The following is a 57,671-nucleotide window of genomic DNA, read 5'->3' as shown; positions in this document are numbered from 1 at the left end:
CTGGTGCCGTTCGGCGAATACGTGCCATTGCAGGACATCCTGCGCGGGCTGATTGCGTTCTTCGACTTGCCGATGTCCGACTTTGCCCGTGGCCCGTCCGATCAGGCGCTGCTGCAAGCCAAGGGTTACCAGATCGCCCCATTCATCTGTTACGAAGTGGTGTACCCGGAGTTTGCGGCCGGGCTGTCGGCACGCAGCGATCTGCTGCTGACGATCAGCAACGACACCTGGTTCGGTACCTCAATCGGTCCGCTGCAGCATCTGCAGATGGCGCAGATGCGCGCGCTTGAGGCGGGGCGCTGGATGATTCGCGCTACCAACAACGGCGTGACGGGCCTGATCAACCCGTTCGGCCAGATCACCGCGCAGATCCCGCAATTCGAACAAGGTGTGCTGTACGGTGATGTGGTGCCGATGCATGACCTGACGCCGTATCTGCAATGGCGCTCATGGCCGTTGATTTCGCTGTGCCTGCTGCTGTTCGGCTGGGCGCTGATGGCTAACCGGATGTCCAAGACGCTTTAAAAGCTTCGCGAGCAGGCTCGCTCCCACAATTGAATGCATTTCAAGGTGGGAGCGAGCCTGCTCGCGAAGAGGACATCAGCAGCAGCCAATCAATCGGGACTGACATCACCTCGGTAAAACAACGAATACCCCACCTGCCCCACCGCCTCGTTCAACAACTGCCCGCTCTGCCAGATCGATTTGAACTCCGGCAGCCAGCCGCCAAACGGTCGGGCGTTATCGGTACCCAGGAAGCCGACCGGCGCCGGCACCACCTCCAATCCCGCCTGCTTGAAGCTCCACACCGCCCGCGGCATATGCCAGGCCTGCGTGACGACAACCACGCGTTTGATCCCTTGCGGCAACAGAATGTCAGCGCTGAATCTGGCGTTTTCCCAAGTGGTGCGGCTTTCACCTTCTTGCCAACGCACCGTCACCGCGAAATCGTCACGCAGCGAATCCGCCATCAACTTCGCCTCGGTCGGCGGCGTACCGTAGTGCAAGCCGCCGCTGGTCAGGATCGGCAAACCGGAGGCTTTGGCCAGACGCGCCGCATAGCGCTGACGCTCGAGTCCGACACCGGTCGGTTGATCCTCGCCCCACGCCAGATCGCCCCGCTCGCGACCGGAACCGAGTACGACAATCGCATCGGCCCGCTGCGCCAGGGTCGCCCACGCCTCGCGGGCCAGCGGCGGCTCGCGCTCCAGCGCCTTCGCGCCCCACTGCACCATCACCGGCAGGCTCATCAGCCACAGGCCGCCCAGGCCAACCGCGAAACACACGCCAGCAAGGCGCGGCCGCGAACGGCGCAGCCACCAGGCGGCCAGTAACAGCAGCAAGAGAATGCCGGGCGGCAACAGTAATTGTTTGATCAGGTAACGAAATGGCATCGGGCATCTCCACAGATGCCCGAAGCCTAAGAGTGTTGCTGATGCGTTACAACCAATAGGCTGGATCCCGTTGAAAAAGATCCGTTTCCTGACCTGCCATGCGTTTACTTGGCCCGCGAAGTGCGAACCTTGACGGTGTCTTTGCCGGGCGCCCGGTCCTTGAGCCAGATGACCTTGGCCGAATGTGCTGCATCGAGCTGCTTGACTGCCTGAGACAGGCAACCCTGCATTTCCCGCTCGCTGCGATCCAGATAAGCCTTGACCAGTTTGAACTCGGCGGGACTCAAGCCACGCAATTCCAGTTCCAGGGGGCGCTCGTCGCGCAGCCGGTCAGCGGTTTTTACAGCGTCCAGGGCCATGCCCAGACGGTCGATCAACCTTTCGTACAACTCGGGTTTCGTCACGTTTTTCTGCCGTTGCTCCACCATCCCTCACCTCATTGAAGATAAGACTCACTCCCCACTTAGAGCTTAGCTTCGCTGCACAAACCGGCGGCACGCCGCGACAAACGGCCCTCGCCCCGAACCGGGCGGGCCAAACTGCTGAATCAGGGTTTCCCTAGGCCAAGCGCGGTCATGTATGCTACGGCGCTTCCTGTCATTCCACTTCCAGCGCATCCGGGCCATCCCGACTGCCGCCGTCGAAGAGGATTAGGCCACCCCTATCCAGTACAAAAGTAGCCATGCACGAACAATATCAACCCCGTGAGATCGAAGCCGCCGCCCAGTCGTTCTGGGACGAGCAAAAGTCCTTTGAAGTCAGTGAACAGCCAGGCAAGGAAACCTACTACTGCCTGTCGATGTTCCCTTACCCCAGCGGCAAGCTACACATGGGGCACGTGCGCAACTACACCATCGGCGACGTGATCTCCCGCTACCAGCGCATGCTTGGCAAGAACGTCCTGCAACCGATGGGCTGGGACGCGTTCGGCATGCCGGCAGAAAACGCCGCGATGAAAAACAACGTCGCGCCGGCCAAATGGACCTACGAAAACATCGCCTACATGAAAACCCAGCTGCGCAGCCTGGGCCTGGCGGTCGACTGGTCGCGCGAAGTCACCACCTGCAAGCCTGACTACTACCGCTGGGAACAATGGCTGTTCACGCGCCTGTTCGAAAAAGGCGTGATCTACCGCAAGAACGGCACCGTCAACTGGGACCCGATCGACCAGACTGTGCTCGCCAACGAGCAGGTGATCGACGGGCGCGGCTGGCGCTCCGGCGCGCTGATCGAAAAGCGCGAAATCCCGATGTACTACTTCAAGATCACCGCTTACGCCGATGAGCTGCTCGAAAGCCTGGATGAACTGGATGGCTGGCCGGAACAGGTCAAGACCATGCAGCGCAACTGGATCGGCAAGTCGCGCGGGATGGAAGTGCAGTTTCCGTACAACGTCGATTCGATCGGCGAAGCCGGCACCCTGAAAGTCTTCACTACCCGTCCGGACACCCTGATGGGCGCGACCTACGTTGCCGTCGCTGCCGAACACCCGCTGGCCACCCAGGCCGCGCAGAACAACCCTGAGCTGCAAGCGTTCATCGCTGAATGCAAGGGCGGCAGCGTGGCTGAAGCCGACGTCGCCACTCAAGAGAAAAAAGGTTTGCCGACCGGCCTGTTCGTCGAGCACCCGCTGACCGGTGAAAAACTCCCGGTGTGGGTCGCCAACTATGTGCTGATGCACTACGGCGACGGCGCGGTCATGGCGGTACCGGCACACGACGAGCGTGATTTCGAATTCGCCCACAAGTACGACCTGCCGATCAAATCGGTAGTGCGCACCAGCTCCGGCGAGACCAACCCGGCCCCGTGGCAAGACGCTTACGGCGAGCACGGCACGCTGATCAACTCCGGTGAATTCGACGGCCTCGATTTCGCCGGCGCGTTCGACGCCATGGAAGTCGCTCTGATCAAGAAACAACTGGGCGCCTCGCGCACCCAGTTCCGCCTGCGCGACTGGGGCATCAGCCGCCAGCGCTACTGGGGCTGCCCGATTCCGATCATCCACTGCGAGACCTGCGGTGACGTGCCGGTGCCGGAAGATCAATTGCCGGTGGTCCTGCCCGAAGACGTAGTGCCGGACGGCGCCGGTTCGCCACTGGCGCGCATGCCCGAGTTCTACGAATGCAGCTGCCCGAAATGCGGCCAGCCTGCCAAGCGTGAAACCGACACCATGGACACCTTCGTCGAGTCGTCGTGGTACTACGCCCGTTATGCCTCGCCGCACTTCACCGGCGGGCTGGTGGAAAAATCCGCGGCCGATCACTGGCTGCCGGTCGATCAGTACATCGGCGGTATCGAACACGCGATTCTGCACCTGCTCTACGCGCGCTTCTTCCACAAGCTGATGCGTGACGAGGGTCTGGTCAGTTCCAACGAGCCGTTCAAGAACCTGCTGACCCAGGGCATGGTGATCGCCGAAACCTACTACCGTCGCGAAGCCAACGGTGCCTACACCTGGTTCAACCCGGCGGATGTGGAACTGGAGCGTGACAGCAAAGCCAAGGTCATCAGCGCCAAACTGAAATCCGACGGCCTGCCGGTGGAAATCGGTGGCACCGAGAAAATGGCCAAGTCGAAGAACAACGGCGTTGACCCACAATCGATGATCGACCAGTTCGGTGCCGACACCTGCCGCCTGTTCATGATGTTCGCCTCGCCGCCTGACATGAGCGCCGAATGGTCCGACTCCGGCGTGGAAGGCTCGCACCGTTTCCTCAAGCGCGTCTGGCGCCTGGCGCAGGCCCATGTCACTCAGGGCCTGCCGGGCAAACTGGACCTCGCCAGCCTGAACGACGAGCAGAAAGCCGTGCGCCGCGCGATTCACCTCGCGATCAAGCAGGCCAGCCATGACGTCGGCCAGAACCACAAATTCAACACCGCCATCGCTCAGGTGATGACGCTGATGAACGTGCTGGAAAAAGCCGCGCAGGCCACCGAGCAGGATCGCGCGTTGATCCACGAAGGACTCGAAGCCGTCACGTTGCTGCTGGCGCCGATCACTCCGCACATCAGCCACGAGCTGTGGAGCAAGCTCGGTCACGCGAATGCAGTGATCGACGCAGGTTGGCCGGCAGTGGATGAATCCGCGCTGGTGCAGGACAGCCTGACCCTGGTGATCCAGGTCAACGGCAAACTGCGCGGGCAGATCGAAATGCCGGCCAGCGCAACCCGCGAAGAAGTCGAAGCAGCCGCGCGTGCCAACGAAAACGTGCTGCGCTTCGTCGATGGCCTGACGATTCGCAAAGTAATCGTGGTACCGGGGAAACTGGTCAATATCGTCGCCAGCTAATTGGATTGAGCGTCAGGTTCGCCTGACGCCGGATAAAACCTTTCGGGCCGCACGGTCGGCCCACCTGGTTTCAAGGGGAGCAACACAATGATCAAACGCAATCTGCTGGTGATGGGCCTCGCCGTTCTGTTGAGCGCCTGTGGCTTCCAACTGCGCGGCACCGGCACCAATGAACTGTCGATCAAGGAACTCGACCTGAGCGCCCGTAACAGCTACGGCGAAACCGTGACGCAACTGCGTCAGGTGCTCGAGTCGAGCGGCGTCAAGGTTTACAGCGGTGCGCCGTACAAGCTGTTCCTGGCTGACGAGCAGGAAAGCCAGCGCATTCTCAGCTATGCCGGTGCAGGCCGGACCGGTGAATATCAGGTCAGCACGATCCTGAGCTACGAAATCCGTGGCGATAAGAACCTGCAATTGCTGAGCGACAAGCTGGAAGTGCAGAAGGTGTTCATTCACGACGGCAACAACCTCGTCGGTTCCGATCAGGAAGCCAACGACGCCCGTCGCGAAACCCGCCGCGAGCTGGTGCAGCGCATGATGCTGCGCCTGCAGCAACTGACGCCGGGCCAGTTGCAACAACTGCAGCAAGCCGCCAACGACCGCGCCAAGGCTGAAGCCGATGCGCTGGAAGCGGCGCAGAAGGCTGAAGCGGAAACCCCGCGTCAGTCGCCGCTCGAAATACCGCAGCAGTAAGCTGTTCGGGGCGCTCAGGCGCCCCGATCAACTTTTCTTATGAAGCTCGCTCCCGCTCAACTCGGCAAACACCTGCAAGGCGCACTCGCGCCGGTCTACATCATCAGCGGCGATGACCCGCTGCTGTGCCAGGAAGCTGCCGACGCCATTCGCAGTGCTGCGCGCCAGCAAGGTTTCGACGAACGCCAGGTGTTCGCCGCCGACGCCAATTTCGATTGGGGCACGCTGCTGCAGGCTGGCGCGAGCATGTCGCTGTTCGCCGAAAAGCGCCTGCTGGAACTGCGTCTGCCTTCGGGCAAGCCCGGTGACAAAGGTGCTGCTGCGCTCATCGAATATTGCTCACGCCCGGCTGAAGACACCGTGCTGCTGATCAGCCTGCCCAAGCTTGACGGCAGTGCGCAGAAGACCAAGTGGGGCAAGGCCCTGGTTGAAGGCCAGCAGACCCAGTTCATCCAGATCTGGCCGGTGGACGCCAATCAGTTACCGAGCTGGATTCGCCAGCGTCTGTCCCAGGCCGGCTTGTCGGCCAGCCAGGACGCTGTCGAACTGATCGCTGCGCGCGTCGAGGGCAACCTGCTCGCCGCCGCGCAGGAAATCGAAAAGCTCAAGCTGATGGCCGAAGGTGGCCAGATCACCGTCGAAACCGTGCAGGCTGCGGTGGCGGACAGTGCCCGCTTCGACGTTTTCGGTCTGACCGATGCGGTACTCAATGGCGAGCCGGCCCATGCGCTGCGCATGCTTGAGGGTTTGCGTGGCGAAGGCGTCGAACCGCCAGTGATCCTCTGGGCCCTGGCCCGCGAGTTGCGGCTGCTGGCCAACATTGCCTTGCAATACAGCCAGGGCACCCCGCTGGACAAATGCTTCAGTCAGTCAAAACCGCCGGTCTGGGACAAACGCAAGCCTTTGGTCAGCAAAGCCCTGCAACGCTACTCCGCGCAACGCTGGGCGCAACTGCTGTTCGAGGCCCAGCGTATCGATGCGCAGATCAAGGGCCAGGCGGCGGGTTCGCCGTGGATGAGCCTGAGTCGTCTGGCGTTGTTGATGGCCGGGCAGCGGCTGTCACTCCCCGCCGAGTAAGGCCTTCAACCGCATAGCCCCCATTTGCGAGCAGGCTCGCTCCCACAGGTGATCCTGTCCACTGTGGGAGCGAGCCTGCTCGCGAAAGCGCTTTCACATTTGCACACAAGCGGTACTGGACAGACGCACAACATCGGCAGATTATTTCCCCCGCAAAACCCACCTCACCGAGAGCATCCTCATGAGCAAAAAGCCAGCAAAGCACGGCCCCAACAAGGCCAAATCCATTGTCGCCCAGCCCTTGTTCCGCAGTCGTCAGGAACGACCTTCCAAGGGCAAAGGCAGCTACCGCCGCGAAGCCTTCCAGTCTGACAGCTGGGAGGCTTCTTACTTTCTGGCCGCCTGAAGCGCAGTACCCCTCGCTCATGTTAAGGTCTGCACCTGATTCGTATTCCCTGGAACCGTGCATGCCCTTCAGTCTTTCCAATCGTTGGCCTGTCCGCCAATTGATCGCTGCCTCCAGCTTCATTCTGCTTGTTGCCTGCGCGGAAAAACCCACCGCCGCCGACGCACAACCCCTGCAAGCCGCACCTGTCGCCACGGCCCCAGCGATCATCCCGCCGGTAGTGCCGTCCGCCGACCCTCTCGATCTGCAACCCACCCAGACCTTCGCCGAATGGCAAGCAGGGTTCCGCAAGGATGCCCTGGCCGCCGGGATTCGCCCTGAGCTGTTCGATCGTGCGTTTGCTGATGTCAGCTTCGATGCCAGCGTGATTCGTGCCGACCGCAGTCAGCCGGAATTCTCCCGGCCGGTGTGGGAATACCTCGATGGCGCACTGTCGCCACTGCGCGTGCGCAAAGGCCAGACGCTGGTCAATCAATACGCCGACATCCTGCGCGACATCGAACAACGCTATGGCGTTGATCGCCAGGCGCTGGTGTCGGTGTGGGGCATGGAAAGCAACTTCGGCCAGTTCCAGGGCAGCAAGTCGGTGATCAATTCGCTGGCCACCCTCGCCTACGAAGGACGCCGCCCGGGCTTTGCCCATGCGCAACTGATCGCCGCCCTGCAAATCCTGCAACAAGGCGATATCACTCCGGAGAAAATGCTCGGTTCCTGGGCCGGCGCCATGGGTCAGACCCAATTCATTCCGACCACCTACAACACCCACGCCGTGGACTTTGACGGCGATGGCCGCCGCGATATCTGGGGCAGCCCCGCCGATGCGCTGGCCTCGACTGCTCACTATCTGCAGAGCTCGGGCTGGCAGCGTGGCCAGCCGTGGGGCTTTGAAGTGCAGTTGCCGGGCACATTCGATTACACCCTGGCCGACGGTGCGATTCGCAAAAGCGTCGCCGAATGGCGTCAATTGGGCGTGAGCCTGCCGAACGGCGCGCAAGTGCCGGTCGGCTCCGAGCAACTGTCCGCTGCCCTGCTGCTGCCCGCCGGTTATCGCGGGCCGGCGTTCCTGATCCTCGACAACTTCCGGGCGATCCTCAAGTACAACAACTCCTCGTCCTACGCCCTGGCGGTGAGCCTGCTGTCGGAGCGGTTCAACGGTGGCGGCTTGATCAACGGGACCTGGCCGAAAGACGACCTGCCGTTGAGCCGCACCGAGCGGATGGAATTGCAGACGTTGCTGAGTGCGCGCAACTTCGATGCCGGCACGGCGGACGGGATCATCGGCGCCAACACGCGCAAGGCAATTCGCAGCGCGCAGCAGTCACTGGGCTGGCCGGCGGATGGTTATCCGACGCACAAGTTGCTGGAAAGCCTGCGCGCCCAGTAGTGGGCAGGTTGTATGGCTGATGGCGCCTTCGCGAGCAGGCTCGCTCCCACATTGGTTATGTGCGCGCCACCGATCAAATGTGGGCGAGCCTGCTCGCGAAGACTTACCGTCAAGCGACCGGTTTCTAAACCTTGATCACCACATCCTGCTCCAGCATCAGCTCCTGCTTCCCCGCATCCAGGCGCACCAGCGCGCCCATCGGCAGCGTCAGGTTGGGGTCGCAATGCCCGCTGCGCCAGCCTGACAGCACCGGAATCCGCAGCGGCTCGAACGTTTGCTTGAGCAAGCGGTTCAGTGCCTGAATATCGACCCCCGCCACATCCCCCACTAACACACCCCGCAATTTCGCCAACTTGCCGGCCAGACGCATCTGCGTCAGCAAGCGGTCGATGCGATACAACGGCTCGTTGATGTCCTCGATCAGCAGGATCACGCCTTCGACATCGATTTCATAAGGCGTACCCAGCGTTGCGGCGATCATTGCCAGGTTGCCGCCCAGCAGGCGCCCGTGCGCGACGCCCGGCTCGACAGTGGTCAACGGATACGCCACTGGGTGGCTGAGCACACTTCCCGCCTTCGACTGCCCGCGCAACATGGCAAAGAACGAAGTGACGGTCGGCGGCTCCTTGTCGCCCAGCAGATCGGCATTGAGCAACGGCCCGTGAAAGGTTACGAAGCCGGCATAGCGACTGATCGCCAGGTGTAGCGCGGTGATGTCGCTGTAGCCGACGAAGGGCTTGGCGTGGCGGCTGAGCAGGTCATAGTCGATCCGGTCGAGCAACCGCGGCGTGCCGTAACCGCCGCGCAGGCAAATGATCGCGTCGACTTGCGGGTCAGCGAACGCCGCGTGCAGATCGCGCAGGCGCACGTCATCGCTGCCGGCCAGATAGCCGTCCTTCTCGTAAACGCCAGGAAACACCTTCAGCCCATAGCCGCGGGCGCGCATCCATTGCAGCGCCTTTTCGGTGTCCAGCGTGCCTGGGCCGGCAGGCGCGATGACGCCGATGAGTCCTTCTGCCGGCAGCGCGGGCACGGCTCGGTGCGGGCAGAGCGTGTGGGTCGGTCGAATGGTCATCCTTGGATCTCTCTGTGAAGTCATGCACACACAGTAGTCAGGAACGCGGGCAAACAGAAGAGGGTCTGCCCCGTCGCAAGTTGCAGGAAAAGTCGGCATCGGATGTGAGACGGGCAAAAAAATGCCCGCCGGGCATAACCTCGGCGGGCAATTTTCAGGTCAACGCTGGATCAGGAACCCAGCAGCTCGGCCTTGACCAGCTTCGCCTGCTCGTCGGCGTGGTACGAAGAACGTACCAGCGGACCCGAGGCCACGTTCTTGAAGCCCATCTTGTAACCCTCCTCGGCGAACCAGGCGAAGGTGTCCGGGTGCACGAAACGCTGCACCGGCAAGTGGCTGCGCGACGGTTGCAGGTACTGACCGAGGGTCAGCATGTCGATGTCGTGTTCGCGCATGCGCTTCATGACTTCGATGACTTCTTCGTCGGTTTCGCCAAGACCCAGCATCAGACCGGACTTGGTCGGAATGTGCGGCATCATCTGCTTGAAGCGCTGCAGCAGGGTCAGCGACCACTGGTAATCCGATCCCGGACGCGCGGCCTTGTACAGACGCGGTACGGTTTCCAGGTTGTGGTTGAACACATCCGGCGGCTCGGCAGCGGTGATTTCCAGGGCAATATCCATGCGGCCACGGTAGTCCGGGACCAGGGTCTCGAGCTGCACATTCGGCGACAGCTTGCGGATTTCGCGGATGCAGTCGGCGAAGTGCTGGGCACCGCCGTCACGCAGGTCGTCGCGGTCTACCGAGGTGATCACCACATACTTGAGCTTGAGGTCGGCGATGGCGATGGCCAGGCTTTCCGGCTCGTTGACGTCCAAAGGCTTCGGACGACCGTGGCCAACGTCGCAGAACGGGCAGCGACGGGTGCAGATGTCGCCCATGATCATGAACGTGGCGGTGCCGCCGGAGAAGCACTCGCCAAGGTTCGGGCAGGAGGCTTCTTCGCAGACACTGTGCAGCTTGTGCTTGCGCAGCAGGCTCTTGATCCGGTCGACTTCCGGCGACACCGGAATGCGCACGCGAATCCAGTCAGGCTTTTTCGGCAGTTCGGTGGTCGGAATGATCTTTACCGGGATGCGTGCAACCTTCTCGGCACCGCGCAGCTTGACGCCGGCTTCAACCTTGGGACGCGGGGCCGGGCGCTCGGTCACGTCGAGCGTCGGGATCATGGTTTGCACTGCATCAGTAGTCATATCAGTCGATTCCGCCCGTGAGGGTCGTCTGCTCAGCATAGTCGAGGTGTTTGACGAGCTGCGCACGCAGCCGGGCACTTACCTCGGCAAATTCAATCGATCCTGCGTGATCGCTCAGCTGGGTCATCGCCAGCCCGGCGTAGCCGCAGGGATTAATCCGTCGAAACGGTTCCAGGTCCATATCCACGTTCAGGGCCAGGCCATGAAAGGAACAACCGTGGCGAATGCGCAAACCCAGAGACGCGATTTTCGCGCCCTCGACGTAAACGCCGGGAGCATCCGGCTTGGCCGCTGCGGTCACGCCGTAGCTGGCCAGCAGTTCGATCAGGCACTGTTCCATGCGCGTGACCAGATCACGTACGCCGAAACCCAGCTTGCGTACGTCCAGCAGCAGGTAGGCCACCAGTTGGCCGGGACCATGATAAGTCACTTGCCCGCCGCGATCGACCTGCACCACCGGGATATCTCCCGGCAGCAGCAGGTGTTCGGCCTTGCCGGCCTGGCCCTGAGTGAACACCGGCGGGTGCTCGACGAGCCAGATTTCGTCGGCGGCAGCGCTGCCGCGTTCGTTGGTGAAGCGCTGCATGGCATGCCAGACCGGCTCGTAAGCCATCCGGCCAAGTTCGCGAAAGCCCAGCGTGCCCGGCATCACAACACCATGTGCACGAAGCCGGTCGCCCGCAGTTCGCTGTTGATGTTGTACAGCTGGTCCTGATCGGTAGCGACGATGTGCAGCTGGATGGTGGTGTATTTGCCGGTGCTGCTTTGACGCTCGTCGATGCGCTCGTCATTGATGGTCGCGTGTTTCTTGACGATCTCGATGATCTGGTCTTTGCGACCGACGCCCGTATCGCTGATCACCTTGATCGGGTAATCAGTCTGGGGAAATTCGATTTTTGGCGCCTGTACTTCGGTATCGGTCATGGCGTAACGGCCTCTTAAGCCGTGGTAACGCACATGGCCCCGCACCGGATCGGGGCGGGGCCATGCAGGTCAACACTAAATCAGTTGAACAAGCCGTAGAAGAATAGACGGATGCTATCCCACATGCGGCGGAAGATACCACCCTCTTCGACGCCGTCCAGAGCGATCAGGTCAGCGCTGTGCACGACCTTGTCTTCCAGTTTGACTTCGACTTTACCGATCACGTCGCCCTTGGCGATAGGCGCGGTCAGTTGCGGGTTCATGGTCATGCTGGCAGCGAGCTTCTTCAGCTGGCCTTTTGGCAGGGTCATGGTCAGGTCTTCAGCCAGGCCGGCCTTGACTTGATTGGTGGTGCCTTTCCACACCGGCGCCTGAGCCAGTTCGGTGCCCTTCTGGTAGAACGTCTGGGTTTCGAAGAAGCGGAAGCCGTAAGTCAGCAGTTTCTGCGTTTCAGCGGCACGGGCCACTTCGCTGTTGGTGCCGAACACCACGGCGATCAGACGCTGACCGTCACGTACCGCCGAGGACACCATGCAGTAGCCGGCTTCGTCGGTGTGACCGGTTTTCAGGCCGTCGACGGTCTTGTCGCGCCACAGCAGCAGGTTGCGGTTAGGCTGCTTGATGCCGTTCCAGAAGAACTCTTTCTGCGAGTAGATCGCATAGTGAGCCGGGTCTTCGTGGATGATCGCGCGGGCCAGAATCGCCATGTCGTGCGCCGACGAGTAGTGCTCAGGGTTCGGCAGACCGGTCGGGTTCATGAAGTGGGTATTGGTCATGCCCAGTTCGGTGACGGTCTTGTTCATCAGGTCGGCGAACGCGTCTTCGCTGCCGGCGATGTGCTCGGCCAGCGCCACGCTGGCGTCGTTGCCGGACTGGATGATGATGCCGTGCAGCAGGTCGCTGACCGTGACCTGCGAGCCGACCTTGATGAACATCCGCGAACCGCCGGTACGCCAGGCGTTTTCGCTGACGGTCACCGGATCGTTTTCACCGATCTGGCCGCGACGGATTTCCAGGGTCGCGATGTACGCGGTCATCAGCTTGGTCAGGCTGGCCGGTGGCAGACGCTGGTCGCCGTTGTTTTCGACCAGCACGTTGCCGCTGCTGGCATCCATCAGAACGTAGGCTTTGGCGGCCAGTTGTGGTGGCGACGGCATCATCTCGGCCGCGAAAGCGGCTGGCGAGAGGAGCAGCGGGACTAGCAGACACAGGCGTTTGGCAAAGGTGGTGATGTTCATCCGTCTCTCGAAATCGCTAATGGAAACTTGCCCGAAGGCAAAACTTGTTCAGACAGCCTTCTAACGGGCCATCGCGTGTTCAGTTGCTCACTCAAGTCACCCTTGCCGGGCTTTTGTTCTTCGACGAGCCAACAACCTGGTCCACCCCCCGAATACCGCAAGTGAACCGTCAATCAAGGTCTACGTTTTACTCGGTGACCACACTGGGCGAACCCAGGTTGGCCAGGCGCACGCTGTTCTGCACCTGGGCAATTTCACCCGGCGAGCCGATCGGCCCCAGGCGAACCCGGTGCAGGGTCTGCTGATTGCGCACGATCGAGCTGATGAACACCGGAGCGCTCACCATCCCGCTGAGCTTCGACCTCAGCAGTTCGGCAGCGTCCGGGTTGGCGAACGCGCCCACCTGCAGATACTGGCCAGACGCTGTTGCAGAAGCGTTTTTTTTTGCGTCGATCTGCACCGGCACGACGGCCGCGGCGTGTTGCTGTGGCGGCGGGGTCCATTGCTCGACGGTGCCGGCCGAAGCCGTGATCACCGGAGCGCTGGTCTGCGCCACTTGCGGCTCGTTGAGCATCAGCGGCGCCGGACGGCCTTTGGCGGCCCACCATTGCTGCGGATCGATGCCTTCGACCTTGACCCGCGCGGTGCCGGTTTCGGCGTAACCGAGTTTCTTCGCCGCCGCGTAGGACAGATCGATGATGCGATCGGAATAGAACGGGCCGCGGTCGTTGACGCGCAGGATCACGGTCTTGTTGTTGTCCAGGTTGGTCACCCGAACGTAACTTGGCAGCGGTAAGGTCTTGTGTGCGGCACTCATGCCGTACAGGTCATAGACCTCGCCGTTGGCGGTGTTCTGCCCGTGAAACTTGGTGCCGTACCAGGACGCCGTGCCGGAAGCGACGTAGGTCTTGGATTCCTGCAGCGGAAAGTAGGTCTTGCCCAGCACGGTATAAGGGTTGGCCTTGTACGGCCCGGTGTGCAGGGTCGGCGTCGCATCCGGAATGCGCGAGACATCGACATCCCACCACGGCGCGCCGTCTTTATGCGCGCGGTTGATGTCCAGGCCCGGCTGGGCGCGGACAGCAGTGGACGGTGTTTTCTGCGTCGGGGTGCGGCTGGTCGTGCAACTGGCGACCAGAACTGCCAACGCAGCGAAAGCCACCAGCTTCAGGGGTTTATGATTAGGCAATGCCTGCATTACTTGACGCCCCGTGCTTGTACCAGCTGTTCAGACAGTTGATGTACGGCCATGGCGTACATCACGCTGCGGTTATAACGCGTGATTGCGTAGAAATTCTTCAGGCCCATCCAGTATTCCGGGCCGTTGTCGCCTTCAAGGCGAAATGCGGTAACCGGCATATCATCGCGCAGCGCATCATGACTTGACCAGCCCAGCGCCCGCAACTCTGCGACCGTTTTCGTCGGCTCGATGCCGCTGGTCAGGCCTTCATCGACGTGCTCGCCGGCAACATCGGCGCGGCTGACCACCGGCTCGCCGGCGACCCAGCCGTGACGCTTGAAATAACTGGCAACGCTGCCGATCGCATCGTCCGGGTTGTTCCAGATATTGATGTGGCCGTCACCGTCGAAATCCACCGCATAGGCGCGAAAGCTGCTCGGCATGAATTGCGGCAGGCCCATGGCCCCGGCGTAGGAGCCTTTGAGGGTCAATGGATCGACCTGTTCTTCACGGGCCAGCAGCAAGAACTCGCGCAGTTCCTTGCGGAAAAATTCGGCACGGGGAGGATAGTCGAAACCGAGCGTCGACAACGCATCGATCACCCGGTAATTACCGGTATTACGTCCGAAAAAGGTTTCAACGCCGATGATCGACACGATGACCTGTGCCGGTACGCCGTATTCCTGCTCGGCACGCGCCAGGGTTGCCTCGTGCTGACGCCAGAAGTCGACACCGCGGGCGATGCGCGCGTCGGTGATGAACATCGGGCGGTATTCGTTCCACTGCTTGACCCGCTCGGCTGGCCTGGAAATGGCATCGAGAATCGCCTGTTTGCGCTGCGCCTCGCGCAATACCGCCATCAGTTGCTCGCCGGCGAAACCGTAGTCGCGGGTCATTTCACCAACGAATTCGGCCACCTGCGGCGAGCCTTCGTATTCGCCGGCCAGCGCTTCCTGCACGCTGCCCAGCAGGCCCATCAGGCCAACCAGCGGCGCGCATCGAGTCGCCCAGCCACGCATGACTTGCATTGAACTGTTCACCTTATTCAAACCTGTGCGATCCACTTGCGATGGGTATGGATCGACATCAAAACCCCAAACGCTGACAGCAGTGTCACCAGCGAAGTTCCTCCGTAGCTAATGAATGGCAACGGCACCCCTACGACCGGCAACAGGCCACTGACCATACCGATGTTGACGAAAACGTAAACAAAAAATGTCATCGTCAACGCCCCGGCGAGCAATTTGCCGAACAGGGTCTGCGCCTGAGCAGTGATCACCAGCCCGCGGCCGATCAACAGCAGATAGATCAGCAGCAGCGCGCAAATGCCGACCAGACCGAACTCTTCGCCGAGAACGGCAATGATGAAGTCGGTGTGGCTTTCCGGGAGAAAGTCCAGGTGCGACTGGGTGCCCAGCAGCCAGCCTTTGCCGAACACACCGCCAGAACCGATCGCGGCTTTCGACTGGATGATGTTCCAGCCAGTGCCCAGCGGATCGCTCTCCGGATCGAGAAAGGTCAGGATTCGTTGCTTCTGGTAGTCGTGCATGATGAAAAACCACATCGCCACCGACACCGGAATCGCCGCCGCCAGCACGCTGATGATCCAGCGCCAGCGCAACCCGCCCATGAACAGCACGAAGGCGCCACCGGCCAGAATCAGCAGCGAAGTGCCGAGGTCGGGCTGTCGCACGATCAGCGCGAACGGCACGCCGATCAGCATCAGGCTGATGCCGACGTGCTTGAGTTGCGGCGGCAAGGTGCGTTTGGACAAGTACCAGGCGATGGTTGCCGGCATGAGGATCTTCATGAACTCAGAGGGCTGGAAGCGGATTACCCCGGGAATGTTGATCCAGCGCGTGGCGCCCATGGCGTTGTGGCCCATGATGTCCACCACCAGCAGCAAGACCACGCCGATGACATAACCGAGCGGCACCCAGCGCGCCATGAATCGCGGTTCGAACTGGGCAATGACGATCATCGCCACCAGACCAATGCCGAACGATGTCGCCTGTTTGCCCAGCAGATCCCAGCTCTTGCCGCTGGCTGAATACAGCACGAACAGGCTGCCGGCGGCGAGAATCAGCAACAGGATCAACAGCGGGCCATCGATATGCAGCCTTTGCAGCAACGTCGCGCGGCGACGCATCACATCCTCGCTGGAGAGCATGCGATCGAAGTTATTCATCACGGGCCGTGGCCTCCGCAGTGATTGGGCTGGCGTACTCGGCCTTCAAATGTCCGTCCTTGTCGAGCAGCCAGGCGTCCATCACCTGGCGCACTACCGGTGCCGCAACACCAGAACCGGACTCACCGTTCTCAACCATCACCGAGACGACGATCTTCGGGTCATCGGCCGGAGCAAACCCGACGAACAGGGCGTGGTCGCGGTGGCGTTCCTGGACCTTGGAGCGGTCGTACTTCTCGCCCTGCTTGATCGCCACGACCTGGGCGGTGCCCGACTTGCCGGCGATGCGGTACTGCGCGCCGATCGCCGCTTTGCGCGCGGTGCCGCGGGCGCCGTGCATCACTTGCTGCATGCCATGGTTGACCTTGTTCCAGTCGGACGGATCGCGCAGCACAATGTTCGGCATCGGGTTGTCATCCACCGGCTTCACCCCGTCGAGGGATTTGGCCAGGTGCGGACGATTCCAGATACCTTTGTTGGCCACCAGCGCCGTGGCCTGGGCCAGTTGCAGCGGTGTCGATTGCATGTAGCCCTGGCCGATCCCGAGAATCAGGGTTTCGCCGGGGAACCATGCCTGTTTGCGTGTCGCCCGCTTCCATTCGCGCGATGGCATCAGGCCGGGGGATTCTTCGAACATGTCCAGCGAGACCTTCTGGCCGATACCGAACTTGTTCATGTACGCCGACAGCCGATCGATGCCGAGCTTGTGCGCCAGGTCATAGAAGTAGGTGTCGTTGGACCGCATGATCGCCGTGTCGAGGTCGACGAAGCCGTCCCCGGTGCGGTTCCAGTTGCGGTACTTGTGATCGTAGTTGGGCAGCATGTAATAGCCCGGGTCGAACACCCGACTGGAAGCGGTGACGACGCCGGCATCGAGACCGGCAATCGCCACCGCCGGCTTGATCGTCGAGCCCGGCGGGTAGAGACCGCGCAACACGCGGTTGAACAGCGGCCGGTCAATGGAATCGCGCAATTCGGCGTAAGCCTTGAAGCTGATCCCGGTGACGAACAGATTGGGGTCGAAACTCGGCTGACTGACCATCGCCAGCACCTCACCGGTCTTCGGATCAAGCGCGACCACCGCGCCACGCCGCCCGCCCAGCGCGGCTTCTGCAGCTTCCTGCAACTTGATGTCCAGGCTCAGGACGATGTCCTTGCCGGGAATCGGATCGGTGCGTTTGAGCACGCGCAATACGCGGCCCCGGGCGTTGGTCTCGACTTCCTCGTAACCGACCTGACCGTGCAATTCCGGCTCGTAGAAACGCTCGATGCCGGTCTTGCCGATGTGGTGGGTGCCGCTGTAGTTGACTGGATCGAGGCTTTTCAGCTCTTTCTCGTTGATCCGCCCCATGTAGCCCACCGAGTGCGCAAAATGCGCGCCCTGCGGGTAATGACGAACCAGTTGCGCGACGACCTCGACGCCCGGCAGGCGGAACTGGTTTACGGCGATGCGGGCAATCTGCTCTTCGCTGAGCTCGAACAGGATCGGCACTGGTTCGAACGGCCGACGCCCCTGACGCATGCGTTTCTCGAAGATCACCCGGTCCTCGGGCGTCAACTCAAGCACCTCGACAATAACGTCGAGCACCTGCTGCCAGTCGCCGGAGCGCTCGCGGGTCATGCTCAGGCTGAAGCTTGGGCGGTTGTCCGCGACCACTACGCCGTTGCGGTCGAAGATCAGCCCGCGCGTGGGCGGAATCGGCTGCACATGGACGCGGTTGTTCTCCGACAGGGTCGAGTGGTACTCGTACTGAATCACTTGCAGGAAATACAGCCGCGCGATCAGTACGCCAATCAGCAACATGACCGCAATGGCCCCGAACACGACGCGGCTGCGCACCAGACGGGCGTCCTTTTCGTGGTCCTTGATGCGGATCGGCTGAGACATGAGGGCAGGCTTACTTGTGGTAAGGGTGACCGGACAACACGGTCCAGGCACGATACAACTGTTCGCCGATAAGGATGCGCACCAGCGGATGCGGCAATGTCAGCGGCGACAAGGACCAGCGCTGATCGGCACGGGCACAGACTTCCGGCGCCAGCCCCTCGGGGCCACCGACCATGAAATTGACCGTGCGCGAATCCAGCCGCCAGCGATCGAGTTCGACCGCCAGTTGCTCGGTGCTCCAGGGTTTGCCGTGGACTTCCAGCGTGACGATCCGCTCGTTCTGCCCGACCTTGGCCAGCATGGCTTCGCCTTCCTGGCGGATGAATCGGGCCACGTCGGCATTCTTGCCACGGGTATTGAGCGGTATTTCCACCAGTTCCAGCGCCAGCTCGGACGGAAGACGCTTGGCATATTCATGCCAGCCTTCTTCCACCCACTTGGGCATGCGTGAACCGACGGCGATCAGGCGCAGTCGCACAGCAATCCCTTACAGCTGGTCTTTGTTGAGCTTGGTGAAATGCTCGTGGGTGTTTTCCGGGCTGTGATGCTTGGCGTCGGCCGCACGGCTCTGCTCGGCACCGGCCCAGAGGCGTTCCAGGTCGTAGAACTGACGTGCCGAGGCCGTCATCATGTGCACGATCACCAGGTCGAGGTCGAGCAGCACCCAGTCGCTGTCGCCCTTGCCTTCTTCGCCCAGCGGCTTGGCGCCCTGCTTTTTGACTTCTTCGCGAACCTTGTCGAGCATCGCGTTGATCTGGCGGTTGGAGGTACCGGTGGCGATGATCATGTAGTCAGTGATGCTCTGCTTTTCGCGCACATCGATGACCTGGATATCCTGGGCCTTGACGTCTTCCAGTGCGGCGACGGCCAGCTTGACCAGTTCGTCGCCCTTGAGCGGCTCGTTGGTGCTGGCGACTTCCGGCAGCGGCGCGCTCTTGAAGGTGCCTTTGCGCTTTACTTTCGGTAGATCTTTGTCAGTCATATAAAACTCGTTTTGCTCATGTATTCGGCGGCTTGGCGATACGGTGATTCGTATCCGTGAAGCACGCCTTGTTCAGTTCGACGCACGGTACAGACCGTGCGCATCGATGTAGGCCAGGACCGCGTCGGGCACCAGGAAACGTACCGACTTACCGCTGGCCAGCAGTTGACGGATCTGGGTGGCGGAAACCGCGAGCGGCGTCTGCCAGACGAATGCAATCTGTCCGCTCGGCCCGTTCAGGGCCAGCGGGTCGCTCACCGAACGCGCTGCCAGCAGGTTGCGCAAGGCATCCGGCGGTTCGCTGTCGGCGTCCGGGCGCTGTAGCACCAGGATGTGGCAATGCTGGAGCAACTCTTCCCAGCGGTGCCAAGTGGGCAGGCCGCAAAATGCGTCCCAGCCCAAAAGCAGAAAAACCTGGGTCTCGGCGGGCATTTCGGCGCGCAGCGACTCCAGGGTATCAATGGTCCATGACGGCTTGTCCCGCTGCAATTCGCGGGCGTCCACCATCAGCGGCGGCAAACCGGCCACCGCACACTCGACCATGGCCAGCCGATCCTGCGCCGACACCTGCGGCGCACCGCGATGCGGCGGACGTGCGCTGGGCAGCATGCGCAGCTCATCGAGCGCCAGCGCTTCGGCGACTTCCAGCCCGCCGCGCAAATGGCCAATGTGCACCGGGTCGAACGTACCGCCCAGAACGCCGATGCGTCGTGGGCGCGACTCGCTGCCGGTCTGCGGCGCTGTCAGGTCGAGGTCGGTCAAGTCAGACCGTCGCCTGGCCGCGCAACTGGCCATCACCGACCACAATGTACTTCTCGCAGGTCAGACCTTCGAGGCCCACCGGGCCGCGGGCGTGCAGCTTATCAGTAGAAATGCCGATCTCGGCACCCAATCCGTATTCAAATCCATCGGCAAAGCAGGTCGGCGTGTTGATCATCACCGAGGCCGAGTCGACTTCCGCCACGAAGCGCCGGGTGTCAGCGAGGTTTTCGCTGACGATCGAGTCGGTGTGGTGGGAGCCGTAATGGTTGATGTGTTCAATGGCCTGATCCAGCCCGTCGACCACGCGGATCGACAGAATCGGCGCCAGATACTCGCTGCTCCAGTCGTCCTCGGTGGCTGCTACGGCTTCGATGATCGCTCGGGTGCGCTCGCAGCCGCGCAGTTCGACGCCTTTTTCGCGAAACTGAGCGGCCATGGCAGGGAGAAAATCCTGCGCAACAGTCTGATCGACCAACAACGTTTCCATCGCCCCGCAAATGCCATAGCGATAAGTCTTGGCGTTGAAGGCAATGCGCTGGGCTTTGCCCAGATCGGCGTGCTCGCTGACATAAACGTGGCAGATGCCGTCCAGGTGCTTGATCACCGGTACGCGGGCATCGCGGCTGATGCGTTCGATCAGGCCACGGCCACCGCGCGGCACGATCACGTCGACGTATTCGGGCATGCTGATCATCGCGCCGACGGCGGCACGGTCGGTGGTTTCCACCACTTGCACCACGGCGGCGGGCAATTCGGCCTCGGCCAGACCGCGTTGAATGCACGCGGCAATCGCCCGGTTGGAATGTATCGCTTCGGAGCCACCGCGCAGAATTGTCGCATTGCCCGATTTCAGGCACAGGCTGGCGGCATCGATCGTCACGTTGGGCCGGGATTCGTAGATGATCCCGATTACGCCCAGCGGCACGCGCATCTTGCCGACCTGAATCCCCGACGGACGGAAGCTCATGTCACGGATCGCGCCGACCGGATCCGGCAGCGCAGCGACCTGACGCAAACCGACGATCATGCCGTCGATGCGTGCCGGGGTCAGTTCCAGACGCTCCAGCAAGGCCGGCTCCAGACCATTGGCGCGACCGGCGGCCAGATCCTGTTCATTGGCGGCAGCCAGCTCGGCACGTGCGGCGTCCAGAGCATTGGCGGTGGCCTGCAGGGCGCGGTTTTTCTGCGCGGTGCTGGCACGGCCGATGACCCGGGAAGCGCTGCGGGCGGCGCGACCCAATCGGGTCATGTAGTCAAGAACGGACTCAGTCATGGTCTGCTGGGGTCTTGGCAAAGAGGAAAGCGGCAGATTATAGCTGTCACGTCCCGGGACTAACAGCGGTGACGGGCGGATGGTCAAAATGAGCTGCGAATGGCCTTCATTCAGACGTAATTAAGCTCAGCGTTGTTATCATCACGACCTCTTGAGCCTGGATCAGCCTTGCCCATCATGACCAAAGAGCCCCAACGCCCCGAACCCGCACGCCTGCCCGTGGGCCTGCCGGACAGTTTTTTCGAGCGTGACGCCCAAGTGCTGGCGCAGGATCTGCTCGGCAAAGTCATCCGCCATCGCGTCGGCAATCTATGGCTGAGCGCGCGAATCATCGAAACCGAAGCCTATTACTGCGCCGAAAAAGGCAGCCATGCCTCACTCGGTTACACGGAAAAGCGTAAGGCTTTGTTTCTGGATGGCGGGCACATCTATATGTATTACGCCCGGGGCGGCGATTCGCTGAATTTCAGCGCGCAGGGTCCGGGCAATGCGGTGCTGATCAAATCGGCCTACCCGTGGGTTGATGAAATCAGCGGACCGGCGAGCATGGCGCAAATGCTTTTGAACAATCCCGACGCTCAGGGTCGCGCGCGCCCTGCGCACAAGCTCTGCGCCGGGCAGACATTGCTGTGCAAGGCACTCGGGCTGAAAGTACCGATGTGGGACGCCAAGCGCTTCGACCACGAACTGCTGCTGGTGGAGGACACCGGTCCCGCGCCCTCACACATTATTCAAACGACTCGTCTGGGCATTCCCCTCGGACGGGACGAGCACCTGATGTACCGCTTCGTCGATGCAGCCTACGCACAATGGTGCACGCGGAACCCGCTGCGCCGGGGTCAGGTCGAAGGCCGGGATTATTTTCTGCTGTCCGGCACGGATACCGTATCCGCCAATAACTGATTTCCCTCTGTGGGAGCAGTAATCCCCTGAATATCAATTGCAGCTTTGATGGAGTTTTTCTGTATGGGCCCATGGCTCGATAGCGTGACCGGCTGGCTGGCGGCCAATCCACAATGGCTGGCGGCTGCGGTGTTCGTTGTGGCGCTGGTGGAATGCCTGGCGATCGCCGGACTGATTGTGCCGGGCACCGTTCTGCTGTTCGCGGTTGCGGTTCTGGCCGGCAGCGGCGCGCTGTCACTGAGCGAAACCCTGTTGTTGGGTTTTCTCGGCGGCATCCTCGGTGACTTGATTTCGTATTTCCTTGGCCGGTATTTCCATCAAAACATCCGTCGCCTGCCGGGGCTACGCAGCCATCCGCAGTGGATGGCAGGTGCCGAGTCGTATTTCCAGCGTTACGGCATCGCCAGCCTGCTGGTCGGTCGCTTCATCGGCCCGCTACGCCCCATGCTGCCGATGGTGGCGGGCATGTGCGACATGCCGTTCCCGCGCTTCATCGCGGTCAGCCTGCTCGCCGCGGCAGGCTGGAGCCTTGCGTACCTGCTGCCGGGTTGGGCTACGGGCGCGGCGTTCCGCCTGCCCTTGCCCGAGGGTTTCTGGCTCGAAGCGGGGATTGTCGCCGCCAGCATCGCGGTGATGCTCGGCCTGAGCGTCAACAGCAGCGTTCGTCGCCATCGTCGCGCGACGATCTGGATCGGCGGCATGAGCCTGTTGATCCTGATCGGCCTGTTCATCGGCTACCCGTACCTGACCGCGCTGGACAACGGCGTGATGACTCTGGTGCAGGAACATCGCCAGCCCGCGCTGGACGAAATTGCCGTGACGCTGACGCTGATAGGCGAATTCCGCAACATGCTGCTGTTCAGTGCCCTGCTGGTCGTGCTGTTGCTGTTGTGCAAGCAGTGGCGCCAGGCGATGTTCGCCGGTGCCACCATGCTGATCACAGCAATGGCCAATACCGGCACCAAATACTTCTTCGCCCGAGTGCGCCCCGAAGTACTCAGTGATCCATTGACCACCTACAGCATGCCCAGCGGCCATGCTTCTGGCGCGTTTGCCTTGTTCCTGACACTGGGCGTGCTGGCCGGTCGCGGCCAGCCGCCACGCATGCGCCTGACCTGGCTGCTGATCGCTTGCATCCCGGCGCTCTCTATCGCCTTGTCGCGGGTCTATCTGGGAGCGCACTGGCCGACCGACATCCTTGCCGGCGCCATGCTCGCCAGTTGCGTTTGCGCCGCGATGCTATGGCTGAGCCAGCGCCAGACTTCCCTCAGCCCGATGCCGTTCAAGATCTGGTGGTTGATCCTGCCATCGATGATTGCCTTGTTCGGATTCTTCGTGCTGCGCCATCTTCCGCATACGCTGTTGCGTTACGCTTATTGACTGGAACTGCACAAGCGTTATTTTCTCGCACTGTTCTTTTCGGAAGTTTCCGACGGGAGCAGTGCTATTAAACTGACTCATAAAACGCCTGCGCGAGTAAGTTTTCTCGCAGGCGAATATCAACTTTCGCACCAGCACAGCCAATAAAAAACCGGGTTACATAATCGCTACTGAAACCGCACGATAAAGAACTTCACACCGCGCAAAAAGCATTAGATTGGCTCATCCAGTTCAATAACTTTCGATATTCAAAACAACCACTCACTGTCACTTTCAAACAGTTCGGGTTTTGTTTATCTATTGATACGAGTCATTCATGAGTCCTAAAACACCGCGCAAACCAACGCCCGCCAACCGTCCACCGGAGCCGCCGCCCTTTACGCCAGCGATCACGCCAGGATTACCTTCAACATGGCGCCTGCCCGGCTTGCAGGACCCCGCCAATCCAGCGCGCAGCGCCGACACCGGGGCCGATATCGTCCCTCCTCCCGCCGTTGTCATCAGCACCGTGGCGACGCAAAATCTTCCATTGGCCCACCCTGCGTCCTCATTGGAACGCTACTGGCTCAAGCAGGATTTCCTGCACGGCATGCAGCCTGCGGACGAAGACGGTTTTCGCTGGATCGTCGGCCGGCGCTTCGTCGACGTCGAATATGCCGGCGGACTCGAGACCACTCACGTCGGCACCGATGATTCAGGCGCCTGGTACGGCAAGCTGCTGACCGAGCGCAATCCTTCCGGCCCCAGGTTGTACAAGAATGCAGACCGGCCGACCTGGCGGCTGAGCGAACATGAGCCCGCGAGTCCTGCTGCCGACGCTGAACGGCTGACACTCGAGCCGCTTGCACCAAAGCGCCCCGCGCTTGCCGACACCGAGTCGACTGTCGCCAAACAGCCACGACCGGCCGATCCCCCGATCTATATCGACCAGTCACGTTACCGCCCTACTTCTCGCTCGCCGGATACCCAGGGTTATTACGAATTCATGCCCTACCTGAGCGCCAAGCCGACCGACATCCAGTTTGCCTTCATGGACCGGTTCGGCAACGCCGTGCGGGTCACTGCGCCAGCGGCCGGATTTGGCGCCGAACCTGCGCAGCTCAAGCACTGGACCGATCGCGAGATCTGGCTGCTGTACGGCATCGACGGCGTGGACATCGTCAGATTTCGCGCCGAAGCCGCTATCAGCGGCAAGCCGCCCGCCTGGGTCGAAGGCCGCGATACAGCCAACCCGCACAATGATTTGTTGAACAACGCCCTGCGCTGGCTGCACCCGACCCTGACGCGTGCGCAAAGCGCGACCTTTCTGCAGTCCTACAACCTGTTGCCGAGTCAATTGACGCGCCTGCGCCAGGAGTTGAAAACCACCCTGGCGATGCCGCAATGGGCCGAGGCGCACAAGCGCTTGACCGAGGACGTCGGCAATCCACAACGCCTTGAGCAATTGAGTCGCGACGCCGCCGAAGAACTCCACCTCAAGCGCGATGCCCGGCACGACTGGTACGCCCCGGAAAACAGCTTGACCCGCGAGGTGCGTGAAGCCCTGCTTGGCAAACTCGGATACCTGCGCAACAAGAACAACTGTCTGTACCGCACCGACGTTCCGGCGCTGTTCCGTGGTGATGAACGCACCCCGTTTGAACTGGCAAACGACGGCACGCTGTTGCCGCGCTATCACCATGAACCGGGCGCAACCACGCACAAACCGTTGAGCGCGACGTTCAGCCTCAACGAAGGGCTGATGTACGCCAGCAGACCCGACCCGGAATACCTGCGTTACGAGCGCCAGACCAGTAAACACCCGGGGCGCGCGGCCGATGAATCGTCCTCCGATGGCGATACCAGTGATAGCGAAAGTACAAGTTCCTCCGACTGGTCGAATCCGGCCAGTCCGATCGCCTGGGATCATGACCGGCATTACCGCAGCAGTCGGGAAAAACAGAAAGAAATGTTTCTCTATGTCCTCGACACACGAAATCTGGAAGTGGTCCCGCATGAGGAAAACATGATGTTCAATTCAGCGGCCCGCGATACGCCACCGACCTGGTTCCCCTCCGACGACTTCGAGGGGCTGATTTCGGTCACGCGCAGCGGGTTGCCGGCCGAGCGCATCTGGTTGCTCGACTCATCGCGAACCAAAGCCGCCCGGGTCGACCACATCAAGACCCAGGCGGGCGATGACGCCGAGCGCATCGAAGCCGCTACGCATGCCGGACACACCAATGGCTTCGAATACGACCGTTTGATCGACGGCGTCGAAGCAGCCGGCCGGCCAATCCTCAGACTTTCCGGCAACCGCAACGAATTCGCCCATGACATCAGCTGGCCGTGAGCACTCTGACGTTCCAGGCAACGTAGAGCTGATGAACACACCCGGTACGGATACCGGCTAACGCCACTTATTAAAGGACTAATCGTGTCAACACTTATCACACCCAGCGTCGCCGCCCTTGAGGCCCGCGCAATCGGCGTGCAGCAGATCGCTGCCTCGGCCAACCCTTATGGACAGCAGCCGGCTCACATCGAGCCATCGAACAGTGCCAGCCCGGCGGACCCGAACGCCCCTTTGCGGCGCACGCTGGCCTCCCTTGATGAACATTTTGGCCCGTTGCGCATCGGCGAGGTCACGACCACCCGGGTCGAACTCCAGGCGTTCGGGGCCACGGTTCACGGTCAACCCATCAACCCGACGAACGCCGGCATGCGCAGCGTCGATCAGGCATTTCTCGACGGGCTCAATTTCGATGCGGACAAGGCCCAGGCACGGTTGAAAGCCATCGATGCCGCCGACATCGACGGCCCCGGTCTGCTGTTTTTTGAAATTTCCAGCCAGCGTTCGGCCGATGCGGGAAAACTGTTCGTCAGCGCCAGCGACATCAAGCCAGGCAGTTTGATGGGACGCCTCAATCATTTCTGCGAGGCGGCGCAGAAGCTTGATGTGCAATCTGTCGACGCCCTGGAAAACTCGCCCGGGTGGGTCAACAAAGGCAAAAGCTATTTGATGAGCGGCGCCGGTGTCGGCATGCAGGCATTCGGTATCTACAGCGGCTACCGGGCCATGCTCGATGCGATCCAGCATGGCGAGACGGGAGAGGCCTGGTTTCAGGGTGGCTCGATTGCCGCCGAACTGGGCTCGCTGATCCTTGAGCAAGGGTTCAGCAAGGGCGGCCAGGCCATGCTCACTGAGGGCGGCAAGGTGTTCCGCTACTTTCCGCGCACCTCGTTCGGCAAATACCTGGGACGCGGCGCCGGTGTGTTCGCCAGCATCCTGACCTTGCCGTTCGACATCACCGATGCGGTGAAGTCGTTCAACGCAGCGGCAGCCTCCAGCGGCAAGGAAGCCCAGGACCATTACGTCAGTGCCGGGTTCAGCATTGCCGGCGCGGGCATCAGCCTGGCCCTGGGGGTGGCCGCGCTGGCCGGTTTTGGCAGCGTCGCCGGTCCGCTCGGCCTGGCCGCCGCCGGTCTGCTGATCGCCGGCTCGATGATTTACCAGGCCGCGCGCGTGGTCGATGACATCGACGATTACATCGAACTGACGTTCCACGAACGCCTGCGCTCCGGCTGGTTCGCCTTCACCCGTCAGGAGATGGACAAGGACGTCATGGACCGCTTCAAGCTGTCCAAGGGTTATCGCGACCATGAAGGCCAACTGCAATTGTCCGCTCGGCAGATGCTCGACGGCGCTTACAAACACTCCCTCGAACACATCGTCAACGGCGCTTTCAGTGTGCAACTCAAGCCCGTGGAAATCTGGCAGTACCAATGGGACGAAGCCGCAGGTGAAAAACCGTTCAAGCTCGACAGCTACGCGGCGATCGTGGAAGGCGACGACATGATTGATGCCGGCGAAGGTCTGCCAGCGGATCTCAAAGGCAAGGTCTCGGGCACCGCCGGGGATGGCAAAGGCGTGTTCTGGCGCCTTGGCGACGGCAATGATCGAGTGGTCGGCGTAGCGGACCAGGCCAATCTCTTTACCTACCGCAACAATCACAAAGCCTTGACGGGCGGCGCCAAAAGCGATGCGTTCTATCAGGAAGTCACCGAAGCCGAACTCAACCGCACGAGCAAACCGGCGCACCTCAGCGTACTGGATGGCGGCGCCGGCTCAGACACCCTGGCGTTCGAAGGCAGTCGCCCACTGGATGACACCCGCCATATCGGCCACGACGTCGACCTGCAAAGCGGCAAGGTCAGCCTGCGCGGTCTCGACCCCGATGCCGGAGCGGTGCACGTTGCGCAACTGACGTCGATCGAAAACGTCTCGACGCTGCGCAAGGGCACCAGCCGTGTCACCGGCAGCGATGAGGCCAACCGGATTGCCGCCAACGGTAATGACCGGGTCAATGCCGGCGGCGGCGACGACACCGTAGCCATCGCCGGTTTCGATTGCCGGGTGGACGGCGGCAGCGGAAAGGACCGCTATTACATCGCCGACACCTGCGCGCGCACAACGATTATCGAAGACGGCGAGCATGCCAGCCTGATCGAGTTTGGCTGGCCCCGGGAAATCATCCAGCATTGGGAAATCAACGACACTGCCTTGGTGATCCGCTCCCTGCGTGGCGTCGACGGCAGCGATCCCGAGCATGTCCTGACCATCGAAAACGTTTACCAACGGGTCGACGGTGAGCGCCAGCTGAAAAACAGCAAACTGGTGTTCAAGACGCAGGATGACTATGAATTGCTGGCGCTGCTGCCGAGCAAACCGGGCGCGACTTCGATCGAGCGTGTCGATGTGGCGGTAACCGTCATCGGCAAACCGAGCCCTGCGGCGGAAATCGTCAATGCCGGGACCGTGGAAATCAATGACCTTGGGCGCAAACGGCACTTCGTATCGCGCCTGCCTGGCGCAATCGAATTCGTCGGCAAACGCCATGCGCCACGGACCTCTCGCTCGGTGCACCTGGATTTCAAAAGCACCGAGATCAAGGACGTCGTGGTCAGTTATGCCGTCGAAGTCCGCAAGGGGGTCTCCGGCAATACTCACCTGACCTACAAAGACATCCACTTGTCGCTGCACTTGCCGGAAAAGACCGTGACTTTCAAAGGGGTCATTCAGCCTATCGCGGCGGCCACCGGTTACAGCGGCAGAAACAGCTTGAAAGTCACCACGCCGCTGCTTGCACAGGACATTGTCGTGATTTTCCAGGATGAGGTGTCGTACCGTCTGCAAGTGCCCGATCTGAATTACGAAGACGATGCCCGCCACCCCGGTCCCCGCAGCCAGAGCACCCGCAGCTGCCTGAAACGACGCACCGGCAATTACCTGTTCACCCGGCCGCTCGCCGGCGAAAAGCTGGCACTGCCAGCACAACCGAGCAAAGTCACGATTCCCGCAGGACCGCATACCGGCATCCATGTGCTCCACGGGCAAAGTTCCACTTACGACGTATACCTGGCCAGCGATTGCATCGTGCGCCTGTCGACACCGGGCGCTGCCGCGAAAACCGCCAACGCATCGCTCTGGAACTTCTTTACCAGCGCTCTGACGGAAACGGTCAGGCGCGATGACATTCAGCTGCAGGCCAACCGCTTGCGCATCGGCAGTGCGATAGTCGAGTTGCCGAAGATCGATGATGACGCGCCCGTCGAATCAGTCAGCGTCGTAACGTCCACCGGCAATATCTATGACGTGTCGCTGCTGTTCGAAGTTTTGCAACTGTATGTGATCGACGCGCGCGGTTACGCCAGTGTCGATGCGCTTGTCGCGGATATCGAAGCGCACCGTCAACGCAAAGAACTGGCGGTGAGCGTGCATGTCACCCATATCAGTGCCAAGGGGAAAGAGGGAAAAGTGAGTTATCGCTCGACGAAAAAGCACTGGTGCCTCGACAGCGATCCACAGAACCCGATCAGACCGGAAGATCTGCTGATCTCGACAGACCGCAAAGCCTGAGCGTTTCTGCCTGAATCCAGCGCGCCGATGTGGCTCCGACTGCCGCATCAGCGCGCGTAACACGCAGCCAATGGACAGGCTGTTTTTTTCACAAGGAGATTGAACCATGCGACCAAAAGCGGGCACGCGCCCGAAAACACCTCCCATTGAAACAGGCACCTCTGCGCGGTCTTCACGAGACGGTGCAGACCCAAATCCAGCCGGGCCATCATCGGGCCGCGTCTCGAACTATTTTCCGGAACGTTTGCCGTTTGACCTTACATTGGAAACCCCCGCACTCTCGCGGCCAACTCCCGCAGCGGTTGACGTCAGCATCATGCGCGGCAGCTCCGTGGACAGCCACTCGAGCGCGAAGTATTCGCTGGAGGATTTCACACACCCGTACGTCGTCGAAATGCCGCCTCCGGATGCGACCGGCATCAGACATCAGCGCATGCGTGAATGGGTAGACGTGCAACTCCCCGGTGAGGAGCAACGGGCTCACGTTCAGGTGCGTTACGATCAGGGCACAGGTGAATATCGAGCGGTCATGGCCAGTCTTCAGGCATTTGGCCCACCGATTTATCGCACCACGCAAAACAACCTGTGGAGCCTGGATCGACATCTCACGTTTCTGGCCGCTAACGCCTACGTGTTTTCCGCAACCCCGGACAGCAACGGGTTGCATCAGTTTAGGGCTGCAGCGTCCGCCAGCGACGCGCCCGTCCTCGGCCATGCGCTCAAGGACCACAATCATCGCTGGGTCTACATCGACCCGACGCAGATAAAAGACAAGCCGCTGCCCAAAGTGAAACTGGCCCATTGGTCAGATGAAGAAATACTCAATATGTATGTCGTGGATGAAACCCGGATTACCGAATTCCGGGAGCAGGCACAAGCATTTGGCAAGCCCCCACAAACGGTTCTTCGGACCGTCGCCTGGAACGACTATATCCATGTCACCGGCACATTGAAGTGGTTGTATCCGCACCTGTCATCTAGCGAGCGTGGCGACCTGTTGTGCAGCTACAATCTGACGCAAACCCAATTGGCCAGGCTGCGCACAGATCTCAGGGATGGCCATGCAGAACAAATGCCGGAATGGGCCGAACAGCATAAAAGCCAGACGCTCGATACAACCAATACACAACGATTCAAGCTGATCGCCGAGGAGTTTCAAGGCTTTACTGCGCGTTTTCGCGCCGGCGACGAGCGTTTGGAATCTGGCTATTACAGCCCGGACTTTCTGGCGGACTACGCCGCCCATCTGGGTTATCTGCGTAACAAGCACAACATCCTGTACCGCACGGATATCGCCGCGATGTTCAGGGGCGAAACGCGGCTGCCGTTCGAGTTGGCCAGAGACGGGAGGATGATTCATCGCAAGGGCAACCCTACCGGCTCCACCACCAAGAGAGCGTTCAGCGCGACGTTCGGCCTGTACAAAGCTACGGATTATGCAGTTGACCACGGCGGTTACTACAACGCATTGAAGTACAACACTCAGGCCAATCGCTACCCCGGCATAATGCCCCCGGACGGGCACCGGGAAAGACACTGGAACAACGGCACAGACGAAGGCTCGCAAGGAAGGCGCTTCGGTGAGGAGTCCGACTCGGAAAGTTCGTTCGTCTTTGACGAGACTCAGGGCTACGAAGCGAAACGCACCCACCAGCGTCAGAGTTTCGTCTACGCCATCGACACACGAGGTGTCGAAGTTGTCCCGATCGCTGAGAACAATGTTCTTAACGGCACTGCCTACGTTGATTCTTTCGATTCCATGGAAGGTCATATATCGATGCCCACCCGGGGTATCAGTGCAGAGCGGATCTGGCTGGTGCACTCTGATCTGAGCAAGGCTGTGAGAGTTCAGGATGTCCTGACCATGGCTGGTGATCGCGCCGAAGCTATCGAGAAGGCCACCTGGGACGGGACGGTCTCGCAGAGTTACGACATCTATTCCGGCACCAGCGTCTATGACCGGCTGATTGACGAAATCGCCGAGTCTGATGGCGTGATCCTGACCCTGCCCAAAGGCAACAGAACGTTCGCCGACGATGTCGTCTGGCCGGTTCCCGAACATGACAGGCCTTGATTTTTTTATGTTGTCGATCACACGAACAGTTGAAAATGTTTTTCTACAGGCCGGTGACAGCGTCAAAGCTATCGAGAAAGCCACTTGGTCAGGGACAAATGATTATGATCGATACGGCAATAATCCCTATGACGGACTGATGGATAAAATTGCCCGTACTGGTGGTGTCGTATTGAAGCTGCCGAAGGTGAACATACTCGTTCCAATGACATAACCTGGTCAGTGGTCGAACATTACCGAACCTGAAAAAACACGCCATTCATTCGATGATGAATGGCGCGCTTTATTGGCTATGAAACCTGAAGCGATCAAATAACCTTGATGACAAACGTTGCCGGTTTGTTATTGAACGCGTTGTGCCGGGTCTGATTGGGATCCTCGTCCACAAAGGTGACCATGCCGTCGCTTGCATAGCGGTACAACGGCTTGCTTTTCGAGTTCCTGTCATCCGCTTTTCTGCTCAATTCAACATGGGCCGGGCCCGCTTCGATATTAGCCGGCGAAATTTTCGGGACACCGAACGTACGCAGAGAAAAGCGTTGTGCGACGGCACTGGTGCTGGCTAAAAGGTTATGCGTTACAGGCTCTATGAACACGCGCGCATTGGCGAATGCTCCGGTCTGCACGAGGGTGATTTCATAATCATCACCTTGGGGTACGAACTTCAGCAGCTGCGGATCGTCATCCTCATGATCGGCCAGCGTGATGAAACTGGCGATGCGCGAATCCGCCAGCCCAACCTCGGCTTCCAGTCGCTCGCCCTTGGTAATCCGCGGTTGGCCAAGCACTTTTTGCAGACGCTGTTGATTGAGTACCACCGGCCGGCCATCCAGATAAAGATGGGCGTTGAAGCTTTTGCTGTTTATTTTGGTTATGGACATGAATTGCACCTGTAAGCGTCCGGCCGTTGGCAATACCAACGGCAGGCATACATTGAAAAAAAGCAAAGGATTCAGATAGTGGCGGCGGCCACCCAGGTCGAGGCGGTCGCGGACATTCGTGGAATATCGCCCGCCGGAACTTTTGCGGATTTTCGCTTACGTCGCGCAATTACCATGAGATCTGCATACGTGGATGCAGCGTCAACAACATTTTTTACGTTATGGTCAGTCTCGGCATGTTTCAAAATATACTTGCCGGCAATGTCGTCCCAGAATGCCCATTCATCTTCATATACAGTCATGACTTCTTCCTTATTCTTGTTCAAGTTGCTCGCGTCCTGCGAGCAACTTGAAAGTAAGGTAAAGCCATCAGCGCGACAATACTGGCAAACGCGATCAGTTGATGCAAAGTGCAACCAGGCGAACATCTAAGCGAACAACTCGCCTTGTAACTCATCGAGCAAGGCCTGAATCGCGTCCAGCCGCTGCTGGGGATCATCGAGCTGCAGCAGATCGATCTTGTCTTCTTCAGCGAACGGCAACAGGTAGGCCAGTTGATTGGCCAGCGATTGCTGGCCGACAGCCTCGGTGCCCATATCCAGCGCTTCGACCATCGGGTGCTCCGCCAACGCCTTGAGCAACGCGACCAGATCAGCGTCTTCGTCCTGCAAGGGTTGCTCGGGCTCATCATCGAGCCACTCGACATCGGCGAGGATCAACTGATCGCGCTGTACTTCGGTGCGCGATACCGTGAAGCGACGGCCGCCCTGCACACGAATACCGAGCAGGCCGTTTTCCTGTTGCTGGAAATCGGTAATCCGCGCCTCGCAACCAACCAGGGCAAACCCTTCAGGTGCCACGCCAACTTCGCTGCCTTCCAGAATGCACACCACGCCGAAACCGACGCCCTGTTTCATGCAGCGGCCGATCATGTCGAGGTAGCGTGCCTCGAAAATCTGCAAATCGAGGTTGCAGCCGGGGAACAGCACCGTGTTCAGCGGGAAAAGCGGCAGACTCATAGACATTTCCTTACACCACCATCGACACCGCCAACGGCAGGAACACCGCCGTGGCCACGCCCATCAGACTCATCGCCAGCGCCGCGAAGGCGCCGCACTCATCACTCTCCTGCAACGCCACCGACGTGCCGACCGCATGGGCGGTCATACCCAGCGCCATGCCGCGCGCCTCCGGGCTGTGCACGCCAAGACGGGTCAGCAGTGCCGGGCCGAAGATCGCCCCGATCACCCCGGTGATCAGTACGAACACCGCCGCCAGCGCCGCGACGCCACCGATCTGCTCGGCCACCAGCATGGCAATCGGCGAGGTCACCGACTTCGGCGCCATGGTCATCAGAATCATGTGCTCGGCGCCGAACCACCAGCCCAGCGCCACGCCCATTCCGGTTGCCACCACCCCGCCTATCACCAGCGTAGTAAATATCGGCCAAAACAATTGTCGAATGCGCCGCAGATTCAGATACAGCGGCACCGCCAGCGCCACCGTCGCCGGGCCGAGCAGGATGCTCAGGATTTCCGTGCTCTTGCGGTACTCGGCGTAGGTCACGCCACAACCGACCAGCACGCCAATCACCAGCAACATGGAGACCAGCACCGGCTGCAGAAAGATCCAGCGGGTTTTCTCGAACGCTGCCAGCACCAGTTGATAGGCACCGAGGGTGATGCCGATGCCGAACAGCGGATGATGAATGACCGACGCCCACGCACCTTGCCAATCGAACAGCATCAGGACTCCTCCGCCGGCGGTGCGTGGCGTTTGACCAGACGCTGCATCAGCACACCGGCAAAGGCCATCGACAGGATCAGCGACAGCACCAGCGCGCCGACAATCGCCCAGAAATCCGCCGCAATCGCCGCGGCATAAACCATCACACCCACCGCTGGCGGCACCAGCAGCAACGGCAGGTAACGCAGCAGGCTGCCAGCGGCAAGGTTCAGCGGCTCACCGACTTCACCGCGAATGATCAGGAATCCCAGCAACAGCAGCAGACCGATGATCGGCCCCGGCAGCACCGGCAACAGCAAATGATTAAGCGCCGTGCCGAGCAATTGAAACAGCACCAGCAGGGTCAGGCCACGTAGCAACATCAGACATCTCTCCGCGCAAGTCGCCTGCATTATAAGCACGCCTGCGCTATGGATCGGCATTCGCCAAAAGCATGGTCGGTTGACCGCAGCAAATCGCCGTGATGATCTACAGTGGTTCGCAGGGCGGTCAAATCCTGCACCTGAAAAACTATAAAACCGATGAACCCAAGGAGAGTCTCAATGCCCTATGTTCCCGTTGCAGAGCTCAAAGATCATGTCGGCAAGGAACTCGGACGTTCCGAATGGCTCACCATCGATCAGGAGCGCATCAACCTGTTCGCCGAAGCCACCGGTGATTATCAGTTCATCCATGTCGACCCGGTCAAAGCCGCGCAAACGCCGTTTGGCAGCACCATCGCCCACGGTTTCCTGTCGCTGTCGCTGATGCCGAAACTGATGGAAGACATTCTGGTGCTGCCCGAAGGCGTGAAGATGGTGGTCAACTATGGCCTGGACAGCGTACGTTTCATTCAGCCGGTGAAGGTCGACTCGAAAGTCCGCTTGAAGGTCGATCTGGTTGAAGTCACCGAGAAAAAACCCGGTCAATGGTTGCTCAAAGCTATCGCGACCCTCGAGATAGAGGGCTCGGAGAAACCAGCGTATATTGCCGAACCGCTGTCGCTCTGCTTCGTCTGATCGCTGCGGATGCGAAGCAGCGCACGCTGTTTCGCGTCACCTCTCTATATATGCGACGCATAGCTGCGGCATACTCGGTCGCCTAATTGCCCGGATCCCGCTATGCGCTCACTTGCTTGTCTTGCACCCCTTGCCTTGACCCTGATGCTCACCGCTTGCGGCGACGGCGAATCGCTGTTGCCGCCGGATGCGCGCCTGCCGGACGGCGGACGCTATCGCGGCGAACTGGTCGATGGCTTGCTGCAAGGCCAGGGCCGCGTCGACTACCCCAACGGCAGCTGGTACGCCGGGCAGTTCGACAAGGGCCAGTGGCATGGTCAGGGCGAATGGCACGGCAGCAACGGCGAGGTTTATCGCGGCCAGTTCGTGCAAGGCCTGTTCGACGGTCAGGGCAGCCTGTCCACCAACGCCAGCAGCTACACCGGCGGCTTCAAACAGGGCCGGCGCGACGGCGAAGGCACGCTGAAAGAAAACGGCATGACCTACCGTGGCGAATTTCGCGCCGATCAGTATTCAGGGCTCGGCCGTCTGGAAATGGAGGACGGCAGCTCCTATCAGGGCCAGTTCGCCCACGGCAAACCCAACGGTGAAGGCCAGCGCGGCGATGCCAGCGGCAACTCGTTCACCGGCCACTTCGTTAACGGCCAGCTCGAAGGCAACGGCACCTTCAACAGCGCCGACGGCGACGTCTATGTCGGCGGTTTCAAGAACAATCAGTTGCATGGCAAGGGCCGCTACGAAAATGCCGACGGCGATGTCTGGCTCGGTCAGTTCAAGGAAGGCGCGCTGACTGGCAAGGGCGAACTGATCGGTGCGGATGGCAGCCATTACGTCGGTGTGTTCAATGACTGGCGCTTCACCGGCCAGGGCCGCTTGAACCTGTCTGACGGCAGCTTCTACATCGGTGGCTTCGACAACGACAGCTATTCCGGGCGCGGCACCCTGGTGCTGACCGATGGCAGCGTGCTCAGCGGCACCTGGATCAACGGCCAGCGCGTGCGTGACGCCGACGGCAAATTGCTGCCAGATACCCTCGAGCAGGGTCTGCTCGCCCAGGGTCGTTTGCTCGACGAAGCATTGACGGCAATTCCCGCCTCGACTCCGGCCGTCGAGCTGTACACCCTGACCCTCGGCGGCGATGGCAAGCAGAGCGTGTTTCTGCGCGAGTCCGACTTTGTCGCCAACATGCTCAACACGCGTTTTGGTGCCTTCGGCCAGATTCGTCTGGTCAACCATCGCGACCACCTTGGCGACCGGCCGATGGCCACCCGCGAAAACCTGCGCCGCGCCGCGCAAGCCCTGGCCGAACGCAGTGGCCCGGAAGACTTGCTGTTCATTTACCTGACCAGTCACGGCACCGCCGAGCATGAACTGGTGCTCGATCAGCCACGCATGGAGCTGGCCGACCTGCCCGCCGACGAACTCGCCGCGGTGCTGGCGCCACTGAAGCACCGTGACAAGATCATCGTGATTTCGTCGTGCTATTCCGGCGGTTTCATTCCAGCGCTGAAGGACGAACGCACGCTGATCATGACCGCCTCGCGCGCGGATCGGGTGTCGTTCGGCTGTTCTGAAGAAGCCAATTTCACCTACTTTGGCGACGCGTTGTTTGCCCAGGCGCTGAACCAGACCGATGATCTGGAGCAGGCTTTCAAACTGGCCAAGGCCACCGTCGCCGAGCGCGAGCTGGCGGATGGTTTCGAGGCTTCGGAGCCGCAGATCTGGGCGCCAAAAACCGTGTTGTCGCACTGGCAACTGCTGCGCAAACAGCAGGCCCGTAAAGCGTTGCAAAGTGCTGCGTTGAACGACGGGGCGACAAAAGGCAACTAAGCTGAACAGTATCAAGGGAGAGACACTATGTACTTGACGCCTCAGCACGTATTGCTTGCCGGAGCCACCGGACTGACCGGTGAACATCTACTCGATCGCCTGCTCAACGAGCCGACGATTTCTCGCGTGCTCGCCCCTTCGCGTCGACCCTTGGCGGAACATCCGCACCTGGAAAACCCGGTGGGCGACCCGCAGACGTTTCTGCCGCAACTGAGCGGGCGCGTCGATATCGCCTATTGCTGCCTCGGCACCACGATCAAGCAGGCGGGCTCGGAAGAAGCCTTTCGCGCGGTGGATCTGGACATGGTCGTGGCGTTCGCCAAGCGCGCGCGGGAAATGGGCGCGCGGCATCTGATCGTCATCAGCGCGATCGGTGCCGATCCGAAATCCTCGGTGTTCTACAACCGGGTCAAGGGCGAAATGGAACAGGCACTGCGCGCGCAGGACTGGCCGCAACTGACCATCTGCCGGCCTTCGCTGCTGCTCGGTGAGCGAGTCGAACCGCGCCTGGCCGAGCAACTGGCCGGGCCGTTGTCGAAGCTGATTCCAGGCAAGTATCGCGGCATCGAAGCCTGCCAACTGGCGCGGGCGATGTGGCGGCTGGCGCTGGAAGAGCAGGATGGGGTGCGGGTGATCGAGTCGGATGAGTTGCGCAAGCTCGGCAAATAATCTCCGGCGATCTCAGGAACGCCTTCGCGAGCAGGCTCGCTCCCACAGGGGCGAGCGCAAGCTTCAAAATGTGGGAGCCAGCCTGCTGGCGATGGAGTGCGCAGCACTCCCCTACAATCCGCCTGTTGCCTGAAATCCAACGCCAATCACAGTCAGCAGCGACAACGGCAACAACAGCGTATCGAGCAGAGCACTGGCCGGCAGGTCCACCCCGGGATAGCTCGGTGCCTCGGCGCCGAAGCGATCTTTCGCACAACAACCGCCATTGAGCGCATACCAATCCAGTCGCGTTCCGGAATACACCACCGGCGCACCCGGCTTGGCCGCATCCAGGGTGCGCGCCGTCGCGCAGCCGGTCAGTTGCAAGGCCAGCACCAGCGCCAGCAGCTTATTCATCGCTGCTCAAGTGATGCTCGCCCCAACGCGGCAGCATGTCTTGCGGGATGCCGAGCAGATTGAGAATCCGCGCCACGACAAAATCGATCAGGTCATCGATGGTCTGCGGCTGGTGATAGAAACCCGGCGACGCCGGCAGAATCGTCACGCCCATATTCGACAGCTTGAGCATGTGCTCCAGATGAATGCTCGAATAGGGCGCCTCGCGCGGCACCAGAATCAACTGGCGGCGCTCTTTCAGGGTGACGTCGGCGGCGCGCTCGATCAGATTGTTGCAGGCGCCCGTCGCAATGGCCGACAGCGTGCCGGTCGAACATGGCACCACGACCATCGCCGCCGGCGCACCGGAGCCGGAGGCCACCGGCGACATCCAGTCTTCCTTGCCGTACACGCGGATCTGCCCAGCGGCCGCTCCGGTGTATTCGGTGAGGAACGCCTGCATCATCTGCGGTTTGGCCGGCAGCGACACGTCGGTCTCGGTGGCCATCACCAGTTGCGCAGCCTTGGAGATCAGGAAGTGCACCTCGCGATCTTCACGCACCAGACAATCGAGCAGGCGCAAGCCGTACTGCGCGCCGGACGCGCCGGTCATCGCCAGGGTGATGCGCTCCGGGCCGCCGGCCTGTGAGTAACCGTTCATTGCAGCGCCTCGGCGAGTTTGCCGTGCAGACCGCCGAAACCACCGTTGCTCATGATCACCACATGCGTACCGGGCTGCGCCTGGCTCTTCACGCGTTCGATGATGCCCTCCAGCGAATCGCTGACAATCGACGGCACCGTGCACAGCGCGGCGGTCGCGGCCAGGTCCCAGCCAAGGTTGGCCGGGGCGTACCAGATCACCTGATCGGCATCGACCACGCTGTCCGGCAAACCGTCACGGTGCGCGCCGAGCTTCATCGAATTGGAGCGCGGCTCGATGATCGCGATCAGCGGCGCGTCGCCGATGCGCTTGCGCAGGCCATCGAGGGTGGTGGCGATGGCGGTCGGGTGGTGGGCAAAGTCGTCATAAATGGTGATGCCGCGAACTTCCGCGACCTTCTCCATGCGGCGTTTGACGTTTTTGAACGCGCTCAGACCGGCAATGCCCATCGACGGCACCACACCGACATGCCGCGCGGCTGCCAGCGCCGCCAGGGCGTTGGCGACGTTGTGTTGGCCGGTCAGCTCCCATTCGACGGTGCCTTGGGACACGCCTTCGAACATCACTTCGAAGGCCGAGCCGTCTTCGCTGAGCAGTTTGACCTGCCACTGACCGCCAGCACCCGTGGTCTGCACCGGGGTCCAGCAACCCATCTCGATCACCCGCTGCAACGCCGGCTCGGTGGTCGGATGGATGACCAGACCTTCGCTCGGGATGGTGCGTACCAAGTGATGAAATTGCCGCTCGATCGCCGGAAGATCCGGGAAGATGTCCGCGTGATCAAACTCAAGGTTATTCAGGATTGCGGTGCGTGGGCGGTAATGAACGAACTTCGAGCGCTTGTCGAAGAACGCGCTGTCGTATTCATCGGCCTCGATCACGAAGAACGGCGTACCGCCCAGCCGCGCCGACACGGAGAAATTCTGTGGCACGCCGCCGATCAGGAAACCCGGGCTCATGCCGGCGTGCTCCAGCACCCAGGCGAGCATGCTGCTGGTGGTGGTTTTGCCGTGGGTGCCGGCGACTGCCAGCACCCAACGACCTTGCAGCACATGATCAGCCAGCCACTGCGGGCCGGAGACGTACGGCAGGCCTTTGTTCAGCACGTATTCCACCGCCGGGTTGCCACGGGACATGGCATTGCCGATCACCACCAGATCCGGCGCCGGATCGAGCTGCGCCGGGTCGTAGCCTTGAGTCAGCTGAATGCCCTGGGCTTCGAGCTGCGTGCTCATCGGTGGATAGACGTTGGCGTCGGAGCCGGTCACATGATGGCCCAGCTCTTTGGCCAACACCGCCATCGAGCCCATGAAAGTCCCGCAGATACCCAGAATATGAATGTGCATAGTCGACCTCGTAAAACATGGCCGCAGGTTAGCGTAGGGAGGGGGAAATGGCACTCTTTAGCTGAAGTCTGCGCACGCGCAGGCTGCCACATCTCGGGTTCTTGATCGTTCCCACGCGCAGCAAAGGAATGCAGCTCGGGACGCTCTGCGTCCCAAAGCGGACGCAGAGCGTCCGGGGAGGCGTTACCACGCAGAGCGTGGAAACGATCAAGTTTGGCTCGATTATTCAGGTCCACGTAAATCGCCAGAACAACTCGATCAGTCCCCTCTCCCTCCGGGAGAGGGCCAGGGTGAGGGCTTTCAGCTGACACGCCGCTCAATCCCATGCTTGCGCAGCTTTCTATAAAGCGTATTTCGACTCACGCCCAATTGTTCAGCGGTACGGGTCATGTGCCAGCGGGTCTGCTCTAACGCATTAAGCAACGCAGAACGTTCAGCATCTTCCAGCGGTCGCTCGCAAGACTCCATCGCCACAACCACCGGCCGCACCTGCCGAATCATCCCCGGCAAATCCTCAATCCCGACCCGCCCCTCATCACACAGCGCCGCTAACGTGCGCAGCACATTGCGCAACTGCCGGACATTGCCCGGCCAGTCGAACGCCAGCAACGCCTGACGCGCCGGCTCTTCAATCACAATCGCCTCACCGCCTGCTTCTTCGGCCAGCAGAAAATCCAGCAACTGCGCCTTGTCACTGCGCTCACGCAACGCCGGCAGCGCCACTTCCAACCCATTCAAGCGGTAATACAAATCCTCGCGAAAACTGCCGTCCTCGACCCGCTCGAGCAAATTGCGGTGGGTGGCGCTGATGATTCGCACATTGACCGTCTCCGGTTCGCCGCCGAGCGGCACTACTTGGCGATCTTCCAGCACCCGCAGCAATCGGGTCTGCAGAGCCAGCGGCATGTCGCCGATTTCATCAAGGAACAAAGTGCCGCCATCGGCCTGCTGCAACTTGCCGCGCATGCCGTCCTTGCGTGCGCCGGTGAAGCTACCGCCGCGATAGCCGAACAGTTCGCTTTCGATCAGGCTTTCCGGGATCGCCGCGCAATTGAGCGCGACGAAGGCATTGTTCGCACGCTGGCTGGCCTGATGCACAGCCTTGGCAAAGGCTTCCTTGCCGCTGCCGGTCTCGCCGTTGATCAGCAGCGGCACGTCGCGCTCGAACACGCGCAGGGCTTTGCGGAAACTGGCTTGCAGCGCCTCGTCACCGAGGCAGATGCCGGGCAGGCGCGGCGCTTCGACGATTTTCGCCGGGGCCGGGATCGGCACTGGTTTGCGTGATTCGCCGCGCAGCACGGCAAACAGATGCCGGCCGTCTCGGGTGCGCAGCGGCCAACTGGCGCTGGCATTGGCGCTGGCACGAGCGAGCAGTTCATCCAGTGAGCAATCGAAAAACGCTTCGACCGGTTGGCCCAGCAAGCCGCCGCGAATATGCCCAAGCAGATTCAGTGCACTCTGGTTGACTGCGCTGATCCGCCCTTCCCCGTCAAACGCCAGCAAGCCTTCGCTGAACAGCCCGACCGACTCGGCCTGCAGATGAAAACGCAGCAACCATTGGTTATCGAAGCAGCGCAGGAAGTAGCAACTCTCGATCATCTTCGCCGACAGATTGACCAGCGCCATGGTGTGGAACTGGCTCTGGCGCGAAACGTCATGGCGCGCCGAAGACACATCAAGCACGGCGAGCAGTTCGCCGTGCGGGTCGAACACCGGGCTCGCCGAGCAGGTCAGCCCGGTGTGGCGGCCGCGAAAGTGTTCGTCTTGATGAATGGTCAGCGCCTGGCGCTCGACCAGGCAGGTGCCGATACCGTTGGTGCCTTCGCAGGCTTCGCTCCAGTCGGCGCCGAGCCAGAGCCCGGCGCGTTCGAAAATCTTGCGCTCGGCCGGCGCGGTGACGCAGTTGAGGATCACCCCGCGCGCATCGGTCAGCAGCACCGCGTGGCCGGCGCCGGACAGCTGTTGATGCAGGCTGCTCATTTCCGTGCCGGCGATTTGCAGCACTTGCTGCAGACGTTCGCGGCTTTCCAGCACCCGGCCATGCTCGAGCACGGTCGGCGCCATGGTCACAGAAGGATCGAGGTGATAGTCCTCAAGGCAACGCAGCCACGAACGGGCGATCGACGGGTCGGCACCGGGGCCATGCAAATGCGGCTTGCCCTGGGTGGCGGTGAGGACCTGGCGGGCATGGCGACTCAAATGGTTGTCGTGCATTTCTTATTGTTCTCCCCGAGGCTCGACGGCCCAATGCTGAGGTGACGCCCAGCATCCTCCAGGCACCGGCGCATTGCAATGCTGGCAAGACCGCCCGGTCACGGCTGTGCCAGAAACGGTACAAATTGTCACCGCAGCTGTACCGAAACCCTCACAGCAGCGCCCCGCTCGTCCGAGACAAACCGTGCAAGGCCTTGATTTGCCTGAGCTGCACGGCAATGGCCCGGCCCTTGCTCTACGCTTATAGCAAGCGCACTTGCGCGTTTCTCTAATAAGTACAAAGCCAAGGAGAACATCATCATGCGTTACGCTCATCCCGGTACTGACGGCGCCAAAGTCTCGTTCAAGAGCAAGTACGGTAACTACATCGGCGGCGAGTTCGTCGCGCCGGTCAAAGGTCAGTACTTCACTAATACCTCGCCAGTGAATGGCCAGCCGATTGCCGAATTCCCCCGCTCCACCGCCGAAGACATCGACAAGGCGCTGGACGCCGCCCACGCCGCCGCTGACGCGTGGGGCGCGACTTCGGTGCAGGCGCGCTCGCTGATTCTGCTGAAAATCGCCGACCGCATCGAAGCCAACCTCGAACTGCTGGCGATCACCGAAACCTGGGACAACGGCAAAGCCATCCGCGAAACGCTCAACGCCGACATTCCGCTGGCCGCCGACCACTTCCGCTACTTCGCCGGTTGCCTGCGCGCGCAGGAAGGCAGCGCTGCGGAAATCGACGGCAACACCGTGGCTTACCACATTCATGAACCGCTGGGCGTGGTCGGCCAGATCATTCCGTGGAACTTCCCGCTGCTGATGGCCGCGTGGAAACTTGCGCCTGCGCTGGCCGCCGGTAACTGCGTGGTACTCAAGCCCGCCGAGCAAACCCCGCTGGGCATCTGCGTGCTGATGGAGCTGATCGGCGACCTGCTGCCACCGGGCGTACTTAACGTTGTGCAAGGCTTTGGCAAAGAGGCTGGCGAAGCACTGGCGACCAGCAAACGCATTGCCAAGATCGCCTTCACCGGCTCGACCCCGGTCGGCTCGCACATCATGAAATGCGCGGCGGAAAACATCATTCCGTCCACCGTGGAACTGGGCGGCAAGTCGCCGAACATCTTCTTCGAAGACATCATGCAGGCCGAACCGAGCTTCATCGAAAAAGCCGCTGAAGGTCTGGTACTGGCGTTCTTCAACCAGGGCGAAGTGTGCACCTGCCCGTCCCGCGCGCTGGTGCAGGAATCGATCTACGACGAATTCATGCAGGCAGTGATGAAGAAAGTCAGCCAGATCAAACGCGGCGACCCGCTCGACACCGACACCATGGTCGGCGCTCAGGCATCCGAGCAGCAATTCGACAAGATCCTCTCCTACCTGGAAATCGCCAAGGGCGAAGGCGCGGAACTGTTGACTGGCGGCAAGGTGGAAAAACTCGAAGGCAGCCTGGCCACCGGTTATTACATCCAGCCGACCCTGCTCAAGGGCACCAACAAGATGCGCGTGTTCCAGGAGGAAATTTTCGGCCCGGTGGTGAGCATCACCACGTTCAAGGACGAAGCCGAAGCCCTGGCGATCGCCAACGACACCGAGTTCGGCCTCGGTGCCGGTCTGTGGACCCGCGACATCAACCGCGCCTATCGCATGGGCCGGGCGATCAAGGCCGGGCGCGTGTGGACCAACTGCTATCACCTGTACCCGGCGCATGCCGCGTTTGGTGGTTACAAGAAGTCCGGTGTTGGCCGTGAGACGCACAAAATGATGCTCGACCATTACCAGCAGACCAAGAACCTGCTGGTGAGCTACGACATCAATCCGTTGGGCTTTTTCTAAGCGGATGGGCGAGGCAGTGATCACTGCATCGCCCCTTGTATTTTTGCGAGCAGGCTCGCTCCCACAGGGCATTGCGTGCAACCACAAATCCACTGTGGGAGCGAGCCTGCTCGCGAAGGCGGCGGCACATCCAGCAAAGTTTCAGCTGACTTACCGCTTCATCAGCACGCCCGCCTACACCGGGCCAAAAACAATAAAAACAGGTAACTGCTTATGCCAAGCGATCATGCAAATCCGCAACCGGCGACCTCCTCCGTCGACTTCGAAAAAGTCGGCACCGACTACTTCCAACAACGCGAATTGAAAAAAGGCGCCGCCGGCTGGGTCCTGCTGGTGGGCCTGGGCGTTGCGTACGTGATCTCCGGCGACTACGCCGGCTGGAACTTCGGCCTCGCCCAGGGTGGCTGGGGCGGCATGTTTCTCGCCACGCTGCTGATGGCGACCATGTACCTGTGCATGTGCTTCTCCCTTGCCGAACTGTCTTCGATGATCCCCACCGCCGGTGGCGGTTACGGCTTTGCCCGCAGCGCGTTCGGGCCGTGGGGCGGATTTCTCACCGGCACCGCGATTCTCATCGAATATGCGATCGCGCCCGCCGCCATTGCGGTGTTCATCGGCGCCTACTGCGAGTCGCTGTTCGGTATCGGTGGCTGGGTGATCTATCTGGCCTTCTACATCATTTTTATCGCCATCCACATATTTGGGGTCGGCGAAGCGCTCAAGCTGATGTTCATCATCACCGCCGTCGCCGCGCTGGCATTGGGCGTGTTTCTAGTGGCGATGGTGCCGCATTTCGATGTCGCCAACCTGCTCGACATTCCGGTCACCACCGCTGCCGGCGCCAGCCCCTTCCTGCCGTTCGGCTACGTCGGCGTGTGGGCGGCGATTCCCTATGCGATCTGGTTTTTCCTCGCCGTCGAAGGCGTGCCGCTGGCGGCAGAAGAAACCAAGAATCCCAAACGCGACCTGCCGCGTGGCCTGATCGGTGCGATGCTGGTGTTGCTGATGTTTGCCCTGCTGATCCTGATCGTCGGCCCCGGCGGTGCGGGCGCCAACTCGCTGCTGACCTCTGGCAACCCGCTGGTCGAAGCACTGAGCAAAGCCTATGGCGGCTCGACCTGGATGGGCAGTTTCGTCAACCTTGTCGGCCTGGCCGGGCTGATCGCCAGTTTCTTCTCGATCATCTACGCCTACTCGCGGCAGATCTTCGCGCTGTCACGGGCCGGTTACCTGCCGCGCAAACTGTCGCAGACCAACAAAAGCAAGGCGCCGGTCCTGGCGCTGGTGATTCCCGGGATTATCGGCTTCGGGCTGTCATTGACTGGTCAAGGCGACCTGCTGATTCTGGTGGCGGTGTTCGGCGCGACCATTTCCTATGTGCTGATGATGGCCGCGCACATTACCTTGCGCATCCGCCGCCCCAAAATGGACCGGCCGTATCGCACGCCGGGCGGGATTTTCACTTCGGGCGTGGCGCTGGTCCTGGCGTGCATCGCCGTGGTGGCGGGCTTCCTCGTCGATCCACGGGTGGTGATCGGCGCGGCGATCATCTATGGAGTGTTAATTGCTTACTTTGCTTTCTACAGTCGGCATCACTTGGTAGCAGGCACGCCGGAAGAAGAATTCGCGGCGATTCAGAAAGCTGAACAAGCCTTGCACTGAATGTCGAAAACCACGGCGCAGAGTGTTCTGCGCCGTCACGGAGAACGCTGAATGGCCAGTTTTGCTCACACGGTCGGCGCGCAGACCTACCGCTTCGACAGCCTCAAAGACCTCATGGCCAAGGCCAGTCCGGCACGTTCGGGGGATTTTCTTGCCGAAATCGCCGCGCTCAATGACGGCGAACGCGTCGCCGCACAAATGGCCCTGGCTGACACCCCGCTCACGCATTTCCTGCAGGAAGCGCTGATTCCCTACGAGGCCGATGAAGTCACCCGCCTGATCATCGACACCCACGACAAGCAGGCCTTCGCGGTCGTCAGCCATCTGACCGTCGGTGGCTTTCGCGACTGGCTGCTCAGCGACGCCGCCGACGAAACCAGTCTGCGCCTGCTGGCCCCCGGCCTGACGCCGGAAATGGTCGCGGCGGTCTCGAAGATCATGCGCGTGCAGGATCTGGTGCTGGTCGCGCAAAAAATCCGCGTGGTAACGAAATTCCGCGGCACCCTTGGCTTGAAAGGTCGGCTGTCGACCCGCCTGCAACCCAACCACCCGACCGACGAGCCGTCCGGGATCGCCGCGAGCATTCTCGACGGCCTGCTCTACGGCAACGGCGACGCGATGATCGGCATCAACCCGGCCACCGACAGCATTGCTTCGATTTGCGCCATGCTGGAAATGCTCGATGCGATCATCCAGCGCTACGACATTCCGACCCAGGCCTGCGTGCTGACCCACGTCACCACCTCGATCGAGGCGATCAACCGTGGCGTGCCGCTGGACCTGGTGTTCCAGTCGATCGCCGGCACCGAAGCGGCGAATGCCAGTTTCGGCATCAATCTCAATGTCCTGCAGGAAGGTTACGACGCCGGGTTGAGCCTGAAGCGCGGCACCCTCGGGCAAAACCTGATGTATTTCGAAACCGGTCAGGGCAGCGCGCTGTCGGCCAATGCCCACCATGGCGTCGATCAACAGACCTGCGAGACGCGAGCCTATGCCGTGGCGCGGCATTTCAAGCCGTTTCTGGTGAACACGGTTGTAGGATTTATCGGCCCGGAATATCTGTACAACGGCAAACAGATCATCCGCGCCGGCCTCGAAGACCATTTTTGCGGCAAGTTGCTCGGCGTGCCGATGGGCTGCGACATCTGCTACACCAACCACGCCGAAGCCGATCAGGACGACATGGACACCCTGCTGACGCTCTTGGGTGTGGCCGGGATCAACTTCATCATGGGCATCCCCGGCTCCGACGACATCATGCTCAATTACCAGACCACCTCGTTCCACGACGCCCTCTACGCCCGGCAGACCCTGGGCCTGAAACCGGCGCCGGAGTTCGAGCAGTGGCTGGCGCACATGGGCATCTTCACGCAAGCCGATGGCAAGGTGCGCTTTGGCAACAATCTGCCACCGGCCTTCCGCCAGGCGCTGGCGCAATTGGGATGAATGGCATGGAAAAACCGCCTGTAGACCCGCAAAACCCGTGGCTGCAACTGCGCCGCCTGACCCCGGCACGCATTGCTCTGGGCCGCACCGGCACGAGCCTGCCGACCAGCGCCCAGCTGGATTTCCAGCTCGCCCATGCGCAGGCGCGCGATGCCGTGCACCTGCCGTTCGATCACGCCGGGCTCGGCACGCAGTTGCAGGAAGGCGGGCGCGACAGCCTGCTGCTGCACAGCGCGGCGCCGGATCGCAACACCTATCTGCAACGCCCGGACCTGGGCCGCAAACTCAGCGATGAGTCGGCGCAAACCTTGCGCGATTACGCCAGTGCCCATCCGGGCGGCGTCGATCTGGCGATTGTCGTCGCGGACGGCTTGTCAGCCTTGGCCGTGCATCGGCATACCTTGCCGTTTATCAAGCGCCTGGAAGATCAGATGAGCGCCGACGGCTGGTCGCTCGCGCCCGTGCTGCTGGTCGAACAGGGGCGCGTCGCCATCGGTGACGAAATCGGCCAATTGCTCGGGGCGAAAATGCTGGTGATGCTGATCGGCGAGCGCCCGGGCCTGAGTTCGCCGGACAGCCTCGGCCTGTATTTCACCTATGCGCCCAAGGTCGGCCTGACCGACGCTTACCGCAATTGCATCTCGAATGTTCGTCTGGAGGGACTGAGCTACGGCATGGCGGCGCATCGCCTGCTTTACCTGATGCGTGAAGCCTGTCGCCGGCAGCTGTCGGGGGTCAACTTGAAAGACGAAGCCCAGTTGCAGACGTTGGAGTCGGACGATGAGGTGAACATGAAAGGTAATTTCCTGCTCGATCCGCCGCCCGCCTGAACCGTTTCCGCATTGCCTTTCTGCGCTGGTTTCAGGCAGGATCGACGCACGGCCGCCAGGGTTTCCCATCGCCGTCAGAGCAGTTGAAGACAGCCACTTGAAGACGAGACCTATCATGCGGATTATTCAAGCGACCCTCGAACATCTGGATTTGCTGACCCCGTTGTTCGTCAAATATCGCGAGTTCTACGGTTCCCTGCCTTACCCGGATTCCTCCCGCGCCTTTCTCGAAAAGCGCCTGCGCCGCAAGGAATCGGTGATCTACCTGGCCCTGGCCGATGACGACGACAAGAAACTCATGGGGTTCTGTCAGCTCTACCCAAGCTTCTCCTCACTGTCGCTCAAGCGCGTGTGGATTCTCAACGACATCTATGTCGCCGAAGACGCCCGCCGACAACTGGTGGCGGACAACCTGATCCGCACCGCGAAAAAAATGGCCAAGGAAACCCAGGCCGTGCGCATGCGTGTCTCCACCAGCGCCGACAACGAAGTGGCGCAGAAAACCTACGAATCCATCGGGTTCAAGGAAGACACCGAGTTCAAGAACTACGTGTTGCCGATCAGCGACGAGCTCTGATCGCCACCGGCCAGGTGCTGAGGGAGCACGCTCCCTCGCCACACGTCGGGTCTGCCTGACAATTGATCACAGCCGACATTCCTCGCGACAAAAGCGACGCGCTTTTCGTCCCTCAGACCGTATAATCGCCAGCTTTCCGGCTTGTAAGAAAAACTACACCCCGCTGTAGGCTTACACGAAGTCATCCGCACAGGCCTGCCGAGTCGGGCCGCCATACAGGTGCCCCCATGGATTTCAACCCGCTCGACCTTATCCTGCATCTCGACGTTTATCTCGATTTGCTGGTGAACAACTATGGGCCATGGATCTACGCCATCCTGTTTCTGGTGATCTTCTGCGAAACCGGTCTGGTGGTGATGCCATTCCTGCCGGGTGACTCGCTGCTGTTCATTGCCGGCGCCGTCGCTGCGGGCGGTGGCATGGACCCGGTATTGCTCGGTGGTCTGCTGATGCTCGCGGCGATTCTCGGCGACAGCACCAACTATGTGATCGGGCGCACGGCCGGGGAAAAGCTGTTCAGCAATCCCAACTCGAAGATCTTCCGTCGCGACTACCTGCAAAAAACCCATGATTTCTACGACAAGCACGGCGGCAAGACCGTGACCATGGCGCGTTTCCTGCCGATCATCCGTACGTTTGCGCCGTTCGTCGCCGGCATCGCGCGCATGCCGTATCCGCGCTTTTTCGGTTTCAGCGTACTGGGCACGATCCTCTGGGTCGGCGGTCTGGTCACCCTCGGCTACTTCTTTGGCAACGTGCCGTTCATCAAGAAGAACCTGTCGCTGCTGGTGGTAGCGATCATTTTGCTGTCGCTGGTGCCGATGATCATCGGCGTAGTGCGCAGCCGTTTCGGCGGCACCAAAGCGCAATCGCACTAAGCAATGTGGTCGCTGAGCGCCTGGCGTCGCCGGCGCATCCTGGCAAAGCACCCGATTGCCGACGATGTCTGGCAACGGGTGCGCCATCACCTGAGTTTTCTTGATGGCCTCAGCGCCGCGCAAGACCAGTGGCTGCGCGAAGCCTGTGTGCTGTTCCTCGAAGACAAACACCTGAGTACCCTGCCCGGCGTCGAACTGCATCGGGAACAACGCCTGTTGCTTGCCGCCCAGGCGCAATTGCCGCTGCTCAACCTCGGCGATTTGAACTGGTATCAGGGCTTTCATGAGATCGTCCTTTACCCCGACGACTTCCTCAGCCCGCAACGCCATCGCGACGCCAGCGGCATCGAGCACGAGTGGGACGGCGAACACAGCGGCGAAGCCTGGCAACAGGGGCCGGTGATTCTCGCCTGGCCGGGCGTCATGGCCAGCGGCGGCTGGGAAGGCTACAACCTGGTCATTCACGAACTGGCGCACAAACTCGACATGCTCAATGGCGATGCCAACGGCCTGCCGCCGCTGCACGCCGACATGCGTGTCAGCGACTGGGCCGAGGTGATGCAGGCGGCCTACGACGACCTCAACCGCCAGCTCGACCATGATCCAGACGCCGAAACAGCCATCGATCCATACGCGGCGGAAAACCCGGCGGAGTTCTTTGCAGTCACCAGCGAATACTTTTTCAGCGCCCCGGATCTGCTGCACGAGGCCTATCCGCAGGTGTACGCGCAGTTGCAGCTTTTCTATCGCCAGGACCCGTTGGGCAGGTTGCGGCAACTTCAGGCCACAGACCCGGTCTATCAGGCGCACGAGTAAGCTGTACACGACTTTCGGTCCATGGCGCCGACGGCAGAATATGCCTATAATCGCCGCCACTTTTTGGTCAATCCGGCCAAGTGTTTTTGGTCAACTACGGGGGCAACGCCCAATGAGCTACAGCAAGATTCCGGCTGGCAAAGACCTGCCGAACGACATCTACGTCGCGATCGAGATCCCGGCCAACCACGCGCCGATCAAATACGAAATCGACAAAGACAGCGATTGCCTGTTCGTTGACCGTTTCATGGCCACCCCAATGTTCTACCCGGCCAACTACGGTTACATCCCGAACACTCTGGCTGACGACGGTGATCCCCTCGACGTGCTGGTCGTGACTCCTTATCCGGTTGCCCCGGGTTCGGTGATCCGCGCGCGTCCGGTCGGCATCCTGAACATGACCGACGACGGCGGCGGCGATGCCAAAGTCATCGCAGTGCCACACGACAAGCTGTCGCAGCTGTACGTCGACGTGAAGGAATACACCGACCTGCCGCCACTGCTGATTCAGCAGATCGAGCACTTCTTTGCGAACTACAAGGATCTCGAAAAAGGCAAATGGGTCAAGATCGAAGGCTGGGCCGGCGCAGACGCCGCCCGCGAAGCGATCACCAAGTCGGTTGCCGCCTACAAAGGCTAAGCGACGGCTCGCTGCGTGATGCTTGAGAAAACCCCGGTTGATCCGGGGTTTTTTATGCCCGGCCAAAGCTCTCTTAAACAAGCTGTTTAGAGCGGACTACAGAAAAGTTTTAAGCCGTGTAATTTCCCACAAGTGCGTCTTACATCCCGTCGCAAAATTCAGCCCGATTTTGAACGCGCGGTTTATTCAAACCGCTCTGGCACGGCCGTAGACTCCGTGTTTATGAGAAAGAACACTAGCGGTCCAAGATTCAAGGCACTCCTGGAAGCTGCGAACATCTCGACGACGGGTTTCGCAAAGTTCTGGGGCACGGAAGCCCAAAATGTCCACAACTGGTACACCCGGGGCGTCCCGGCGTATCGCATGGAAGAAGTCTCACGCCTGCTGTCCGTCAACAGCGAATGGCTGAAAACCGGCGAAGGCACCAAGGAATCCCCCAACCTCAGCCCACCGGCCAGCAATGGCGATACTTTCGACGCCAACGACCCCCATGGCAGCTACCGGTTCATCAACCCCAACGACCTCGAACTGGTGTTCCTCAAGGAAACGCCGCTCGACAGCAGCGACAAGACCCACGTCATCCAGGACCCGGACCTGTCCATCCGCCTGCTGCGCGCCCACCTCGACCAGCTCGAAGTACGCCCCGACGACGCCATCTGCGCCCACATGATCGGCAACAGCATGGCCGACCGCATCGAAGACGGCTCCATCGTCGCCATCGACCGCAGCCTCACCCAGGTCGTCGACGGCGAAATCTACGCCATCGAACACGACGGCATGCTGCGTATCAAATACCTGCACCGCATGCCCGGCAACGGCCTGCGCCTGCGCAGCCACAACAGCGCCGAATACCCCGACGAAGTCTTCCGCCCGGCACAGATCGAGGAGCAAAGGATTCACATATTGGGCTGGGTGTTCTGGTGGTCGACGGTGAGCAAGCGCCGGCCGGTGGTGCCGTTTCTCTGAATTGACGCAGCTTTTGGCTTTTGCACCGAACCCTGTGGGAGCCAGCCTGCTGGCGATGAAGCCCTGATAATCGGTACAAATCTCGAATTTGTCCGAAGGCAATCGCTCTAAACCGCACTTCAGACTGGGAATCCCAAGCAAAACTCAGTATCCTGCGCCCCACATTTGCGCATCGACCCGCTCCCGCGGCTCAGATGACGCCCGACGTGGCAGACCAACGTCTGACCAAGTCCCACAGCCGGACGCAAGATCCGGATGTACGTTTTGAAGGCTGGCGCGGCTTACCAAAAATAAGCCAAGCCAGTCCCCGAGAAGCCGGCCACAAGCCGGCTTTTTAATGCCTGAAGATCGATTGTCCTACCGGTCCGGAAGCCGCATTTCCGCTAGTCGAGCGCTCGACGCCTTGCTAGCGTAACGACAAACGTCATTACAGGAATCTCCTCATGGCTTCCATCAACATTCGAATGGACTATGAGCTAAAGCAGCGCTCAGTTGCCGCTCTCGAAAAACCTGGCGTCACGCCTTCCGAACTTTTGCGCCAGACGCTTCAATACGCCGCCGAGCGGGGCAAGCCACCTTTTACAGCGGCATTGCTCAGCTAAGAAGATGAAGCGCTCATCGCCGTCGTCGCCCAACGTCTCGCCCCTCCGCAGCGAGTCAAGGTGAGCCCGGATGACCTGCGAGCTTGAATTTGGTCGATGTGCGCTAAGGAATGGAACAGGCTGAGCAGACGCCGCCAAGGGTGCGAAGGATAGTCACTTTAGAAAGTCAAAAACGCGTACAAGGACGTCAAAACATGCAATTTGCATCACGCTACATACCGTACAGATTCAACATCCTCATCGCGGCTTTAGGTTTCAGCCTCTCCGGCTGCGTCGGTGCCATCGTGGCATTGCCTGAGAAAACAACGCTTAAAACTGACGAGTACAAAGCTCTTAGCGCTCGCTCGATCCACCCAGCGGTCACCCGAACCGTGCAAGCAACACCTACGCGTGAGTGGTGTGGCATCACGATTTGGGCGCTAATTATTCCTGTGCCGTTGAAATTGCCCGTGTGTTCGTCGTACTCCGAGCAATCCTTTGGACGTGACGCGTATGGCGATGAAATCGTTTTGCTCAATTCAAAACAAACGGTACCGTCGCCGTTCTATGCCTGTGGCCCGTTAATGGCGCTGGGGCCGATTGTGCATAGTTATCAGGGCAACGCGCTTTGCGGCGTTTTTCCTGATTAGCCGGGGCTCACGGATAACTAAACGACTTCACCAACGTCAACTCCCCACCGCCCGCATCGGCACCAGAAACGTCTCCATCTTCTCACTCGGCGTGCCTTCTTCGGTGATCACCGTCACCTGCGCCGTGGTCAGCGCCTGCACTGCCTCATCGCCGCCTTCATCGTCCTGACGATACCCACCGCCGTAATAATTCACATACACCAGATACTGGCCTTTGATCGGCGCGGGCATGGCGGCGATTTCCGGGCCGTAGCCGGTGGTGACGTCGACGTCGAGGGCGGCGCCGTTGGGTGCGACGCGGTTGCCGTACCAGATGTGTGCGCCGTCGGGAGTGATCAGGTGCAGGTCGAGGTCGGTGCCGTCGCTGTCCCACGCCAGCAAAACGCGCAGCTTGGCCGGGGTGGCGCCGCCGCGGGTGTTGAGGAACTGAGTGCGGTGGCGTTGTTGGCCGTCGGGGCTGCGGACTTCAACGCTGTTGCTGCCGTTGGGGAAGGAGAACGGGCGGTCGAAGCGGCCGCTGGCGTCGATTTTCAGTGGCATGCTGACGCCGTTGACGATCAGGCGGCCGGGCTGGTTGTTTTTGGCGCTGGCTTTGATTTCGCCGCTGATGCGCGCGGTGTTGGCCTGGCCGATCGGGGTGTTCACCGACGAAGCCGGGTAGTTGACGGTCTGGCGGAAGCTCTCGCCCTCGCCTTCCGGGGCGCCGCTGCGCCAGCCGCTGATCGGGGTGTCGAGCTTGACGCTGTCGGCGGCATGGGCCGACGCCAGCGCGGTCAGCGTGCAGAGCAGCAGCAAGACCTGGGGATAACGGAGTGTCATGGTCTATTCCAGCAAAAGGTGACGGGCGAGCCCTTCGATGTAGGTTTCGTCCTGGCCGTTGGGGTGAGCTTCAAAGGCCAGGTGCAGGTATTCGTGGGTTAGGTCGAGGCGATCCTGCAACGACAGTACGCCGCGCACGTAAATGCGCTGGCGCTCGCGGTCGACGAAGGGCCGGCCGAAGGCCAGTTTGCATACGGCAAAAGTGCTGACGTCGTTGTAGCCGGTTTCGCTGGCAAGCTTCGGCCGCCAGCCACGTCGCTGTTTTTGCAGCCAGTCTTGCGCGGCGGGCAGCGCTTCGCAGGAGGCGACCGGGTTGTCCCAGCGGCTGAGGCTGGCGCGCGGATAGGCGTGCAGCAAGATCGCATCGTAACGCTGGCCGGCGTTGGCCTGTTCGACGGCTTGTTGCCAGGCGAGTTTGTCCGGGCCGGGTTGGTCGGAGTGATAAGTGACGGTGCTGCCAGCGAGGACCAGATCCGCAGTCCATGCCGCGATATTGCGTGACTCGGGTGAGGCCGGGCGTGGGGCGACGCGTTGGCGGTTGCTGCTGTCGTCGATGCTCAGACAGTCGCCATTGCGCGTGGCGTTTTGCAGCAGGTAAGTGCGAATCGCCACGGCGAGCGCTTTGGCGGCTTCGGCCGGTTGCGCCTTGGCTTCGCGCTCAAGCACGCGGGCAACATATTCTTCGCGATCAAGCCGGGCGACCAGTTTGTCGTTGAGCAAAAACAGTTCACCGCCGCTATGGATATCCAGCGCGTTGCCGTTGGCGAATTCGACGCGGTAGTCGCCCTGTAACGGACCGGACGTCACTGTTCGCTCGCCCCTCGAAACTCGTGCAAGCGGGTATTTCGAAAACAACCCGACTTCGACACAACGCCCCGCCTCCGCCGGCCATACTGTTGGCAATACGGTCGTCAGTGCCTGACCGTAATGGCGCAAGATCATCTGACTGGTGCCGCGCCCACCGGCCCAGACTGGCGCGCCATCCGCTGTCCAACCGGCAAAGCCCCCTTGGCGCGACTGCGGATCCTGATCGCCGAGCCAGCTCCAGGTTTTCACCCGCAAGCGTCCGCCCAGTTCGCCGACGACATTGCCGTCCGCCGCGCTCAGCACCACGTCGAGCAGCACCCGCCGCGCCTGATCCTGCGCCGGCAGCGAGGCCAGCACCTTGAGCAACTCCACGATGGAAACACGTTGCGCTGGCTGCACCGAGGGCAGATCCAGCAACCACGATGGCGCCTGTCGCGCCTGCCAATAGCTGCGCCAATCGGCAGCAGAAATGCCCAACCGCGCCGGTTCAAAATACAAGCCGCAGGATTTCACCAACGCTTGATCGCGCTCGATCTTGCCGCCCGCGGTGCAGCAATAGACTTCTTCTTTTGACTGCCCGCGACATTCATAAGCCGGCTCGCGCGCGCCGGTATCGACCAGCCAGGCGTAGACAAACAACTTCCACAGACTGCCCAGCGGCGCTTCCAGCGAGGGAGGCAACGGCTCGCGCGCGAGCAGTTGCGTCTGGCTCAGCGACAACAGTTGGCCCTGATAGGCCACGCGCAACGGCTCGTCCTGCGCCGTTGCCAGCGCAGGCATCATCCCGATCAACAGCCACAGCAGCCGCCGGATCATGTCAGTTGACCGTGACCTGACCGAGCGCAGCTTTGGTTTCCTGAGCCTGATGCTGCGGCGCGTAGACCTGCTTGAAACGCACCGGCGGCAGGTTGAACTGGCCTTTTGCGAGAAACGCACCAGATGGCGCAGGCGCAATTCACCGCTCAGCGCATCCACCGGCACTGCATAGGCCAGTTGTCCCGGTTCGAACCGGGCCTTCTCCAGCGCGGTCGGTTCGCTGCCATCCTTGCCCTGCAACTTGATGCCCCAGGTGGTGCGCTCGACATCGGCGCCCGGTGGCAGCGGCACTTCGAGCATGCCGTAGCGCAGCGGTTTCGGCGCCTTGCTGGTGAGGATCACTTCGTCCAGATACAGGCTGTCGCTGGACAACGGCTTGCTGCCCACCGGCTCGAGTTTGAAGGCGAACGCTTCGTCGCCCGGTACCAGTCGCGACAGGCGACGGGTGATGGTCACGGCCATCGGATCGACCGCTGGCTGTTGGGTCTGGAAGCTCAGCGCCGCGCGCAGCGGACGCTCTTGCGTGCCGGACACGCTCAACACGCTTGGGACCGATGTCGGACCCTGCCAGGTCCAGTACATCTCGCCGCTCGCGCCGTAGTTTTTCTTCCAGCCTTCACCCGGTGTCAGGGCGATGGTCGGCGACGCCTGGGCGATGCTGCGTTGCAGCCAGGTCAGCGCCAGCGCCCGTTCGAGGGTCGATTGTTGCGGCAGCAGACGTTGCAGCAGCGCTGTCGCACTAGCCTGATCAAACGGTTGCAGCGACAGGTTGAGTGCTTCGACAAAAGGCTGCGAACTGGTCGCCAGACGTTGTTGTGCTGCGCCCAGTTGACGATTGAACGCTTCAGGCAAAGCGACTTTCGCCTGCGTGGCCAACGATGCAGTGAGTACCCGCGCCGCCGCCAGACCGAGCGCCGAATCCGGATCGTTCATCACCAGACTGTCTTCGCCATCGTCCAGCACGGTTTCAGCACTGCCCTCACCGGCCTTGGCCAGATCGTCGATCAAACCGCTGAGCAGCGTGTTCACCGGCAGATGCATCTGTTTGGCGAACGACAGAATCAGCGCCCGTTGCAGCAGCGGCGTGTTCGGCGCTTGCTTGGCGTAGACCTCCAGCACCCGCTGCCAATGCTCCGGAGGCAAGGTCAGTTCGAGCACCTGACTGGCGTTCCAGTCAGCGTAATAAGCGTAGGCCGTGAGGAAGGCATCCGGCTCGCCGTCATAGCCCCACCAGGTAAAGCTCGCCGACGGCCCGGCCATTTGCACCAGCCGCAAGCGGCTGTTCTGCATGATCAGGCGCAAGCGATCGCGAATCTGCGGGTTCGACGCCAGCGAGGGATAGGCAATGCTCAGCGGCAGCAACCGGCTGGCGGTCTGCTCGACGCCGCCATACGGGTAGCTGAGCAGATCATCAAGGGCGGATCGGAACAACGCTTGCGGACTGTCATCCAGACGCAGGCGGATATCCGTGGCATCGGCCGGCAGACTCAGCGGCGTATCACCGCTGGCAACCTCGAGACTTTGCGTTTGTGTCACTTGCCAGCCATCGCCGGTTGCACTCAGGCGCACCGCCAAGGCGTCAGCGGTCTTGCCGTCCTGCACCAGCTCCGCCGTCCACTCACCGGAAGCCAGGGCGAACGCCGGAATCGGCAGGTAGTTGATGCCGTTTTTCAGAGTCACCGGTAGACGCTCCTCAGCGCCGGCATAACGCGTGACCAGTTCAGCCTTGAGCGGCTTCTCGGCCTGACTGAACGCGAACACGCCCAGTTGTGGCTGATCGCCCTTGCGGAATTTGCTCGGCCCGCTCCACTTCAGGTACAGCGGTTTTTCCGAACGGACGAACTGCTTCTTCTGCCCGACCTGACCGTCATCGGCGATTGCGCGAGCAGTGATGCGCCAGCGGGTCAGCGAATCCGGCATCTTGAAGGTGAAGCGGGTTTTGCCGTCGGCACCGGTCAACAATTCCGGCTGCCACGCGGCGGTGTCGACGTCTTCGCGACGCGGCCGCTCCAGCACCTTCACCCCGCGTTCGCTGCGGTTGGCCTTGCCCGGTGCGCCGGGGCTGCCGGGCAACGCCACGTCATAACTGATGAACGACAGGCTGGCGCTGGTGCGCACGTTATTGCGGCGCGGGTGATAGAAGAACTGGTCGATGGTCGGCGCGACTTCCGGTTGCAGCGCGTAGACCATTTCATCGACAACGCTGACGGTCAGGTGCGCCGGCACTGCCTTGCCGGCGAATTGCGTGGTCAGGTCAACCGTGACCGTATCGCCCGGCAGATAGACCGCCTTGTCGGTGCTGATCGCCACGTCGATCTGTGGCGCGACCACTTTGATCCCGGCGTTCTGGAAGCTGTACTGACCGCCCTTGGTGTAGAGCACGGAGAAGGTCAGGTTCGGCGCGAAATTGTCTTTCACCGGGATGCGCGCGCGGTATTGGGTGCCGCTGAGCTTCTCCAGTGTCAGCCAGTCAGCGCCCTTGGCCAGCAGCGCGGTGGCT

50 protein-coding genes and 3 pseudogenes (2 of these 53 running past the window's edge) are annotated in these 57,671 nt (G+C 61.1%); 26 read left to right on the top strand and 27 right to left on the bottom strand.

Features of this window, described 5'->3' with window-relative positions:
* On the top strand, positions 1–525 hold the final stretch of the coding sequence (gene lnt / locus M0746_RS00585; RefSeq protein ID WP_258447910.1) for an apolipoprotein N-acyltransferase. The gene continues 999 nt to the left of window position 1, outside the view; only the last 525 of its 1,524 coding nucleotides appear in the window; its start codon lies beyond the left edge, outside the window; it ends in the stop codon at positions 523–525.
* An 89-nt stretch (positions 526–614) separates the two neighbouring features.
* On the opposite strand, the gene M0746_RS00580 is transcribed toward lnt, so the two are convergent.
* Together M0746_RS00580 and M0746_RS00575 are read right to left on the bottom strand one after the other, a co-directional pair.
* Complete coding sequence (locus tag M0746_RS00580; RefSeq protein ID WP_258447909.1) at positions 615–1,394, bottom strand: YdcF family protein; 780 nt, start codon at positions 1,392–1,394, stop codon at positions 615–617.
* A 104-nt stretch (positions 1,395–1,498) separates the two neighbouring features.
* Positions 1,499–1,822 (bottom strand): hypothetical protein, encoded by a 324-nt coding sequence (locus M0746_RS00575; RefSeq protein WP_258447908.1) that lies wholly within the window; start codon positions 1,820–1,822, stop codon positions 1,499–1,501.
* Positions 1,823–2,076: 254 nt separating this feature from the next.
* On the opposite strand from M0746_RS00575, the gene leuS reads away from it, so the two are divergent.
* The 5 genes from leuS to M0746_RS00550 all read left to right on the top strand — a co-directional run bounded on the left by leuS (position 2,077) and on the right by M0746_RS00550 (position 8,183).
* Positions 2,077–4,683, top strand: a complete 2,607-nt coding sequence (leuS, locus tag M0746_RS00570) for a leucine--tRNA ligase (protein ID WP_258447907.1) — start codon at positions 2,077–2,079, stop codon at positions 4,681–4,683.
* An 87-nt stretch (positions 4,684–4,770) separates the two neighbouring features.
* On the top strand, positions 4,771–5,376 hold the full coding sequence (locus M0746_RS00565) for an LPS-assembly lipoprotein LptE (RefSeq protein ID WP_208939638.1): 606 nt from the start codon (positions 4,771–4,773) through the stop codon (positions 5,374–5,376).
* A gap of 39 nt (positions 5,377–5,415) precedes the next feature.
* A complete protein-coding gene (holA, locus tag M0746_RS00560) occupies positions 5,416–6,453 on the top strand; it encodes a DNA polymerase III subunit delta (RefSeq protein WP_258447906.1) in 1,038 nt (345 codons plus the stop codon).
* 181 nt (positions 6,454–6,634) lie between these two features.
* Positions 6,635–6,799 (top strand): alternative ribosome rescue factor ArfA, encoded by a 165-nt coding sequence (gene arfA / locus M0746_RS00555; protein WP_090286599.1) that lies wholly within the window; start codon positions 6,635–6,637, stop codon positions 6,797–6,799.
* Positions 6,800–6,860: 61 nt separating this feature from the next.
* Positions 6,861–8,183 (top strand): lytic murein transglycosylase, encoded by a 1,323-nt coding sequence (locus M0746_RS00550; RefSeq protein ID WP_258447905.1) that lies wholly within the window; start codon positions 6,861–6,863, stop codon positions 8,181–8,183.
* 124 nt (positions 8,184–8,307) lie between these two features.
* Here the strand turns inward: M0746_RS00550 and M0746_RS00545 are convergent, their stop codons facing one another.
* The 13 genes from M0746_RS00545 to M0746_RS00485 all read right to left on the bottom strand — a co-directional run bounded on the left by M0746_RS00545 (position 8,308) and on the right by M0746_RS00485 (position 20,886).
* Positions 8,308–9,258 carry a S66 peptidase family protein gene (locus M0746_RS00545; protein WP_208939634.1) on the bottom strand — a complete coding sequence of 317 codons (951 nt, stop codon included), beginning with the start codon at positions 9,256–9,258 and terminating at the stop codon, positions 8,308–8,310.
* A 170-nt stretch (positions 9,259–9,428) separates the two neighbouring features.
* Positions 9,429–10,427 (bottom strand): lipoyl synthase, encoded by a 999-nt coding sequence (gene lipA / locus M0746_RS00540; RefSeq protein ID WP_160768663.1) that lies wholly within the window; start codon positions 10,425–10,427, stop codon positions 9,429–9,431.
* A gap of 25 nt (positions 10,428–10,452) precedes the next feature.
* Entirely contained in the window at positions 10,453–11,100 is a 648-nt protein-coding gene (lipB, locus tag M0746_RS00535) for a lipoyl(octanoyl) transferase LipB (protein ID WP_090286605.1), read from the bottom strand.
* On the bottom strand, positions 11,100–11,375 hold the full coding sequence (locus M0746_RS00530) for a DUF493 domain-containing protein (RefSeq protein WP_016773029.1): 276 nt from the start codon (positions 11,373–11,375) through the stop codon (positions 11,100–11,102). The genes lipB and M0746_RS00530 overlap by 1 nt, the downstream gene beginning before the upstream one ends.
* Before the next feature lie 80 nt (positions 11,376–11,455).
* On the bottom strand, positions 11,456–12,613 hold the full coding sequence (locus M0746_RS00525) for a D-alanyl-D-alanine carboxypeptidase family protein (RefSeq protein WP_203419616.1): 1,158 nt from the start codon (positions 12,611–12,613) through the stop codon (positions 11,456–11,458).
* Positions 12,614–12,800: 187 nt separating this feature from the next.
* Positions 12,801–13,811, bottom strand: a complete 1,011-nt coding sequence (locus M0746_RS00520; RefSeq protein ID WP_090286611.1) for a septal ring lytic transglycosylase RlpA family protein — start codon at positions 13,809–13,811, stop codon at positions 12,801–12,803.
* Positions 13,811–14,821 carry a lytic murein transglycosylase B gene (gene mltB, locus M0746_RS00515; protein WP_258447904.1) on the bottom strand — a complete coding sequence of 337 codons (1,011 nt, stop codon included), beginning with the start codon at positions 14,819–14,821 and terminating at the stop codon, positions 13,811–13,813. Before mltB ends, M0746_RS00520 begins: the two co-directional genes overlap by 1 nt.
* 17 nt (positions 14,822–14,838) lie before the next feature.
* Positions 14,839–15,942, bottom strand: a complete 1,104-nt coding sequence (gene rodA, locus M0746_RS00510; RefSeq protein ID WP_208941038.1) for a rod shape-determining protein RodA — start codon at positions 15,940–15,942, stop codon at positions 14,839–14,841.
* Positions 15,943–15,973: 31 nt separating this feature from the next.
* Entirely contained in the window at positions 15,974–17,869 is a 1,896-nt protein-coding gene (gene mrdA / locus M0746_RS00505; protein WP_208939632.1) for a penicillin-binding protein 2, read from the bottom strand.
* A gap of 10 nt (positions 17,870–17,879) precedes the next feature.
* The gene (gene rlmH / locus M0746_RS00500) at positions 17,880–18,347 is read right to left on the bottom strand and encodes a 23S rRNA (pseudouridine(1915)-N(3))-methyltransferase RlmH (protein ID WP_009051038.1); all 468 of its coding nucleotides are present in this window, start codon (positions 18,345–18,347) and stop codon (positions 17,880–17,882) included.
* A 9-nt stretch (positions 18,348–18,356) separates the two neighbouring features.
* Positions 18,357–18,851: a ribosome silencing factor gene (gene rsfS / locus M0746_RS00495; RefSeq protein ID WP_258447903.1), complete on the bottom strand. Its 495-nt coding sequence runs from the start codon at positions 18,849–18,851 to the stop codon at positions 18,357–18,359.
* A 72-nt stretch (positions 18,852–18,923) separates the two neighbouring features.
* Entirely contained in the window at positions 18,924–19,646 is a 723-nt protein-coding gene (gene nadD, locus M0746_RS00490; protein ID WP_446731285.1) for a nicotinate-nucleotide adenylyltransferase, read from the bottom strand.
* Entirely contained in the window at positions 19,615–20,886 is a 1,272-nt protein-coding gene (locus tag M0746_RS00485; RefSeq protein ID WP_208939630.1) for a glutamate-5-semialdehyde dehydrogenase, read from the bottom strand. The genes nadD and M0746_RS00485 overlap by 32 nt, the downstream gene beginning before the upstream one ends.
* A 177-nt stretch (positions 20,887–21,063) precedes the next feature.
* On the opposite strand from M0746_RS00485, the gene M0746_RS00480 reads away from it, so the two are divergent.
* The 6 genes from M0746_RS00480 (at position 21,064) to M0746_RS00455 (ending at position 31,356) form a co-directional block, all read left to right on the top strand.
* Positions 21,064–21,789: a DNA-3-methyladenine glycosylase gene (locus tag M0746_RS00480; RefSeq protein WP_258447901.1), complete on the top strand. Its 726-nt coding sequence runs from the start codon at positions 21,064–21,066 to the stop codon at positions 21,787–21,789.
* A gap of 63 nt (positions 21,790–21,852) precedes the next feature.
* A complete protein-coding gene (locus M0746_RS00475; RefSeq protein WP_208939628.1) occupies positions 21,853–23,169 on the top strand; it encodes a bifunctional DedA family/phosphatase PAP2 family protein in 1,317 nt (438 codons plus the stop codon).
* 316 nt (positions 23,170–23,485) lie between these two features.
* Entirely contained in the window at positions 23,486–25,501 is a 2,016-nt protein-coding gene (locus M0746_RS00470) for a hypothetical protein (RefSeq protein ID WP_258447900.1), read from the top strand.
* 84 nt (positions 25,502–25,585) lie between these two features.
* Complete coding sequence (locus M0746_RS00465; protein WP_258447899.1) at positions 25,586–29,068, top strand: calcium-binding protein; 3,483 nt, start codon at positions 25,586–25,588, stop codon at positions 29,066–29,068.
* Between the two features lie 106 nt (positions 29,069–29,174).
* Positions 29,175–31,142, top strand: a complete 1,968-nt coding sequence (locus M0746_RS00460; protein WP_258447898.1) for a hypothetical protein — start codon at positions 29,175–29,177, stop codon at positions 31,140–31,142.
* A complete protein-coding gene (locus M0746_RS00455; RefSeq protein ID WP_258447897.1) occupies positions 31,129–31,356 on the top strand; it encodes a hypothetical protein in 228 nt (75 codons plus the stop codon). Before M0746_RS00460 ends, M0746_RS00455 begins: the two co-directional genes overlap by 14 nt.
* Positions 31,357–31,450: 94 nt before the next feature.
* On the opposite strand, the gene M0746_RS00450 is transcribed toward M0746_RS00455, so the two are convergent.
* The 5 genes from M0746_RS00450 to M0746_RS00430 form a co-directional block, all read right to left on the bottom strand.
* Positions 31,451–32,023 (bottom strand): hypothetical protein, encoded by a 573-nt coding sequence (locus M0746_RS00450; RefSeq protein ID WP_258447896.1) that lies wholly within the window; start codon positions 32,021–32,023, stop codon positions 31,451–31,453.
* Between the two features lie 71 nt (positions 32,024–32,094).
* Entirely contained in the window at positions 32,095–32,349 is a 255-nt protein-coding gene (locus M0746_RS00445) for a hypothetical protein (protein ID WP_258447895.1), read from the bottom strand.
* Positions 32,350–32,451: 102 nt separating this feature from the next.
* On the bottom strand, positions 32,452–33,042 hold the full coding sequence (locus M0746_RS00440) for an LON peptidase substrate-binding domain-containing protein (RefSeq protein ID WP_258447894.1): 591 nt from the start codon (positions 33,040–33,042) through the stop codon (positions 32,452–32,454).
* Between the two features lie 10 nt (positions 33,043–33,052).
* A complete protein-coding gene (locus M0746_RS00435) occupies positions 33,053–33,769 on the bottom strand; it encodes an LrgB family protein (protein WP_093097985.1) in 717 nt (238 codons plus the stop codon).
* A complete protein-coding gene (locus M0746_RS00430; RefSeq protein ID WP_203419627.1) occupies positions 33,769–34,131 on the bottom strand; it encodes a CidA/LrgA family protein in 363 nt (120 codons plus the stop codon). Before M0746_RS00430 ends, M0746_RS00435 begins: the two co-directional genes overlap by 1 nt.
* Positions 34,132–34,311: 180 nt before the next feature.
* On the opposite strand from M0746_RS00430, the gene M0746_RS00425 reads away from it, so the two are divergent.
* From M0746_RS00425 to M0746_RS00415, 3 genes are all read left to right on the top strand, one after another.
* Positions 34,312–34,767, top strand: coding sequence for a MaoC family dehydratase (locus M0746_RS00425; RefSeq protein ID WP_090286645.1), 456 nt, complete (start codon positions 34,312–34,314; stop codon positions 34,765–34,767).
* A 102-nt stretch (positions 34,768–34,869) separates the two neighbouring features.
* Entirely contained in the window at positions 34,870–36,597 is a 1,728-nt protein-coding gene (locus M0746_RS00420; protein ID WP_258447893.1) for a C13 family peptidase, read from the top strand.
* Between the two features lie 27 nt (positions 36,598–36,624).
* Positions 36,625–37,266: an oxidoreductase gene (locus tag M0746_RS00415; RefSeq protein ID WP_258447892.1), complete on the top strand. Its 642-nt coding sequence runs from the start codon at positions 36,625–36,627 to the stop codon at positions 37,264–37,266.
* Positions 37,267–37,377: 111 nt separating this feature from the next.
* Here the strand turns inward: M0746_RS00415 and M0746_RS00410 are convergent, their stop codons facing one another.
* The 4 genes from M0746_RS00410 to M0746_RS00395 form a co-directional block, all read right to left on the bottom strand.
* Positions 37,378–37,662, bottom strand: coding sequence for a YceK/YidQ family lipoprotein (locus tag M0746_RS00410; RefSeq protein WP_258447891.1), 285 nt, complete (start codon positions 37,660–37,662; stop codon positions 37,378–37,380).
* Positions 37,655–38,302: a flavin prenyltransferase UbiX gene (gene ubiX, locus M0746_RS00405; protein WP_258447890.1), complete on the bottom strand. Its 648-nt coding sequence runs from the start codon at positions 38,300–38,302 to the stop codon at positions 37,655–37,657. Before ubiX ends, M0746_RS00410 begins: the two co-directional genes overlap by 8 nt.
* Positions 38,299–39,648, bottom strand: coding sequence for a UDP-N-acetylmuramate:L-alanyl-gamma-D-glutamyl-meso-diaminopimelate ligase (gene mpl, locus M0746_RS00400; protein WP_064364045.1), 1,350 nt, complete (start codon positions 39,646–39,648; stop codon positions 38,299–38,301). The genes ubiX and mpl overlap by 4 nt, the downstream gene beginning before the upstream one ends.
* A 300-nt stretch (positions 39,649–39,948) precedes the next feature.
* Positions 39,949–41,862, bottom strand: a complete 1,914-nt coding sequence (locus M0746_RS00395) for a sigma-54-dependent Fis family transcriptional regulator (RefSeq protein WP_258447889.1) — start codon at positions 41,860–41,862, stop codon at positions 39,949–39,951.
* Between the two features lie 300 nt (positions 41,863–42,162).
* On the opposite strand from M0746_RS00395, the gene exaC reads away from it, so the two are divergent.
* From exaC to M0746_RS00340, 11 genes and pseudogenes are all read left to right on the top strand, one after another.
* Positions 42,163–43,683 (top strand): acetaldehyde dehydrogenase ExaC, encoded by a 1,521-nt coding sequence (exaC, locus tag M0746_RS00390; RefSeq protein WP_090286659.1) that lies wholly within the window; start codon positions 42,163–42,165, stop codon positions 43,681–43,683.
* A 213-nt stretch (positions 43,684–43,896) separates the two neighbouring features.
* Positions 43,897–45,345: an ethanolamine permease gene (eat, locus tag M0746_RS00385; protein ID WP_258447888.1), complete on the top strand. Its 1,449-nt coding sequence runs from the start codon at positions 43,897–43,899 to the stop codon at positions 45,343–45,345.
* Positions 45,346–45,396: 51 nt separating this feature from the next.
* On the top strand, positions 45,397–46,791 hold the full coding sequence (locus M0746_RS00380) for an ethanolamine ammonia-lyase subunit EutB (protein WP_258447886.1): 1,395 nt from the start codon (positions 45,397–45,399) through the stop codon (positions 46,789–46,791).
* Complete coding sequence (gene eutC, locus M0746_RS00375) at positions 46,788–47,621, top strand: ethanolamine ammonia-lyase subunit EutC (RefSeq protein ID WP_446731284.1); 834 nt, start codon at positions 46,788–46,790, stop codon at positions 47,619–47,621. Before M0746_RS00380 ends, eutC begins: the two co-directional genes overlap by 4 nt.
* A gap of 115 nt (positions 47,622–47,736) precedes the next feature.
* A complete protein-coding gene (locus tag M0746_RS00370) occupies positions 47,737–48,198 on the top strand; it encodes a GNAT family N-acetyltransferase (protein ID WP_007958617.1) in 462 nt (153 codons plus the stop codon).
* A 227-nt stretch (positions 48,199–48,425) separates the two neighbouring features.
* On the top strand, positions 48,426–49,076 hold the full coding sequence (locus tag M0746_RS00365; RefSeq protein ID WP_093097959.1) for a DedA family protein: 651 nt from the start codon (positions 48,426–48,428) through the stop codon (positions 49,074–49,076).
* A gap of 3 nt (positions 49,077–49,079) precedes the next feature.
* Positions 49,080–49,892 carry a M90 family metallopeptidase gene (locus M0746_RS00360; RefSeq protein WP_258447884.1) on the top strand — a complete coding sequence of 271 codons (813 nt, stop codon included), beginning with the start codon at positions 49,080–49,082 and terminating at the stop codon, positions 49,890–49,892.
* A 112-nt stretch (positions 49,893–50,004) separates the two neighbouring features.
* Positions 50,005–50,532 (top strand): inorganic diphosphatase, encoded by a 528-nt coding sequence (ppa, locus tag M0746_RS00355; RefSeq protein WP_003205933.1) that lies wholly within the window; start codon positions 50,005–50,007, stop codon positions 50,530–50,532.
* 222 nt (positions 50,533–50,754) lie between these two features.
* Positions 50,755–51,498, top strand: a complete 744-nt coding sequence (locus M0746_RS00350; protein WP_258447883.1) for a S24 family peptidase — start codon at positions 50,755–50,757, stop codon at positions 51,496–51,498.
* 443 nt (positions 51,499–51,941) lie between these two features.
* Positions 51,942–52,187 (top strand): annotated as a pseudogene (locus tag M0746_RS00345) (type II toxin-antitoxin system RelB/DinJ family antitoxin).
* Positions 52,188–52,294: 107 nt separating this feature from the next.
* Positions 52,295–52,729 (top strand): hypothetical protein, encoded by a 435-nt coding sequence (locus M0746_RS00340; protein ID WP_258447882.1) that lies wholly within the window; start codon positions 52,295–52,297, stop codon positions 52,727–52,729.
* A gap of 7 nt (positions 52,730–52,736) precedes the next feature.
* Here M0746_RS00340 and M0746_RS00335 read toward each other — a convergent pair.
* The 3 genes and pseudogenes from M0746_RS00335 to M0746_RS00325 all read right to left on the bottom strand — a co-directional run.
* A pseudogene (locus tag M0746_RS00335) lies at positions 52,737–53,548 on the bottom strand (YfaP family protein).
* A gap of 3 nt (positions 53,549–53,551) precedes the next feature.
* Positions 53,552–55,171 carry a DUF2300 domain-containing protein gene (locus M0746_RS00330; protein ID WP_258447881.1) on the bottom strand — a complete coding sequence of 540 codons (1,620 nt, stop codon included), beginning with the start codon at positions 55,169–55,171 and terminating at the stop codon, positions 53,552–53,554.
* A 1-nt stretch (position 55,172) separates the two neighbouring features.
* Positions 55,173–57,671 (bottom strand): annotated as a pseudogene (locus tag M0746_RS00325) (alpha-2-macroglobulin family protein); it runs 2,075 nt beyond the window's last position.

It is taken from the genome of Pseudomonas sp. S11P7, assembly GCF_023195435.1.
Classification (GTDB): Bacteria; Pseudomonadota; Gammaproteobacteria; order Pseudomonadales; family Pseudomonadaceae; genus Aquipseudomonas; species Aquipseudomonas fluorescens_G.
The sequence above is the reverse complement of the archived record's forward strand: the minus strand, read 5'-3'. Positions and strand labels throughout refer to the sequence as shown.

Excerpts from the sequence above, each read along its gene's own strand:
- lipA (WP_160768663.1), bottom strand. The coding sequence starts at position 10,427 with ATGATCCCGACGCTCGACGTGACCGAGCGCCCGGCCCCGCGTCCCAAG.
- M0746_RS00525 (WP_203419616.1), bottom strand. The coding sequence starts at position 12,613 with ATGAACATCACCACCTTTGCCAAACGCCTGTGTCTGCTAGTCCCGCTG.
- M0746_RS00430 (WP_203419627.1), bottom strand. The coding sequence starts at position 34,131 with ATGTTGCTACGTGGCCTGACCCTGCTGGTGCTGTTTCAATTGCTCGGC.
- M0746_RS00565 (WP_208939638.1), top strand. The coding sequence starts at position 4,771 with ATGATCAAACGCAATCTGCTGGTGATGGGCCTCGCCGTTCTGTTGAGC.
- M0746_RS00425 (WP_090286645.1), top strand. The coding sequence starts at position 34,312 with ATGCCCTATGTTCCCGTTGCAGAGCTCAAAGATCATGTCGGCAAGGAA.
- M0746_RS00545 (WP_208939634.1), bottom strand. The coding sequence starts at position 9,258 with ATGACCATTCGACCGACCCACACGCTCTGCCCGCACCGAGCCGTGCCC.
- M0746_RS00380 (WP_258447886.1), top strand. The coding sequence starts at position 45,397 with ATGGCCAGTTTTGCTCACACGGTCGGCGCGCAGACCTACCGCTTCGAC.
- lipB (WP_090286605.1), bottom strand. The coding sequence starts at position 11,100 with ATGCCGGGCACGCTGGGCTTTCGCGAACTTGGCCGGATGGCTTACGAG.
- M0746_RS00475 (WP_208939628.1), top strand. The coding sequence starts at position 21,853 with ATGGGCCCATGGCTCGATAGCGTGACCGGCTGGCTGGCGGCCAATCCA.
- nadD (WP_446731285.1), bottom strand. The coding sequence starts at position 19,646 with ATGGCCAGTTGCGCGGCCAGGCGACGGTCTGACTTGACCGACCTCGAC.
- M0746_RS00520 (WP_090286611.1), bottom strand. The coding sequence starts at position 13,811 with ATGCAGGCATTGCCTAATCATAAACCCCTGAAGCTGGTGGCTTTCGCT.
- M0746_RS00395 (WP_258447889.1), bottom strand. The coding sequence starts at position 41,862 with ATGCACGACAACCATTTGAGTCGCCATGCCCGCCAGGTCCTCACCGCC.
- M0746_RS00550 (WP_258447905.1), top strand. The coding sequence starts at position 6,861 with ATGCCCTTCAGTCTTTCCAATCGTTGGCCTGTCCGCCAATTGATCGCT.
- ubiX (WP_258447890.1), bottom strand. The coding sequence starts at position 38,302 with ATGAACGGTTACTCACAGGCCGGCGGCCCGGAGCGCATCACCCTGGCG.
- mpl (WP_064364045.1), bottom strand. The coding sequence starts at position 39,648 with ATGCACATTCATATTCTGGGTATCTGCGGGACTTTCATGGGCTCGATG.
- M0746_RS00420 (WP_258447893.1), top strand. The coding sequence starts at position 34,870 with ATGCGCTCACTTGCTTGTCTTGCACCCCTTGCCTTGACCCTGATGCTC.
- eutC (WP_446731284.1), top strand. The coding sequence starts at position 46,788 with ATGAATGGCATGGAAAAACCGCCTGTAGACCCGCAAAACCCGTGGCTG.
- M0746_RS00410 (WP_258447891.1), bottom strand. The coding sequence starts at position 37,662 with ATGAATAAGCTGCTGGCGCTGGTGCTGGCCTTGCAACTGACCGGCTGC.
- mltB (WP_258447904.1), bottom strand. The coding sequence starts at position 14,821 with ATGCAAGTCATGCGTGGCTGGGCGACTCGATGCGCGCCGCTGGTTGGC.
- M0746_RS00580 (WP_258447909.1), bottom strand. The coding sequence starts at position 1,394 with ATGCCATTTCGTTACCTGATCAAACAATTACTGTTGCCGCCCGGCATT.
- exaC (WP_090286659.1), top strand. The coding sequence starts at position 42,163 with ATGCGTTACGCTCATCCCGGTACTGACGGCGCCAAAGTCTCGTTCAAG.
- M0746_RS00440 (WP_258447894.1), bottom strand. The coding sequence starts at position 33,042 with ATGAGTCTGCCGCTTTTCCCGCTGAACACGGTGCTGTTCCCCGGCTGC.
- rodA (WP_208941038.1), bottom strand. The coding sequence starts at position 15,942 with ATGCGTCGCCGCGCGACGTTGCTGCAAAGGCTGCATATCGATGGCCCG.
- M0746_RS00415 (WP_258447892.1), top strand. The coding sequence starts at position 36,625 with ATGTACTTGACGCCTCAGCACGTATTGCTTGCCGGAGCCACCGGACTG.
- M0746_RS00530 (WP_016773029.1), bottom strand. The coding sequence starts at position 11,375 with ATGACCGATACCGAAGTACAGGCGCCAAAAATCGAATTTCCCCAGACT.
- M0746_RS00365 (WP_093097959.1), top strand. The coding sequence starts at position 48,426 with ATGGATTTCAACCCGCTCGACCTTATCCTGCATCTCGACGTTTATCTC.
- M0746_RS00575 (WP_258447908.1), bottom strand. The coding sequence starts at position 1,822 with ATGGTGGAGCAACGGCAGAAAAACGTGACGAAACCCGAGTTGTACGAA.
- rsfS (WP_258447903.1), bottom strand. The coding sequence starts at position 18,851 with ATGACTGACAAAGATCTACCGAAAGTAAAGCGCAAAGGCACCTTCAAG.
- leuS (WP_258447907.1), top strand. The coding sequence starts at position 2,077 with ATGCACGAACAATATCAACCCCGTGAGATCGAAGCCGCCGCCCAGTCG.
- M0746_RS00360 (WP_258447884.1), top strand. The coding sequence starts at position 49,080 with ATGTGGTCGCTGAGCGCCTGGCGTCGCCGGCGCATCCTGGCAAAGCAC.
- M0746_RS00450 (WP_258447896.1), bottom strand. The coding sequence starts at position 32,023 with ATGTCCATAACCAAAATAAACAGCAAAAGCTTCAACGCCCATCTTTAT.
- ppa (WP_003205933.1), top strand. The coding sequence starts at position 50,005 with ATGAGCTACAGCAAGATTCCGGCTGGCAAAGACCTGCCGAACGACATC.
- M0746_RS00330 (WP_258447881.1), bottom strand. The coding sequence starts at position 55,171 with ATGATCCGGCGGCTGCTGTGGCTGTTGATCGGGATGATGCCTGCGCTG.
- M0746_RS00350 (WP_258447883.1), top strand. The coding sequence starts at position 50,755 with ATGAGAAAGAACACTAGCGGTCCAAGATTCAAGGCACTCCTGGAAGCT.
- M0746_RS00370 (WP_007958617.1), top strand. The coding sequence starts at position 47,737 with ATGCGGATTATTCAAGCGACCCTCGAACATCTGGATTTGCTGACCCCG.
- M0746_RS00460 (WP_258447898.1), top strand. The coding sequence starts at position 29,175 with ATGCGACCAAAAGCGGGCACGCGCCCGAAAACACCTCCCATTGAAACA.
- M0746_RS00485 (WP_208939630.1), bottom strand. The coding sequence starts at position 20,886 with ATGACTGAGTCCGTTCTTGACTACATGACCCGATTGGGTCGCGCCGCC.
- M0746_RS00455 (WP_258447897.1), top strand. The coding sequence starts at position 31,129 with ATGACAGGCCTTGATTTTTTTATGTTGTCGATCACACGAACAGTTGAA.
- M0746_RS00470 (WP_258447900.1), top strand. The coding sequence starts at position 23,486 with ATGAGTCCTAAAACACCGCGCAAACCAACGCCCGCCAACCGTCCACCG.
- arfA (WP_090286599.1), top strand. The coding sequence starts at position 6,635 with ATGAGCAAAAAGCCAGCAAAGCACGGCCCCAACAAGGCCAAATCCATT.
- M0746_RS00435 (WP_093097985.1), bottom strand. The coding sequence starts at position 33,769 with ATGCTGTTCGATTGGCAAGGTGCGTGGGCGTCGGTCATTCATCATCCG.
- M0746_RS00480 (WP_258447901.1), top strand. The coding sequence starts at position 21,064 with ATGACCAAAGAGCCCCAACGCCCCGAACCCGCACGCCTGCCCGTGGGC.
- M0746_RS00340 (WP_258447882.1), top strand. The coding sequence starts at position 52,295 with ATGCAATTTGCATCACGCTACATACCGTACAGATTCAACATCCTCATC.
- eat (WP_258447888.1), top strand. The coding sequence starts at position 43,897 with ATGCCAAGCGATCATGCAAATCCGCAACCGGCGACCTCCTCCGTCGAC.
- holA (WP_258447906.1), top strand. The coding sequence starts at position 5,416 with ATGAAGCTCGCTCCCGCTCAACTCGGCAAACACCTGCAAGGCGCACTC.
- mrdA (WP_208939632.1), bottom strand. The coding sequence starts at position 17,869 with ATGTCTCAGCCGATCCGCATCAAGGACCACGAAAAGGACGCCCGTCTG.